Below are 54629 nucleotides of genomic sequence, written 5' to 3' on the forward strand. Positions count from 1 at the left end.
GGGAATAGCTCAGTTGGTAGAGCACGACCTTGCCAAGGTCGGGGTCGCGAGTTCGAGTCTCGTTTCCCGCTCCAATTTACAAGCAGTGTGGCCTTGGGGCGGCACTGAGTGAAACCAGGACCAAGTCTTCGGACGAGGCCTCTGGGCACTGAAATACACACCATGTGTTTCAGTAGCGTGTCCCCTTCGTCTAGTGGCCTAGGACACCGCCCTTTCACGGCGGTAACAGGGGTTCGAGTCCCCTAGGGGACGCCATTTGCGGGAATAGCTCAGTTGGTAGAGCACGACCTTGCCAAGGTCGGGGTCGCGAGTTCGAGTCTCGTTTCCCGCTCCATATTCAACAAAAACGCCGATCAGTGATGATCGGCGTTTTTGTTTGTGCGTTATTTGTTCATCTGCCTGAACCTGTCATCTTCCTGGCTCAGATCCTGGCGTGTTCGAGATATAGTCTGGCGTTTGAGTTCAAGGAGCACGCGTGATGGCAGAAACTTCTCAATCGTCCGGTGAAACCAAGGTCGCCCCATTGGGTATCAGCGCCTTGGAAAAAGCATGGGATTTCCATTGGGCAATGCGCTTTGTCAGCGTTGTGCTGTTTCTTGATATCGCTTTGCTAATCCATACCCGGACGCCCTTGGTGGAATGGACGACCAGCAGCGACGCATTGCTTGCTGACTTGGGATTCCTGGCGGTCACCGCTGCCTCTTTTGCGCTGGTGGTGTCTTTCGTTCTGCCGCTGTTGACGGAAATCGTTCGTGGGATCGGCACAAGGTTGCGAATGGCCTTTCCAAAGCTCTTGGGTGATGCCTATACACCTCCTTCAAGGGGGAGCGGTTATGTGTGGGCCAACGACGTTCTGGACCTGGCACTGAAGGAAAACAGTGATTTCCTGCTTAGCTGGTATCAGCGGCATGTGCAGTTGCGAGAACAGCACCGGTTGATGATGAACAAAGTCGCGCACTTGGTGTTTGGTTGTTTGGTGCTGTCCGTCGTGGATTGGGCGGTGCCATATTTTGGATTCGGCACTGGTTCGCTGATTTTCTCGGCCATGCATGTACTGGGTGATACGGGGCTGTTTCTGGCCAGCATGGTCGTGGTAGCGGGCGGGGTAATGTTGGCGTCGGCATGGTTTGCCATCGAGTCTTCCCTGTATATCTACTACCCACCCCTGGACATGTTGCAGCGGGAGCAGGAGCGCAAGCGATACCTGGGCGCATGAAGAACCTGAATAAAAATGCCGATCATCACTGATCGGCGTTTTTTTGCGCACACTTCAATCGCTGTCAGAGCTTCGGCAACTGTCCGATACGCCCCATCATTTCGGTGACGATCTGCAGATCCAGCAAGAACTGGTCGACCGTCTTGAACTCATTGTCGGTGTGCCCGGTGTATTTCACTTCCGGCCGCGCCAGGCCGAATTGCACGCCATTGGGCAGTTCATGCACGGACGTCGCGCCGGCTGAGGTGCCGAATTTGTGCTCCATACCGAGGTTTTCGCTGGCCACGGCCAACAAGGCCTTCACCCACTCACCTTCCGGGTTGCGGTACATCGGTTCGGCGACCGAGTAAGTGAAGCCCACATTGACCTTGGTTTGCTTGTCCCAGGCGCTCAACTTGTCGGAAATCTCGGCTTTCAGTTTCTCCGGCGATTTGCCCTTTGGTACACGCAGGTTCACCGCCAGCTTGAAGGCTTTGTCATCCAGGCCGACAAAGGTCAGCGAGGTGGTCAGCGGCCCCATGAAATCATCCGAGAAACCTACGCCCAATTTGCCGCCCAGATAATCCAGGCCCCAGTTGTCCGAGGCATAACGGGCCGCGTCGGTGATGTGGTTGTGCTTGAGGGCGATCGTGCCGTCGATGCTGTGGATCAGCTCCAGCATGCGCGACACCGGGTTGATACCGGATTCGGGCTCGGAGGAGTGCGCGGAAACCCCGGTCACTGTCAGCTTGACCTCTTTACCGACCACCTTGGCTGTCACTTCGAAGTCACCGCCGTTGCGTTTGGCATACTCTGCGCCGGCTTTTTGCAGGCTGGCGGCCAGTTCGGCCGGCGTGTCGCTGATCAACGTGGCAACCGAGGCCGAGGGAATCTGGTTGGTGGCCATGCCGCCGGTCATCGCGATGATTTCCGCGCCTTTGCCTTCCCCTTTGCGACGCGGGAAGGTGGCCATGACAGTGCCGTAACCTTTTTCGGCAATCACCACCGGGTAGCCGCCATCCAGCGCCAGGTTGTACTGTGGCGTCGGGTTGCGTTCGAAGTAATAGGGGATCGCGTCGCCGGAAGTTTCTTCGGTGGTGTCCACCAGCAGCTTGAAGTTGCGTGCCAGCGGCAACTTTTCTTCCTTGATCACCTTCATGGCGTACATCGCCACCACGATGCCGTTTTTGTCATCCTCGGTGCCCCGGCCATACATGCGGTCGCCGATCAGCGTGACCTTGAACGGGTCGAGCCTGGTGCCGTCTTTCAACACCCAGTTCTCCGGCGTCACCGGCACCACGTCGGCGTGGGCGTGGATGCCCACCACTTCGTCGCCGCTGCCTTCCAGGGAAATCTCGTACACGCGGTTGTCGACGTTGCGGAAGTTCAGGTTGAAGGTCTTGGCCAGGGCCTGGATCTTGTCGGCAATCCGGATGAATTCCGGATTTTTGTACTGCGGCATGCCGTCCACGTTGAAGGTCGGGATTTCCACCAGTTCGCGCAGGGTGTCGAGGGCGGCCTTGCCGTATTTCACTCGGGTATAAATACCCAGCAGGCGATGGATCTCGTTCTGCTGGTCGGCGGTCAGGGTTTTGTTATCGAGGAAGGCACCGATCGCCGGGCCTACGTCGTCGGCCTTGCCCAGGTCGCCTTTGGCCAGGGTGCCGAGGAAACCACGGAAATCCGTGACAGACGTTTCGCTGAAGCTCTTCAGAATCGCCGTGCTTTGCTCTGGGGTGATGTTGGCAAAGGCAGGCGTGGTCATCACCGAAAGGCCGGCCGCGAACAGGGTGGCAGCCGCCAATTGCTTGAGTCGAAAGTGCATGGTCAGGGGCATTCCTTTGCAAAGGGAAATAGGGGATTCCTGATCAACATGTCAGAAATATTTCGACACACTACCACTGCCAAGGTGTGCCCGGGAGACCACTGGGAGGCTTATCTAAAAACTCGATAGCATCCTCGACCCTGTGCTTTAGTCCAGGCTGTAACGCACCGACAACGCGCCCTTTTTCTCCGAAAGTGCCAGGATCGTTACCTGGCCCAACTCGCTCAGCGTTTGCACATGGGTTCCGCCGCAAGCGTAGGTGGGCAGATCACCGAAGCCCACTTCGCGGGTGCCGTCGTCCAGGGCCATATGGCGCGGATAGTCGGCGGCGATCCATTGGTTGATCTGCCGTTGAATGATCTCGGCGTCCATGGCTTGCGCGGTTTCGCCACGGATAAAAGTGATCTTGCCTTCCCCTGGCCAGTGGTGCGCCTTGATCGGCATCCAACCCAGGGTCTCGCCAGCGTTGCCGATCAAATGCCCGGCGGAATGCAGGCGGGTATGCAGGGCACGACGCGGTTCGTCCACCCGCGCGGTGATGGGCCCCGGTTCCACCGGTTGGTTGACATAGTGCACCACGCGATCAGTTTCCTGGGTGACTCGCAGCACCTGGCTGTCGCCCAGCCAGCCGGTATCGAACGGCTGGCCACCGCCTTGGGGATGGAAAATCGTCGACTGCAAAACGACCGCAAACTGGCCCTCGCAGGGGGTGCAGCTGAGTACTTCAAGCTCGGCGGTCAGGTGGTCATGGGTGAAAAACAGGCGCTCGGTCATTTTCTACATCCGCATCAGGGTTCTGCGGGAAGTATAAATAGTGCCTAGATAGGTGATAATCCACTCAATTATCAATGGACCTGTGCGTCATGAGCATCAATCTTCCTTTGCCGCTGCTGGGCGAAATGGCGATTTTCGTCAAGGTAGTGGAGACCGGCAGCTTCTCCGAAGCGGCGCGGCAGTTGAGCGTTTCGCCGTCGGCGGTAAGCCGCAGTATTTCGCGCCTGGAAAAGGCCCTGGCCACCCGTTTGCTGCAACGCACCACGCGCAAATTGCGCCTGAGTGAAGCCGGTGAGGAGGTGTTCAAGCGCTGCCGGGAGATGGTCAGCGCGGCGCGCTCAGTGATGGAAATCAGCGGCCAGTTCACCCACGAGGCCGAGGGCCTGGTGCGGGTCAGTGTGCCGAAGGCGGTCGGGCGGTTTGTGGTGCATCCGCATATGCCGGAGTTTCTGCGGCGTTATCCCAGGGTGGATGTGCAGCTGATCCTTGAAGACCGGCATGTAGACCTGATCGACGACAATGTCGACCTGAGCATTCGCATCACCGACAGTCCGCCACCGGGGCTCGTCGGGCGACAGCTATTGCCCATCGAGCACTTGCTGTGCGCGACACCGCAGTACCTGGCCGAGCATGGCACGCCGAGTCATCCCCATGATTTGCTGGAGCACAGTTGCATCTATCTCGGTGAAACCCCGGGGGATTCGCGCTGGAAATTCCACCAGGGCGGCAAGGCGGTGACGGTCGGCGTGCGTGGACGTTATGCGGCGAACCACACCGGCGTTCGGCTGGATGCGGTGTTGCAGCATGTGGGAATTGGCAGCTTGCCGTATTTCACCGCGCGTCATGCGTTGGAGGAGGGGCGCTTGGTACAGGTGCTGCCCGGGTGGGACTTTATTGCGTCCTACCATGGCGAGGCGTGGTTGTTGCATTCGCCCACGCGCTACCTGCCGCCGAAGCTGCGGGTGTTTATCGATTATCTGGTGGAGTGCATGGCGAGGGAGCCGACGTTGCGCCGACGATAGGTGGGCGGTGGAAAATGTGGGAGAGGCTTGTTCGCTCCCACATACAGTTCTGCGGTGCCTGGAAAAATCAGTGTTTGCTTTGGTCCTGCGGCATGGCCAGCAGCTGCTTTTCCTGGTTCCAGTCGAACGGTTCTTCATTCTGTTCGGCTTCAAAGCGACGTTCTTCCAGGGCCTGGTACAGGTCCAGTTCTTCGTCGGGCATGAAGTGCAGGCAATCGCCGCCGAAGAACCACAGCAGGTCGCGCGGGACCAGGTGGGCGATCTGTGGGTAGCGCAGGATGACCTGGCTCATCAGGTCCTGGCCCAGGTACTGGCTTTCGATCGGGTCGATCGGCAGCAGGGCGCGCAGTTCGTCGAAGCGCTCCAGGAACAGGGTGTGGCTTTCCTCGGGCACCTGTTCGGCTTCGCCGACGGCAACCAGGATGCTGCGCAGGTGGTCGAGCAAGACGAGATGATCGGCAACGACGTTGGACACGAGATAAGTCCTCTAAAGCAAAAACGGGCGCGAGAGTATATGCCTCTCGCGCCCGTTTTTATATGACCGCCGGACTCAGCGGACTTTACCTTCAGCGTGTACCAGCTCTTCCTTGCTGAAATCATCCACGTCGATCACCTTGCGCCGTGCCGCTTCGGCATCACGCAAGGTATGCGCTTCCGCCGGTTGCAGCACACCGGCCTGCAGCGCGGCGTCGATGGCATGCTCGCCGGCAGTCGGTTTGACCTGGCCGCTTTTGAGCGCGGCATGCAGTTTTTTCTGCAGCGGGTGGCTGGCACCCAGCAGGTCGTAGGCGTGTTGCAGCGCGCCCACTGGATCTTCTGCCGATTGTGGGCGGTAGCAGCCGGCCAGCAATTCTTCCAGGGTCGGGTCGCCTTTGGCGCGGCCAATCACCGCGGCCACTTCGGCATCCAGCACATCGGACGGACCGGTATGGCGACGCCCGAACGGGAACACAATCACCCGCAGCAGGCAGCCCAGCACTTTATTCGGGAAGTTGCTCAGCAGCTCATCCAACGCACGCTCGGACTCGCCGAGGCTTTCTTCCATGGCCCAGGCGAACAGCGGTTCCAGGTGATCCGGCGAATCCAGGTCGTGGTAACGCTTGAGTGCCGCCGACGCCAGGTACATATGGCTCAGCACGTCACCCAGGCGTGCCGACAGGCGTTCGCGGCGTTTCAACTCGCCACCCAGCAGCATCATGCTCAGGTCTGCCAGCAGCGCGAACGCGGCAGCCTGGCGGTTCAATGCGCGGAAATAACCCTGGCTCAAACGGTTGCCCGGGGTTTTCTCGAAGTGCCCCACGCCGAGGTTCAGCACCAGGGTGCTGGCGGCATTGCTCACGGCAAAGCCAATGTGTTGCATCAGCAGTCCGTCGAACTCCTTCAGCGCCTGATCGTGGTCCTCACGCCCGGCCAACGCCATTTCCTTGAGCACGAACGGATGGCAGCGGATGGCACCCTGGCCGAAGATCATCAGGTTGCGCGAGAGGATGTTCGCGCCTTCCACGGTGATGAAGATCGGTGCGCCCTGCCAGCTGCGGCCCAGGTAGTTGTTCGGGCCCATGATGATGCCCTTGCCGCCGTGCACGTCCATGGCGTGGCTGATGCACTCGCGGCCGCGTTCGGTCAGGTGATACTTGAGGATCGCCGACAGCACCGAGGGTTTTTCCCCAAGGTCCACGGCATTGGCGGTGAGCATGCGTGCGCTGTCCATCAGCCAGGCGTTGCCGCCGATGCGCGCCAGGGCTTCCTGGATACCTTCGAAGGCTGACAGCGGTACGTTGAACTGCTCGCGCACCTGGGCGTACTGGCCGGTGACCAGGCTGGTGAACTTGGCAGCGCCGGTGCCCACGGCGGGCAGGGAGATCGAACGGCCGACCGACAGGCAGTTCATCAGCATCATCCAGCCTTTGCCGAGCATTTCCTGGCCGCCGATGAGGTATTCCAAGGGGATGAACACGTCCTTGCCGGAGTTGGGGCCGTTCATGAACGCGGCACCGAGGGGCAGGTGGCGACGGCCGATTTCCACACCGGGGGTGTCGGTAGGGATCAGTGCGAGGCTGATGCCCAGGTCTTCTTCTTCACCCAGCAGGTGGTCTGGATCGTGGGCCTTGAAGGCCAGGCCCAGCAGGGTCGCGACCGGACCAAGGGTGATGTAGCGTTTTTCCCAGTTCAGGCGCAGGCCGAGGGTTTCCTTGCCTTCCCATTCGCCTTTGCAGATCACCCCCGTGTCCGGCATCGCACCGGCATCGGAGCCGGCCAGCGGGCCGGTGAGGGCGAAGCATGGGATGTCATCGCCACGCGCCAGGCGTGGCAGGTAGTGGTTGCGTTGTTCGTCGGTGCCGTAATGCAACAGCAATTCGGCCGGGCCGAGGGAGTTGGGCACCATCACGGTGGAGGCCAGGTCGCCGCTGCGGGTGGCGAGTTTCATCGCGACCTGGGAGTGGGCATAAGCGGAGAAGCCCTTGCCGCCATATTCCTTGGGAATGATCAGGGCGAAGAAACCGTGGGTCTTGATGTGCTCCCACGCGGCTGGCGGCAGGTCCATGGCCTGGCCGATTTCCCAGTCGCTGACCATGGCGCAGAGTTCTTCGGTGGGGCCGTCGATAAAGGCCTGTTCTTCCTCGGTCAGTTGGACCTTGGGGTAGGCCAGCAGCTTGTCCCAGTCGGGACGACCGCTGAACAGTTCGCCGTCCCACCACACTGTACCGGCGTCGATGGCGTCGCGCTCGGTCTCGGACATCGGCGGCAGGACTTTCTGGAACCAGCTGAACAGCGGCTTGGTGAAGTATTGGCGGCGCAGGTCCGGCAGCAGCAAGGGCGCGGCCACCACAGCGATCAATACCCAGAAAATCAGCAGCAGCCAACCCGGTGCATGGCTCCAGGCGCCCATCGCCAGCAGGTAAACGGCGACCACGCCCAGGGCGGGCAGGGGGGCGACGCGGCGATGTGCCAGGTAGGCAATGCCGACCACCAGAACCAGTATCCACAACAACAGCATATTCAATCCTCCGTGAAACCAGGGGCGAAACCACCAGGGAGCTTAGTCGGCATCCGAACAAGCGGGGTGATCAGGGTGTTACGAGTTGTACTGGGAACACCTGGCATCAGGCGCCGACATTTGGCCGAATCGTCGTTATCTCCGTGGCGGACCTGTCGTTAAACTCCAGGCTTCCTTCGGAGATCAAGCTCATGGATACGTATCTGAGTCCCAGCCGCTTCATCGATAGTGACCACCCTGCGGTGGTGGAGTTCGCCGAAAAACACCGCGGCGCCAGCGCGAATTTACGTGACCAGGCGGTCAGTCTCTATTACGCCGTGCGTGAGGCGATTCGCTATAACCCCTACACCTTCAGCCGCGACCCCGGCAGCCTCAGCGCCAGCTTTGCCCTGGCCGCCGGCGAAAGCTATTGCGTGCCCAAGGCCACTTTGCTCGCCGCCTGCGCCCGTCACTGCGGCATCCCGGCGCGCATCGGTCTTGCGGATGTGCGCAATCACCTGTCGACACCGCGCCTGATCGCATTGCTCAAAAGCGATGTGTTCGCCATGCATGGCTACACCGAGCTTTACCTGGACGGTCGCTGGGTCAAGGCGACGCCGGCGTTCAACCGCCAACTCTGTGATGTGTTCGACGTACCACCGCTGGACTTCGACGGGATCAACGACAGCGTATTCCATGCGTTCAATCGCCAGGGGCAGCGCTCGATGGAGTATGTGGTGGACCATGGGCAGTTTCCCGATGTGCCCGAGGATTTCTTCTTCGCCTATCTGGAGAAATGTTACCCGCACCTGTTTGCCGAACAGATGCCGACCTTGTTAGGCGACTTGCAGAGCGATTTGAGCCGCGGGTGAACCGGCGTATGCTGCTGCGTTCATCCAGCTATGTTCATCAACAAAAAGGCGCGGTCATGCTGAAGATCTGGGGTCGTAAAAATTCATCAAACGTCAGGAAAGCACTGTGGTGCGCCGAGGAACTCGGCCTGGACTATGAGGCAATTGATGCGGGCGGGGCTTTTGGCGTGGTGGACACGCCGCAATACCGGGCATTGAACCCGAATGGCCGGGTACCGATGATTGAGGACGGCGACTTTGTGTTGTGGGAGTCCAACACCATCGTGCGCTACCTCTGCGCCAAGCACGCGTCGGCGCTGTACCCGAGCGACCTGCAGGCGCGTGCCAGCGCCGAAAAATGGATGGACTGGACCACCTCGACCCTCGCCGAGCCGTTCAAGGCCGTGTTCTGGGGCGTTGTGCGCACCCCGGCGCAGAAGCAGAACTGGGACAGCATCAACGCCGGGCGTCAGGCCTGTATCGATGCACTGAGCACCGTTGACGATGCATTGGCCGAGCAGCCTTACCTGTCGGGCGAGACCTTCGGCATGGGTGATATTCCCCTCGGCTGCTTTATCTACGCCTGGTTCGAGATGCCCATCGAGCGCCCTGCGATGCCCCATCTGGAGGCCTGGTACCAGCGCCTGCAACAGCGCCCGGCCTACCGCAAGGCGGTCATGACCGCGTTGACTTAATACTGACTATTAATACAGGTGACTGTACTTGTGCGGCGCGGGCAAGCACCATGCCTGTCATGCGCCGCCGTTGAACTACGTGCGCTGCGCCCTCATCTACTCTTTCTATTCCCTTCTTTGGTGCGTATTCCGATATGAGTTCCGCTCTGTCCATCCGGCAGCTAACCAAAACCTACGGCAACGGTTTCCAGGCCCTGAGTGGTATCGATCTGGACGTTGCCGAAGGTGACTTCTTCGCCTTGCTCGGCCCCAACGGCGCCGGCAAATCCACCACCATCGGTATCCTCTCCACCCTGGTCAACAAGACCAGCGGCACGGTGAATATCTTCGGCCATGACCTGGACAAATCCCCGGCGGCGCTCAAGCGTTCCATCGGTGTGGTGCCCCAGGAATTCAACTTCAACCAGTTTGAAAAGACTTTCGACATTGTCGTGACCCAGGCTGGTTACTACGGCATCCCGGCGAAAGTTGCCAAGGAGCGCGCCGAGCAATACCTGACCCAGTTGGGCCTGTGGGACAAGCGCGACGTGCCGTCCCGTTCGCTGTCCGGTGGCATGAAGCGTCGCCTGATGATCGCCCGTGCGCTGGTGCATGAACCGCGCCTGTTGATCCTCGATGAGCCCACCGCCGGCGTGGATATCGAACTGCGCCGTTCGATGTGGACCTTCCTCACCGAGCTGAACGAGAAGGGCATCACCATCATCCTCACCACCCATTACCTGGAAGAGGCTGAGCAGCTGTGCCGCAACATCGGCATCATCGACCACGGCACCATCGTCGAGAACACCAGCATGCGTAACCTGCTGGGCCAACTGCATGTGGAAACCTTCCTGCTCGACCTGAAGAACAACCTGTCGGCACCACCGCAACTGCTCGGCTACCCCAGCCGCCTGGTGGACAGCCATACCCTGGAAGTCCAGGTGGATAAAGCCATGGGCATCACTGCGTTGTTCACCCAGTTGGCGGCGCAGAACATCGACGTGCTGAGCCTGCGTAATAAAACCAATCGCCTTGAGGAGTTGTTCGTGTCCCTGGTGGAGAAAAATCTGACGAAGGTGGCGGTATGAGTTCTGAGCTGCAACCCAACCTCGTCGCACTGCAGACCATCGTCTACCGCGAAGTGAAGCGCTTTACCCGGATCTGGCCGCAGACCCTGCTGCCGCCGGCAATCACCATGGTGTTGTACTTTGTGATCTTCGGTAACCTGATCGGCCGGCAGATCGGCGACATGGGTGGTTTCACCTATATGGAGTACATCGTGCCGGGCCTGATCATGATGTCGGTGATCACCAACTCCTACGGCAACGTGGTCTCCAGTTTCTTCGGCAGCAAGTTCCAGCGCTCCATCGAAGAGCTGATGGTCTCGCCGGTGTCGCCCCACACCATCCTGATCGGCTACACCTTGGGTGGCGTACTGCGCGGCTTGATGGTGGGCGTGATCGTGACGCTGCTGTCACTGTTCTTCACCCACCTGCAGGTGCATCACCTCGGCGTCACCATTCTGGTGGTGGTGCTGACGGCGACGATCTTCTCGCTGCTGGGGTTTATCAACGCCGTGTTCGCACGCAACTTCGATGATATTTCGATCATCCCGACCTTCGTGCTGACGCCCCTGACCTACCTGGGCGGGGTGTTCTACTCCATCACCTTGCTGCCGCCGTTCTGGCAGACCGTGTCGCTGGCCAACCCGGTGCTGCACATGGTCAACGCCTTCCGCTACGGCATCCTGGGCGTGTCGGATATCAAGATCAGCGTGGCGATCACCTTCATGCTGGTGGCGACGGTGGTGTTGTATATCGGTTGCGCGAAGCTGCTGGTGAGCGGGCGCGGGATGCGTACCTGATAAAACGCGGTCAAAAAATATGGGAGGGGGCTTGCTCCCGATTGCGATGTGTCAGCTACAGATAAGCTGACTGACATACCGCTATCGGGAGCAAGCCCCCTCCCACATTTGGTTTTTGTGTCACGTCTTCAGGCTTTCAGTGCCAGCTCGATCAGCGTGTGCAGTTCTTCAACGTTCAGCGGCGCGCTTGAGAACAGAATACGAAACACCGTCGGCGCTGCCAGCAGATTGATCAAGTGGTCCACGCTCGGTGGCGCCTGGTGCGGATAACGGTCGACAATCGCCTGGAGCTGCCCACTCAAGATGCTCACGCAGTAGCCCGGCGTCCCCCTGCATTGCAGGTCGCGCATCATGTTGCGGCCCGGCTCCGAACTCATCTCATCCAGGTATTGCTCGGCCCACGCCCGCAAGTCGCCACGCAGGCTGCCGGTGTTGGCGGGCTCGCTGTCGGGGCGCATACGCGCAAGGGCCACATCCGCAAGCAGCACCGAGAGGTCGCCCCAGCGCCGGTAGATAGTCGAGGGCGTTACGCCTGCGCGCGCGGCAATCATCGGCACCGTGACACTGGAGCGCTCATGGGTTTCGAGCAATTCACGCACGGCCGAGTGGACCGATTCCTGTACCCGGGCACTGCGGCCCCCCGGGCGGAGGCCTTCTTTTATCGCCATGCTTGCGACCTTAACACAAAGAATTTGCTTTAAGCGCCGGCGGGTAGCACACTCCGCAAAAGCAAAATATTAGCTTTAGCGGAGCGTGCCCATGTCCAGCCTCACTTCTCATCGTTCCAGCCTGGTGTTCCTCGCGGTCACGTTGCTGACGTTTCTCGCCGCTTCCAGTGCGCCGACTCCGTTGTATCACCTGTACCAGGAGGGCCTGCATTTTTCGGCGGGCACGCTCACGCTGATCTTTGGCGTGTACGCCTTGAGCCTGTTGGTGGCGCTGTTGACCGTGGGCTCGCTGTCGGACCACCTGGGACGCAGGCCCGTGATTTTTACGGCGTTGGTCCTGAATATGTTGGCGATGCTGCTGTTTATCAATGAAGACAGCGTGGCCTGGCTGATCGCCGCGCGTACCGTACAAGGGTTTGCCACCGGCATGGCCACGGCGGTGCTGGGGGCAGCCTTGCTCGACACCGACCGCCAGCAGGGGCCGCTGGTCAACAGCGTGGCGCCGCTGCTGGGCATGGCGTGCGGGGCGATGGGCAGCAGTGTGCTGGCGGAGTTCGCGCCACTGCCGACGCAGTTGATCTACTGGACGCTGCTGGCGCTGATGCTGGTGCAGGCGCTGTATGTGTGGCGCCTGCCGGAAACCGTTGATCGCATTCCCGGTGCACTGGCCTCGCTGCGCCCCACGCTGCATGTGCCGCCCCAGGCGCGTCGCGCGTTGTGGCTGTCTTTGCCGGTGGACGTGGCGGTGTGGGCGATGGGTGGCTTTTACCTGTCCCTGGCGCCGTCGCTGGTACGGGCGGCGACAGGCTCTACATCGAACCTTATCGGTGGCGGCCTGGTGGCGGTGCTGACGTTGAGCGGGGCGCTGATGATCTTCACCCTGCGCAATCGCCCGGCCAGCAAGGTCCTGCGCCTGGGCGCGACGCTGCTGGCGGTGGGGGTGGCGCTGATCCTTACGGCGGTGCACAGCGCCAGCCTGCCGCTGTTTTTTATCGCCACGTTGATCGCCGGCAGCGGCTTTGGCGCCGGCTTTCTCGGCGCATTGCGCAGTGTGGTGCCACTGGCCTTGCCCCATGAACGGGCAGGCTTGATGTCGGCATTCTATGTGCTGAGTTATTTGGCGTTCTGCTTGCCTTCGCTGCTGGCGGGCAACCTGATTCGCCGCTTTGGCCTGATCGCCACCACCGACGGTTACGGCGCTGTACTGATCCTGCTGGCCCTCGGGGCGTTGGTCGCCTTGCTGCTGCAGGATTCGGCAAAATCCAAGGCGGCCTGCATATCTGTAAAGTAGATAACAGTTAGAGATATTACCCGTTATATAGATATTCGATCAGGTTCTACCATGGCCTCAACCTCATGCGAGGAAGAGGATTGCCATCATGAACTGCTCGACGACCATCAGCTACAAACCCTTCAGTCACCTGACCCGGCCTCGGGAAGTGATTCGCCAATTTACCCCCAACTGGTTCGCCGCGACCATGGGCACCGGCGTGCTGGCGCTGGCCCTGGCGCAATGGCCGGTCAACCTGCCAGGTGTGCAGGCCATTGCCGAAGCACTGTGGTGGTTCACCATTGGTCTGTTCATTCTGTTCAGTGCCCTGTATACCGCGCGCTGGGTGATGTTTTTCCACGAGGCGCGGCGGATTTTCGGGCACTCTACGGTCTCGATGTTCTTCGGCACTATCCCCATGGGCCTGGCGACCATTCTCAATGGCTTGCTGCTGTTTGGCCTGCCGCGTTGGGGCGCCGATGTGATTGCGTTGGCCGAAGCCCTGTGGTGGCTGGATGTGGCGATGGCCCTGGCCTGCGGTGTGCTGATTCCCTTCATGATGTTCACCCGCCAGGAACACAGCATCGATCAGATGACTGCGGTCTGGTTGCTGCCGGTGGTGGCGGCCGAAGTCGCTGCAGTCAGCGGCGGCTTGCTCGCGCCGCAGCTGGCGGACGCTCATTCGCAACTGGTGATGCTGGTGACCAGCTATGTGTTGTGGGCGTTTTCCCTGCCGGTGGCGTTCAGCATCCTGACCATCCTGATGTTGCGCATGGCCCTGCACAAACTGCCCCACGCCAACATGGCGGCGTCGAGCTGGCTGGCGCTGGGCCCGATCGGTACCGGTGCCCTGGGCATGTTGTTGCTGGGCGGCGATGCTCCGGCGATCTTTGCCGCCAATGGCTTGCCCGGCGTGGGTGAAATAGCCAATGGGCTCGGCCTGGTCGCAGGCATCACCCTGTGGGGCTTCGGCTTGTGGTGGATGCTGATCGCGGTATTGATCACCCTGCGTTACCTGCGCGGCGGTATCCCGTTCAACCTCGGTTGGTGGGGCTTTACCTTCCCATTGGGGGTGTACGCCCTGGCCACGCTGAAGCTGGCGAGCCTGCTGCACCTGGGCTTCTTCAGCGCCTTCGGTAGCCTGCTGGTGGTGGCGTTGGCGCTGATGTGGCTGATCGTGGCCAAGCGCACCGTGCAGGGTGCTTATAAAGGAGAGCTTTTTGTTTCGCCGTGCATTGCAGGACTAGGGAATAAGTAAGCGGAGTTAGGTAAAGTCGTGGCCTGATAACTATTAGGCCACGCAGGAACACGGACGATGAGCCACCCCTCACAATTCACCTTGCTGCGCACACGGCGCTTCCTGCCGTTTTTCATCACCCAGTTGCTGGGCGCTTTCAACGACAACATCTTCAAGCAATCGCTGATCCTGGCGATTCTCTACAAGCTCACCATCGACGGTGACCGCAGCATTTGGGTCAACCTGTGCGCCTTGCTGTTTATCCTGCCGTTCTTCCTGTTTTCGGCGCTGGCCGGGCAGTTTGGCGAGAAATTCAACAAGGATGCGTTGATCCGTGCGATCAAGATCGGCGAGATCGTGATCATGGCCGTCGGTGCCACAGGCTTCCTGTTCAACCATTTGGAATTGATGTTGCTGGCGTTGTTTGCCATGGGTACCCACTCGGCGCTGTTCGGTCCGGTGAAGTACTCGATCATGCCCCAGGCCCTGCACGAAGATGAGCTGGTAGGCGGCAACGGCCTGGTGGAGATGGGCACGTTCCTGGCCATCCTGGCCGGCACCATTGGCGCCGGGATCATGATGTCGTCCACCCATTACGCGCCGATCGTGGCGGTGGCGATTGTCGGCGTGGCGGTGCTGGGTTACCTGGCCAGCCGCAGCATTCCACGGGCGGCCGCATCCACGCCGCAACTGCGCCTGGACTGGAATATCTTCACCCAGTCCTGGGCCACGCTGCGCATGGGCCTGGGGCAGACGCCCGCGGTGTCGCGCTCGATTGTCGGTAACTCGTGGTTCTGGTTTGTCGGCGCGATCTACCTGACGCAGATCCCGGCCTACGCCAAGGAATGGTTGTACGGCGATGAAACCGTGGTCACCCTGATCCTCACGGTGTTCTCGGTGGGCATCGCCCTGGGCTCGATGCTCTGCGAAAAACTCTCCGGGCGTAAGGTGGAAATCGGCCTGGTGCCGTTTGGCTCGTTCGGCCTGACGGTGTTCGGCCTGCTGCTCTGGTGGCATTCCGGTGGCTTCCCGCAGAACGTCCAGGCCAACGATTGGCTCGCGGTGCTCAGCTACGGCCAGGCCTGGTGGGTGTTGTTCGATATCCTTGGCCTGGGGGTGTTCGGCGGTTTCTATATCGTGCCGCTGTACGCACTGATCCAGTCGCGTACCGCCGAGAACGAGCGGGCGCGGGTGATCGCCGCCAACAACATTCTCAATGCGCTGTTCATGGTGGTCTCGGCGATCGTGTCGATCCTGCTGCTGAGCGTGGCCAAGCTGTCGATCCCGGAGTTGTTCCTGGTGGTGTCGCTGCTCAACATCGCGGTCAACGCCTACATCTTCAAGATCGTCCCCGAGTTCACCATGCGCTTCATGATCTGGCTGCTCAGCCACTCCATGTACCGCGTGGAGCATCGCAACCTCGACCTGATCCCGGACGAAGGCGCAGCGTTGCTGGTGTGCAATCACGTGTCGTTTGTCGATGCATTGTTGATTGGTGGCGCGGTGCGTCGGCCTATTCGCTTTGTCATGTACTACAAGATCTACCGTTTGCCGGTGCTGAACTTTATCTTCCGCACCGCCGGGGCGATTCCGATTGCGGGGCGCAATGAAGACATCCAGATCTACGAAAAGGCCTTCACGCGCATTGCCCAGTACCTGAAGGACGGGGAGTTGGTGTGTATCTTCCCGGAAGGCAAATTGACGGCGGATGGCGAGATGAATGAGTTCCGTGGTGGGGTGACACGCATCCTGGAGGAGACGCCGGTGCCGGTGATTCCGATGGCGTTGCAGGGGCTGTGGGGGAGTTTCTTCAGCCGCGATCCGCACAAGGGCTTCTTTCATCGGATCTGGTCGCGGGTGGTATTGGTGGCGGGTGAGCCTGTTGCCGTGGAGGCGGCTACGCCTGCGCAGTTGCAGGCGGTGGTGGGTGTTTTGCGGGGGAGTGTCAGGTAGTTCTGTGCTGGATGTACCGGCCTCATCGGGGGCTTGCCCCCCCCGATGGCGGTAGCGGCCTAAGCGCTGATCTTGAGCCCAATAAGCCCGCAGATAATCAACGCCACACTGGCCAATCGAAACAGCGCCATGGACTCCCCGAACAGGACAATCCCGGCAATCACTGTGCCCACCGCGCCCACGCCGGTCCAGATGGCGTAGGCGGTGCCCAGGGGCAGTTCTTTCATGGCCAGCCCCAGCAGGCCGAGGCTGATGGCCATGGCGGCAATCGTCAGGACAGTGGGCAGCGGCTTGCTGAAACCGTCGGTGTACTTCAAGCCGACGGCCCAGCCGACTTCGAACAGACCGGCAAAAAACAGAATGATCCAGGACATGATGACCTCGCTTCCATAGGCGGGGTCGTCCCCGGATTGTGCGCCTCGACAGCGTCGCGAGGTCGTCCCCGCGAAGCTCGGTAGAGTGCCGAAAATTGATCATGCGATCAAGTTTGCGGCGTGTTCTCCAGTACGCGGCGATCTTCCTTCTCGCTCATGCGCCGGAAATACGTCGACAGCAACGCCCCGGAAATATTGTGCCAGACACTGAACAACGCACTGGGCACTGCCGCCAACGGCGAAAAGTGCGCACTGGCCAAGGCGGCGCCCAGGCCGGAATTCTGCATGCCCACTTCCAGTGCCAACGACTTGCGTTGGGCCACTGGCAGTTTGAACACACGGCCGGTGAAGTAGCCCAGCAAGTAGCCGAAGCTGTTGTGCAGCATCACCACAGCCATGATCAGCAGGCCCGATTCGGCAATTTTCGCCTGGCTGGCCGCGACTACCGCGGCGACGATGATCACAATGCTGACCACCGACACCAGGGGCAGCACATCCACCGCATGGCGGACCCGCTCGCCGAGCACGCGTTGCGCGACCACGCCGAGCACGATCGGCAGCAGCACCACTTGCAGGATCGACCAGAACAACTCCATGAACGACACCGGCAACCAGGCCGAGGCCAACAGCCAGATCAGCGCCGGGGTGAGCAGCGGGGCGAGGAGGGTGGTGACGGCGGCGATGGCCACCGACAGCGCCAGGTCGCCACGGGCCAGCCAGGTCATCACGTTGGAGGAGGTGCCGCTTGGGCAGCAACCGACCAGGATCACGCCGACGGCAATTTCCGGCGGCAGGTGAAAGGCCTGGCACAGCAGCCAGGCCACCCCCGGCATGATCACGAAATGTGCGACTACGCCCAGGGCCACGCGCCACGGGTGGCGAGCGACTTCGGCGAAGTCTTCAAGCTTGAGGGTCAGCCCCATGCCGAACATCACCAGGCCCAGCAGCGGGACGATGGCGCTTTTCAGGCCGATGAACCAGCTGGGTTCGAGGTACGCGACAACGGCGAAGATCAACACCCAGTAGGCGAAGGTATTGCCGACGAAGCGGCTCAAGGCGGCGAGTGCGCGCATGGGGTGTCCTTGTTGTTAGATGCTTGAAGTGCAAATGCGATCAAATGTGTGAGGGGGCAATTCCCCTCCCACAATTTGTTCTTCACACGGCTTAGATGCCTTGCGGGGTTTCTTCGCCGCCGAGGGCTTCGATCAACGCCGGCAGGAAGTCGCCGAAGGTCAGCATCATCAGGGTAAAGCTGGCGTCCAGTTGGCCCAGGGCCTCTTCACCACCGTCCTGTTCTGCCTGGTCTTGCAGCAGGTCTTCGAACTTCAGGCGCTTGACGGTCATCTTGTCGTCGAGCATGAAGGACAGCTTGTCCTGCCAGGCCAGGGACAGCTGGGTCACGACCTTGCCGGTGGTCAGGTGCAACTGGATTTCTTCGCCGGTCAGGTCCTGGCGCTTGCAACGCACAATGCCGCCGTCTTCGTGGGTGTCGCGCAGTTCGCATTCATCGAGGACGAAGAAGTCAGCGGCCGGTTTCTGGGTGGTGACCCAGTCGGTCATGATGGCCGTGGGCGCGGTCTTCACGGTGAGTGGGCGAACCGGCAGGGTGCCGATCACTTCACGCAGGGTGGAGAGCAGGTCTTCGGCGCGTTTCGGGCTGGCCGAGTTCACCAGGATCAGGCCCTGTTTCGGCGCGATGGCGGCAAAGGTCGACGAGCGACGAATAAAGGCGCGGGGCAGGAAGGCCTGGATGATTTCATCCTTGATCTGGTCGCGTTCCTTTTTATAGACCTTGCGCATTTGCTCGGCTTCGATCTCTTCGACTTTCTCTTTCAGCGCGTCACGCACCACGCTACCCGGCAGGATGCGTTCTTCCTTGCGGGCGGCGATCAGCAGGAAGTCACCGCTGACGTGAACCAGGGGAGCGTCCTCGCCTTTACCGAAAGGCGCGACGAAACCGTAGGTGGTCAACTCCTGGCTGGCACAAGGGCGCGCCAGTTTGGTGGCCATGGCCGCTTCCAACGCCTCGGCATCAACAGGCAGATCTTGGGTCAGGCGATAGATAAGCAGGTTCTTGAACCACATGGGGTGAGTCTCTCCTTTATACAAAGGGGGGCATTATTCTCTTGATAGCGCCCCAGGCCAACCCTGCCTAAGCCATTGGAAGGCCTCAAAAAAAAGATTTAAGAAAGTGCTTGCCAGACCCAGGGTCGCTCCGTAGAATGCGCGCCACACCGAGACGAAGGGTGATTAGCTCAGCTGGGAGAGCATCTGCCTTACAAGCAGAGGGTCGGCGGTTCGATCCCGTCATCACCCACCATTCGCTTCATGTGTTACGCGCAGCGGTAGTTCAGTCGGTTAGAATACCGGCCTGTCACGCCGGGGGTCGCGGGTTCGAGTCCCGTCCGCTGCGCCATATTCGGTAGCCTGGAGCGCTGAACGCCAGGTCACCACAGAAAGCCCGCCTGATCGCGGGCTTTTTGCTGTCCGGAATATGGCAAAAAATCGTACGGCGAACTTTTTTTGAATAAATTGCATTTAAATCAAGACATTACGATTTTTTGGTGTATGATGCGCCCACACCGAAACGAAGGGTGATTAGCTCAGCTGGGAGAGCATCTGCCTTACAAGCAGAGGGTCGGCGGTTCGATCCCGTCATCACCCACCATTCGCTTCACGTGTTACGCGCAGCGGTAGTTCAGTCGGTTAGAATACCGGCCTGTCACGCCGGGGGTCGCGGGTTCGAGTCCCGTCCGCTGCGCCATATTCGGTCACCTGGCCCACTGAACGCCAGGTCACCACAGAAAGCCCGCTCAATGAGCGGGCTTTTTTTGGCCTGCGATTTGACCTTTCTGCGCCTTGGCGTCGCCCTGACGCTACCTGACCTTTTTCTTGCGCGGCTGGCGCGTGGCCAAGTGCTCAAAGCAAAAAGACGCAGTGCCGAACACGGCGATTATGGTCAGGACGATCATGCCTAGGGTTGAGCTTTCCACGATGGGCTTCCTACGTGATGGAGTAGGCGTCCACGGTAGAGTTGCGGCGAAAGCGCCTCAATAGACCCGACGCAATCCTTACGACGCCGGGCCCATTGTTACGCAGTCTTTACGGGGCGTTGCGGCTGTGGCGGTAATCGCTGACCGCTTCATACACCGCCTTGCGCAAGCGATTGATGCCACCGATGGGCCGATGCTCGGCCACGCCAAACCATGGGTTGAACGACTGGTTGTCGCACGCCAGGTTCTGCTCGGGCGTATCGAAGTCCTGGGCCGGGATCCGCACCCTGGCCACACTCTCGTAGGGCGCATCGCTCTCCTTCCACTCGATGCTGGTGTCTTCGATCGGCATGAATTTCTGCGGGTTCTGCCGCTGGATCTGCAACACGAAACACGCCGGCACGCGATCGGTGGACAGCTGCTGGCTCAAGGCGCTGCGCAGGAAGTTCGGCAGGTCCTGGTTCTGCTTGGGCAGGGCGTATTCCGGGCAGCTCTGTGGGTCGGGCGCCACACGGAACTTGGCATTGGCCGCGCCGAACTTGTAGGGCGATACCGAAAAATAGGTGGTCTGTGTCGGGCTGGCCGGTGCGGGTGCCAGGGTTGCCAGGGCGATAAACAGGTGACGCACCTGCCAGCTGCGCGGGTCGGCCTTGGGGAAGAACGCCAGGACTTTCTTGCCATCCGCCTGGGCGCCGATGTTCTGCGCGTACTCCGCCACATCGCTGACAAAGAAATTCGGGTGGCTGAACATCACGAAGTCCTGTTCCGTGCGGGCCTGCTGGTCGGCGAGCAATTGTTTGCCCGGCACATCCAACAGCTTGAGCGCCATGCCCCGGGCATCGCGGATGCTGTCGAACTGCGGGTAGGCGTTGCCGTTGGACAACCGCATCATGGCCTGCCAGGTCTTGCCTGGTTCGGCAAATACACCCTGGCGCAACGCCGGGTCGAGATCGGCCAGCACACTGACTTCGGCTTTCACGCAACCATGGGCCTTGGCGTGGGCATCGCGCAGGTAGCGCGTGCCTTCGCGATGCTGGTCAACGATGCGCACGGCGGTCTGGATAATGCCCTGGGTCATTGCCGCTTCACCCGCAGGGATCTGCTCGTCCGGCGACACCGGCCCGCTGTGCTGCCAGGCAAACCAGGCCGTGCTCGCCAGCCAGCCAAGCAGGCCCAGGCCCACCAGCCACAACAGGGTCTTGCCGAGAAACCGGCCAAGGCGCAGCCACAGGCGGGCAAGCAGCGAAGGTTGGTCGTATCGAGATCGGATCATCATGGCAGTTGTTGCTCCAGCGGGCCGCCCAGCACTTTGAGGTATTCCAGCAGTGCCCAGCGTTCCTGCGGCAGCAAGCTGCGGCCGATAACGCCATTGCCACGCTTGCCGGCACGGAATTCGTGGCCGCTGTTGTGGTTGCCGGTGAGTTTGGTATCGAACAGGAAGGCATTCTTGAACGCTGCGGTCTCAAAGCCCAGGTGACGCGGGTCGTAGTTGAAGGTGCCTTTATAGAAGGTGGTGCTGCGCTCGTCCTGGGGCGAGAGCAACTGGTAGATCGTCGGCACCGAGCCGTTGTGCAGGAACGGCGGGGTCGCCCATACACCGGCCAGCGGGCGGGCCTTGTAGGCACGCAACTCGCGCACGCCAATGGGCAGGCCGTAGCCATCCAGGCGCGGGCGCTCGGCCGCGGTGACGCCGGCGGCGCGGTAGGCGTGGTCTTCGACGAAGGCGGTGACGTAGGCCAGGCCCTTGGCCACGGACATTTTCTTCAGGTCCAGCGGCTCGGTGGGGGTGGGGTGCAGTTCGACATTGAGCTTGGCCAGTTCCGCCGGGTCCCACTGCAGGGCACTGAGGTCATAGCGCTGGTCGGCAATGTTGCTGGCGGTGCCGGGGTCGGTGCCGATGTACTCCACCGGCAGCATTTTCAGCTGCTGCACCGGGCGGCCATGTTCCTCGGTGACGGCCGGCACATGGCAGCCGGCGCAGTTCTCGGCGAACAGCGCACGGCCCTGGGCGGCGAGGGGCTTGTCGACGGGACCGAACAAATCCTCGGGCCAGGTCGGTGGTTTGAGGCGTTGCAGGGTTTCTTCGATCCGGTTGAGGTCACGCACCCTGACGCTCGACGGGTAGCGCGCATCGCCCTGAAGCGGTTGGCCGGCGGCGTCGAAAAAGCTCAATGTCGCGCCTACACCGAGGGCTTCACCGATATTGCGCGCCATGGGTTGCTGGGCCGAGCCGTTCCATTGCACCCAGTCGAAGGTCCAGATGTCCCACAGTTGCGGGTAGTCCACCGGCGCATTGGCGACGCGGTAGTTGTCTGGGGAAATGGCATCGCCAAAGCTGGCATTGGCGATCCGGCCAAAGGCGTCGGTGCGGCCCGGGCCTTCTTCGGTGGGGTAGAGGCCGCGGTGGGTGTCGTTCCAGGCGACCTTGAGGAACTGGTTCAGCGACTGTTTGAAGTCCTCGCGCAACTGGCTGTGCTCGGCATCGTAGCGATCCCCCAGCACCTGGCGGGCAAACCGCTCGAATTTCCACGGGTTGTAGTAGGTGGCGGCGAGGCTGGCGACCAGGGCCTGGCCGAAACTGCCACCGCGCAAGGTGGGTACGCTGGAAGGCAGTACGTGTTGGGCCGAGCCGCCGTCGATACGCAGGGCCTGGCCCTTGAAGTGCAATTCGCCGGTATGGCAGGCGGCACAGGTGATATCCAGGTACTCGACGTTGCTGTCGGCGTTTTTGTGCCGGGCGAAGCCCACGGGCAGGTTGCCGGGGTTTTGCCTGGTGGGCACCTGCTTGGGGTCCACCAGGAAACCGAAGCGGGCCAGGTACTCCGGCGTGGCAAAACGCCGCTCGGAGAACGGCAGTTCCAGGGCGGTGAACCAGTTGTAGTGCAGGCCTTTTACTTGGGTGCCCTGGGGCGTGAAGTAATAGGTCTGGCGGTCGGCGGCGCTCCATTGGTCCTGGTAGCGCACCTGTTCCACCGGCACGTAGTCGGGCAGCCTGGGGTTGACGGTGTAGTACAGCACCACGGCCAGGATCAGGCCCAGCGCGATGAGTATCAGCAGTAAAACACGGGAAAAAATGCGCAAGATGGCTATCCTTGTCTCGGCCTTGTCGAGTGGTCGCGTTGTTATGCCACTACGCCACGGGTGCGGCAAGTGGCCATGAGTCAGATGAGAGGCGGTCCCGCGATCCGTCGCGAGCTCCCATAATGAATGAAAATGCTTTTAAACACGTGAACTTATCGGAAGTTTCCTGCTCACATGCCGGTAGCCATTGGTCGTGGCCGCCTGATAAGCTCGCGACTTTATTCGAATGCCCTTTTGGCGCATGAACAAGGAAATAGCATGAAACAGCATCGGTTGGCGGCGGCGGTGGCCCTGGTTAGCCTGGTACTTGCGGGTTGTGATTCGCAGACCAGCGTAGAGCTGAAAACCCCGGCGCAGAAAGCTTCCTACGGCATCGGCCTGAACATGGGCAAAAGCCTTGCCCAGGAAGGCATGGATGACCTGGATTCCAAAGCGGTAGCCCAGGGCATCGAAGATGCCGTCGGCAAGAAAGAGCAGAAGCTCAAAGACGACGAACTGGTTGAAGCGTTTGCCGCACTGCAGAAGCGTGCTGAAGAACGCATGACCAAAATGAGCGAAGAGTCGGCAGCCGCCGGCAAGAAATTCCTCGAAGACAACGCCAAGAAAGACGGCGTAGTCACCACCGCTTCCGGCCTGCAGTACAAGATCACCAAGAAAGCCGACGGCCCACAGCCTAAGCCGACTGACGTGGTGACTGTTCACTACACCGGCAAGCTCACCAACGGCACCACCTTTGACAGCTCCGTGGATCGCGGCAGCCCGATTGACCTGCCGGTCAGCGGCGTGATTCCTGGTTGGGTCGAAGGCCTGCAACTGATGCACGTTGGCGAGAAGGTCGAGTTGTACATCCCGTCCGACCTGGCTTACGGCGCCCAGAGCCCGAGCCCGGCAATCCCGGCCAACTCGGTGCTGGTATTCGACCTGGAACTGCTGGCCATCAAGGACCCAGCCAAGGCTGAAGCCCCTGCTGCACCTGCCGCCAAGAAGTAATCGGCGCCTGAACACACAACGCCCCGTCTTGACGGGGCGTTGTCGTTTTCGGGGTTTCAAAAATCAGTACCTGTAGACATCCGATCGAACGCCCGTACGCTGTAACAGTCTGATATAAGACTCGAGTACGGGTATCGGCACATCTGCGCCAAGTCAATGAATTCTTGGGTTTTTTTGATGTGCGCAAAAAACGCCCGATCTGACTGGAAGCCTTGTAGAACGTGGCTTTCAGCCGGTAAAACAGGCTCTGTTCACAAGGTTATCCACAATTTGTGTGGATAACCTTTCTGTTTGATGGAACTGGAGTGACAGATGAAACCACCCTTCAATTTCACCCGTTTCCTGCCCATGGCTGCACGCTTGCTGGGCCGTGGACGTTTGCCGACCCTGCTGTTTGCTGTCGCCGCCAAAGGCTCCAGCCAGGGCAACCGCCTGGGTAAGCTCAAGGATGATCTCAAGTTGCTTCAATCCCTGTGCCTGGCCTACTGGCGTGGCGAGTACCGGGCCATCAGCCCAAAGGCGCTGATCTCTGTGGTGGCGGGGTTGATGTATTTCCTCAGCCCGATTGATGCGATCCCGGACTTTATCCCCATGTTCGGCATGCTCGACGACATCGCCGTACTGGCGTGGGTCATGAAGACCCTGGAAGGTGAGCTGAGCGCGTTTCGCGCCTGGCGTGACGCACAGCGCCCGGAAAAACTCGCGGTGGTTGAGCGTTTGCCTGCCACCCCGGCCTTGCTGGCCAAGGAAAACCCGCAAAAAAACGGATGACGTGGCTATCCCCCTGCGACCTTTGTGGCTGTTAGGATTACACTCCTAAGGAAAGAGCTTACTCAGTAAGTGCAGTTATCCTACGGGGCGGTCATGGATATTCAGATAATTTCACGCAATGGCGAACCCGAGTACGCGGTGTTGCCATGGGATCAGTACCAGGCGCTGCTAAAAGCCGCCGGTCAGCAACAGCCTTCACCGACGCCTTCTCTTACTGCACACGCCACACCTGACCAGGATTTGCGCCCGCTCGCAGACCTGCGCGGCTTGCGTGAAGCCAAGGGCCTGGCGATTGAAGCGTTGGCCCGCACCGTGGGCATCAGCCCCTCGTATCTAGGATTGATCGAAAGTGGTGAACGTCAGCCGGATGCCGCAATCCGCCGCAGCCTGGCCTGGGAATTAGGCGTTGCAGGTTGGAGGGATGAATCTTGAGCCTACGTATCAGTCGTCAACATTGGGATGGGTTACTTAACGAACTGGACCAGGCGCGCCGCCAGCGCCATCTGCTGACCTACCGGGCACTGTTGGAGCGCCTGCAGTTTCCGACGCCGGCGATGCAAACCCTGGCCGCTGCCCTGGAGCACCTGGCGGCGCTGGACGCCAAGGCCGAGCAACCGTTGCGCAGCTCCCTGGTGATCAGCCAGGGCGCCAGTCGCCTGCCGCGTACCGGGTTCTTTGAATGTGTGGAGCGGCTGGGGCGTTTCAGCGGGCCGTCCGATGGTGTGGCCGCCGCCTCCTGGCATGCCTCGGAAGTGGTGCGGGTGTTCGAATACGAGTATCCGGAGTCTGCCGAGGCTTAAAGTGCCTGGGGCAACATGTCCATGCTGTCGATCACGTGGATACTGTAGCCGGTCATATCCTTGGCATGGTGCTTGGCCTGCGAGGCCAGTTCCGCCAACTGGCTGGCATCGAGTTGTCCACAGGCCTGTGGATACAAATGCACCACCCCGATCGACAGTGACAGCAACGCAAACTCCTGGCGTACGCCCTGGCGGTTCAGTGCCACGAAGCAGCCGGCGTCGAGGTGCTCGGCGCGGTAGAAGCGCCGGCACTGGGTATGGAAATCGTCCAGCAGCTGGTTGAGCCGCTTGCGCCAATCCTGTGGCCCCAATACCAGCAGAAAGTCATCGCCACCGATATGCCCGACAAAGTCGCGGCTGGGGTCGACCCGGTCGTTCAGGCACTGCGCCAGGCACAGCAACACCTCATCCCCACGTCCGTAGCCGTAGATGTCGTTGAACGGCTTGAAGCTGTCGATATCCACGTAGCAGATCACCGATTCCCGCTGTTGCTGCAACAGTCGCGTCAGACACTGCTGGATCGGCACGTTGCCGGGCAGCAGGGTCAGCGGGTTGGCATAGCGCGCCTGCTGGATTTTCAATTCGGTGATCAGCTTGAGTACATCGATCACCCGGCCTAGCCCGAGGTAGTCGCCATTGAGGGTGATGATGAAATCTTCTTCGATACGTTGCCGTGCGCGGCTGGTCAGCAGGCGGCTGACCTGTTGCAGCGACTGGCTCAACTCCACCGCCAGAAAATCCGTACTCATCAGCCGGCTGATGGGCTTGCGCGCAAACAGGTCGGTGGCAAACGGCTTGAGCAGCGCATCGGAGAGTGAATGCCGGTGCACGATCCCCACCGGGTGGCCGCGTCCATCCAGCACCGCCAGGGAGTTAAGGTTGGCCTGGCGGCGGAACGCCTCCAACACCTGGGCGGTGGCGGTGTCCTGATCGACCGCCGGTTGTTCGCTGAGCAGGGCGCTGAGGTCGCCGGCTTCTTCGCTGAGGGCCACATTGGCCTGGTCCGGCTTGGGCAGCATCTGGCGCGCTTCCTGTGGCGGCTGCTCCTGTGGACGGCAGAGCAGGTAACCCTGGACCAGGTCGACGCCCATCTCGGTCAATACCGCCAGCTCTTCCGGCAATTCGATGCCCTCGGCGATTACCTGGGCCCGTGAGGCCCTGGCGATCTGCAGGATAGAGCCGACAAACTCACGCTTGAGCGCATCCTGATGGATACCGTCGATAAAGTGCCGGTCGATCTTCACGTAATCCGGGCGCAGCTCCGACCACAAGCGCAGGCTGGAATAGCCGGCACCCAAGTCATCCAGGGCAATCGAAAAGCCCATGTTGCGGTAATGGTGCAGGGCGGTTTGCAGCAGGTCGAAATCGTCGGTGGGGGTCTGTTCGGTGAGTTCGATCACCACCTGGCTTGGCGGGATGCCGAAGTCGCGCAGCAATTGCAGGGTGCGGCCCGGTTGATGAGCGGTCTCCATCAAGGATTCCGGCGAGACATTCAGGAACAGCTTGCCCGGCAGCTTTTGCTCGCTGAAGCGGCGGCATGCGCTTTCGCGGCAGGCCATTTCCAGTTCGCTGAGGCGTCCGGCGTGGCGCGCCACCGAGAACAGGGCGATAGGGGAGTGCAACGGGCTGTTCGACGGGCCGCGGCTGAGGGCTTCGTAGCCAAGGATGCGCCGTTCCGACAGGCAGATAATGGGCTGGAACAGGCTGTGCAAACTGCCTTGAGCCAGGATAGAGCCCAATGCACTCAGCTGTTCGGTCATGGTCATGGCGATCTCGATCGAAAAAAAAGGACCGCGGGCGTTACGCCGACGGTCCTTCATTTCACGACAGAATGATGTCTATATGATGACACTCCAGGGAGCGATCACATTAAATCGCCATCATTTACTGCTTGGCCACCTGTTTGGTGATTTTCAGGTAGTCCAGCAGGATCCGGCCGCTCTCGGCCAGGTAAGCGTCGTCTTCCGGCTTGGTTTTATCCGCTTCGGTCGGCAGCGCATCCTCGTCTTCTTTCTTCAGCTCCTTGAGGGGTTCTTCGCCCTTGGCCTTGCGGCGGATGTTTTCCAGGGCGAGTTGCTTGTTTTCGATGTCGGAGTGCTGTGCACGACGGTCCACTTCATTGAGGCTGACGGTTTTTTCTTCCATCAACTTCTTGGCCAGGGCCAGCTTGTCGCGGATGAACACAAACTCGGCATCCTTGGCGGAGCGGGTATCGTGGTCAGCCTTCAACTGCGCGAGGAACGGCTTGAACGGGTCCGAGGCCGGCTTGATCGCAGGACGGATGGTGTCCCACGGCATGGCTTCCGGCAGGGCGCTTTCGCCGATTTCCTTGGTGTCGATGATCGACGGGAAATCGATGTCCGGCAGTACGCCCTGATGCTGGGTGCTCTGCCCGGAAACCCGGTAGAACTTGGCCAGCGTCAGCTTGAGCTCGCCATGGTTCAGCGGCTGGATGGTCTGCACGGTGCCTTTGCCGAAGGTCTGGCCGCCGATGATCAACGCGCGGTGGTAGTCCTGCATGGCGCCGGCGAAAATCTCCGAAGCCGAAGCCGACAGACGGTTGACCAGCAACGCCATCGGGCCTTTGTAGAAGGCACCCGGGTTTTCGTCTTCGAGCACGTCGACACGGCCGTCAGCGTTGCGTACCAACACGGTCGGGCCCTTGTCGATAAACAGGCTGGTCAGCTCGGTGGCTTCCTGCAGGGAACCGCCGCCGTTGTTGCGCAGGTCGATGACCACGCCGTCGACTTTTTCCTTCTGCAGCTCGGTAAGGATTTTCTTCACGTCGCGGGTGGTGGACTTATAGTCCGGGTCACCGGCACGGAAGGCCTTGAAGTCCAGGTAGAAGGCCGGGATTTCAATCACGCCCAGCTTGTAGTCCTTGCCATCCTGCTTGAGGTTGAGGACTTTCTTCTGCACGGCCTGGTCTTCGAGCTTCACCGCTTCACGGGTGATGGACACGATCTTGCTGGTCTGGTCGTTCGGTGCATTGGTGTGCGGAATCACTTCCAGGCGCACCACGCTGCCTTTCGGCCCACGGATCAGCTTGACCACTTCGTCCAGGCGCCAGCCGACCACATCGACCATCTCTTTGTCGGCCTGGGCCACACCGATGATCTTGTCGGCAGGCGCCACCTGCTTGGTCTTGTCTGCCGGACCGGCCGGCACCAGACGCACGATTTTCACCTGGTCATTGTCGCTTTGCAGGACGGCACCGATGCCTTCCAGGGACAGACTCATGTTGATATCGAAATTTTCCGCGTTATCTGGAGACAGATAATTGGTGTGCGGATCGTAGGACATCGCGAAGGTGTTGATGTAGGCCTGGAAGATGTCTTCTGCGCGGGTCTGGTCCAGACGCGCCAGTTGATTCTTGTAGCGCTTGGTCAACAGTTCCTGGATGGCCTTGGGCTCTTTGCCGGCGATCTTCAGGCGCAGCACTTCGTCCTTGACGCGTTTGCGCCACAGGTCGTCGAGGGCGGCGGTACTGGTCAGCCAAGGCGCGTCCTTGCGGTCCACCAGAAGGGTTTCCTTCTGGGTGAAGTCGAGCTTGTCGACACCCTTGTCCAACTCACCCAGGGCGAAGTCCAGACGCGCTTTCACGCGATCCAGGTAGCGCTTGTAGATGGTGAAGCCGGGCTGCAGGTCGCCGCTCTTGAGGAAGTCGTCGAACTGCGTCTTCCACTTGTCGAACTCAGCGATATCGCTGGCCAGGAAGTAGCTGCGCGACGGGTCCAGCAGCTTGAGATAGCTGTCGTAGATGATCACCGAGCGCGCGTCGTCCAGCGGCGGCTTGCTGTAGTGATGACGCTTGAGCAACTCGACGACGTTAAGGCTGGCAATCACCTCATCGCGGTCCGGCTGAAGGTTGTCCCAGCTGTTGGCTGCGAGCGTATTGGTCGACATCGACGCGAAGCCGATACCAATGAAAAGAGCGAGGGCGGTGCTGGGGAACAGATGCTTCATGCTGATTCGACGCGGGGGCAATTGATAACGCATATTAGGCCGTCTTTGAAGTTGCCGGTTCCATAGGGGCCGGTCGCATAATGCAAAAAGCCCGGCGCTACTGCTACGGGCTCAGTCCAGACTCACTATGGAGGCACTGTGAAAGCATTGCAAGGCGTTGAAGGTCATGTGGAGTGGTTGGACGAACCCAGTCCTACATGTGATGTAGGCCAAGTTCGCATTCGCGTGGCGGCTGCGGGCCTTAATCGCGCCGATTTATTGCAGCGTGCAGGGCTCTATCCGCCACCGCCTGGCGCCAGTGCTGTGCTGGGCCTGGAGTGTTCCGGGGTGATCAGCGAAGTGGGCCCGGGTTCGTCCTGGCAGGTGGGCGATCGCGTCTGTGCACTGCTGGCCGGTGGCGGCATGGCCGAAGAAGTGGTGGTGGATGCACGTCATGTGCTGCCGGTACCGGAAGGTCTGTCGCTGGTCGAAGCGGCGGCGCTGCCGGAGGTGTACAGCACCGCGTGGCTCAATCTGTTCCAACTGGCGGGCCTCAAGCCCGGTGAGAAAGTGTTGCTGCACGCCGGCGCCAGTGGCGTGGGCTCGGCAGCCATCCAGCTGTGCAAGGCATTTGGCAGCCCGTGCTGGGTCAGCGTCGGCTCGGCGCAGCGCCTGGCCTACTGTGAAGACCTGGGCGCCCAGGGCGGCGTAGTACGCACTGACGGTATCGAAGGGCTGCGGGATTTCGGGCCATTCGATGTGATCCTCGATCCGGTCGGCGGCAACTACGCCGCGCTGGACCTCAAGCTGCTGGCGCTGGACGGTCGCTGGGTGTTGATCGGGTTGATGGGCGGCCGCGAGGCGCAACTGGACCTGGCCCAGGTGCTGGCTAAGCGTGTGCAACTGCTGGGTTCGACCCTGCGCAGCCGTGACGATCAGTTCAAGGCCGACCTGTTCAGCGACCTGAGCCAGCATGTATGGCCGTTGTTTGCCGAAGGGCGCCTGAGCCCGCAATTGGCCAGGACGTTCCCGATCAAGGATGCCGAGGCGGCGTTTGCGGAGCTGGCGACTAACCGGATTGCCGGGAAGCTGGTGTTGGTGATTGACGAAAGCCTGACCTGATCCCTGATTGGAATAGGGTCGATGTGGGAGGGGCGGTGCGACGCTTCGACTTGCCCCTCCCACATTTGATTGGATTTCAAGTCGGGATAGGCGGTGTCAGACCCAGTGGTGGATTGGCCAGCCGGATTTTTCGGCGTGGGTGCGTAATACCGGGTCCGGGTTCACCACCTGCGGGTGATCCACCTTCAGCAACAGCGGCAAATCATTGCGTGAATCCGAATAGAAGTACGCGCCAGCCAATGTCTCACCTTCCTGCTCCAGCCATTCCAGCAAGCGCGTGATCTTGCCTTCGCGGTAGGTCAGTACCCCCACGGTACGGCCGCTGTACACGCCATGACTCACTTCCAGTTCAATCCCCAGCACCTCATCAATGCCGATACGCGCCGCAATCGGTTTCACCAGGTGGGTCCCCGAGGCGGAGATCACCAGGATTCGATCGCCATTCGCCCGATGGCGGGCGATGGTCCTGGTGGCGTCGCTGTAGATCAGCGGTTCAATCACATCCTCGACCCATGGCTCCACCAAATGCTCGATTTCCTCCGGGGTGCGGCCGATCATCGGTTCCAGGCTGAAGTCCATGAAGTCTTCCATGGCCAGCTCGCCTCGGCTGTAGGCGTCCATCAACTCGTTGTTCCTGCCCATGAACGACGCCGGGTCGACCCAGCCCAGGCGGCCCATCTGTTCGCTCCAGAGGGTGGCGCAGTCGCCATGGATCAGGGTGTCGTCCAAATCAAAAATTACCAATGCCATCCGTTACGCTCTCTCAAGATTCACTGCTGCTCAGGCTACTTCACACAGCGCACTGGGGTCGATGGAAAGTGCCAGGCGCTGGCCGTCCGGGTGCAGATCGTCCGCCGAGCGGTTGAGCACGTCCACCACCAATTCCACGCCACGGGCTTCGATGCGGTAGCGAATCACGTTGCCCAGCAGGCTGTGGCTGCGCACCAGCGCGTCGAGTTCGCCGTTGCGGCTCAGTTCGATGGCCTCCGGGCGAATCGCGATGCGCCCGCTGATCGGGCGTTGCAGCAGTTGGCTGGCCTTGTCGGCGTCCAGCAGGTTGTAGTTGCCGATGAAACCGGCAGCGAATACATCCACCGGTGCGGTGTAGAGGGTCTCCGCATCGCCGCTTTGCACGATCTTGCCCTGGTTCATCAGGAAGATGCGGTCCGACATGGTCAGGGCTTCTTCCTGGTCATGGGTCACGAAGATCGTGGTCAACCCCAGTTCGCGCTGGATCTGGCGGATCTGTTCGCGCAGGTGCTTGCGAATCCGTGCATCCAGCGCCGACAGCGGCTCATCCAGCAGCAAAAGGCGTGGGCGGGTGACCAGGGAGCGGGCCAGGGCCACACGTTGGCATTGGCCGCCGGACATCTGGTGCGGGTAGCGGCCGGCCAGGTCCTTGAGTTCCACCAGTTGCAGTACTTCCTGCACGCGCTTGTGGCTGTCATCGGCGTTGACCTTTTGCATGCGCAGGCCGAAGGCGACGTTCTGTTCCACGGTCATGTTGGGGAACAGCGCATAGCTCTGGAACACCATGCCGATGTTGCGTTTCTGTGGGCTCAACGGAACGATGTCCTGGCCGTCCAGCAGGATTTTCCCACTGTCCACCGCGGTCAGGCCGGCGATGCAGCGCAGCAGGGTGGACTTGCCGCAACCGGATGGGCCGAGCAGGGTGACGAACTCACCCTTGGCGATTTCGCAGTTGATATCACTGAACACCGGGGTGCCGGCGTAGCCTTTTTGCAGATGTTGGACGCTGACGAAGCTCATTGGCTTTTGTCCTTGTTCAAGATATTGGCGGCCCAGGTCAGCACCAGCACAAAGAAGAAATAGGAAATCACGACGGCGCTGGTGAAGTGGCCGCTGCTGTTGCGCATGTTGTTCAGGTACACCTGCAGGGTTTCGTAACGGGTGCCCACGAGGATATTGGCGAACACGAACTCACCGAACAGGAACGAGAACGACAGCAGCAGCGCCACCATCAGGCCTTTGCGCAGGTTGGGCAGCACCACGAAGAGCGCGGCCTGCCAGGTGCTGGCGCCGAGCAGTTGCGAGGCGTCCATCAGGTCGCGCAGGTTGATGGCTTGCAGGTTGTTGGTGATCGCCCGGTACATGAACGGCAGCGCCACGGTGAAGTAGCAGCCGATCAGGATCCACGGCGTGCCCACCATCGCCAACGGCCCGGAACCGTACAGTTGCAGCAGGCCCACCGACGAGACCACCGGCGGTACCGCGAAGGGCAGCAGGATCAGGATGTTCATCAAGGCGTCGAGCCTGGGAAAGTGGTAATGCACCACGAACAACAGCGGCAGAATCAACACCACCGACAGGATCAACGCGCCCACGCACACCAGCAAGGATTGCCCGAAGGCCATCAGGAAGCGTGGGTCGCTCCACAGTTGCACGTACCATTTCACGGTAAAACCGGCGGGCAGGACGGTCGCCGACCAACTGCTGGCAATGGAGTAGACGAAGGTGCCGATCAGCGGCAGCACCAGGATCGCGAACAACAGGTATACCACCACGCGGTGGTAGAGGGAGGCCGGGCCGGCTTCAGCGCGAGACATGGTAGCTCCTCTTGAGCAGCAGTTGATGGACCACGGTGACCACGGTCATCAGTGCCACCAGCACCACGGCCAGGGCGCTGGCCATGTTTGGATCGAGGGATACATCCCCCGACACGAGGCCGGCGATACGAATCGGCAGCACGTTGAAGTTCCCGGTGGTCAAGGCGTAGACCGTCGCGTAGGCACCCAGGGCATTGGCCAGCAGGATTACGAACGTGCCCAGCAGCGCCGGCGTGAGCACCGGCAGGCCGATGTGCCGCCAGAACTGCCAGCCATTGGCGCCCAGTAACGCAGCGGACTCGCGCCAGTCTTCGCGCAGGGCGTCAAAGGCCGGGTAGAGCAGCAGCACGCCGAGGGGGATCTGGAAGTAGGTGTAGAGGATGATCAGGCCGGTCTTGGAGTACAGGTTGAAGTCCTGAATGATCCCGGCCTGCTTGAGCATGATGGTGATGCTGCCGTTGAACCCCAGCAGGATGATGAACGCGAAGGCCAGGGGCACGCCGGCAAAGTTGCTGGTCATGTTGGCGAAGGCGGTGACGAAGTTGCGCAGCGGCGAATCCACCCGGCGCAGGGAATAACTGCCCAGCGTGGCAATGATGATGCCGAAGATGCTCGAGTAGAAGCTGATCTCCAGGCTGAACTGGATGGCCTGCAGGTAGAACTTCGAACTGAAGATGCGCGTGAAGTTGTCCAGCCCCCAGCCGGTGTCTTCGGTCTGCAGGCTATTGATCAGCACCCACACCAGCGGGGCGATTTCGAACACGATAAAGAACAGTGCGAAAGGCACCAGGCACAGGAGGGCCAGCCATTTGCCGCGGGATATTGAACTCACTTCAGTAACTCCCGGCACACAGGTTTGTCGTGGGGTACGCCCAGCAGTTCGCAGACCGTGCCGCACAGCTCGGTCTGTTTCGGTGCGGCGTGGGTGTCCAGGCTGAAGGCATCGCCGAGCACGAACAGCGGCACTTCCCGTTCTTCCGGCAGAAGGCCGTTGTGGGAGCGGTCGTTGTTCATGCCGTGGTCGGCGGTCACCAGCACCTGGTAACCGGCATCCAGCCAGGCTTGCAGGTAGTCGGCCAGGATGATGTCGGCCGAACGTGCGCTGTTGCGGTACTGCGGCGTGTCGAGGCCGTGCTTGTGGCCGGCGTCGTCGATGTTCATCGGGTGCACCACCATAAAGTCCGGCGCGTGCTTGAGCCGCAGGCTGTCGGCGTCGGCGAACAGGTGGGAATCCGGGTAGTGGTCATTCCAGTAGAAATGCCCGTGCTGGATCGCCAGCGTCTTGTCGTCGGTATGACGATCCCGTGCGGCGAGAAAGGGCGTGCGGTTATACAACTCGCTGACCCAATGGTAAGCCGCCGCTGCCGTGGTAAGACCTGCGTCGGTGGCGTAATGGAAAATGCTGCGCTGGTTGGACAGGCGCGAGACGTTGTTGTGCACGATACCGCTGTGGATCGGTGGCACACCGGTAAGGATGCATTCGTACAGCGGGCGGGACAGTGCGGGCAGTTCACATTCCAGCTTGTAGAGGGCTGCGCGTCCTGCGCCGACATAGGCCTGCAAGTGCCCCATGGCGTGCCGGGCAACCTCGAAGTTCAGGCCGTCGAGCACGACAAGGATGACGGGGTGCTTCATGGGGGGGCGACGCTCCGCAATGATTGACTTGGCTCAATTCCTCTGGAGGAACGGGGTCAAAAATGTGGGAGGGGGCTTGCCCCCGATAGCGGTGTGTCATTCAACGAATTTGTTAGCTGATCCACCGTCATCGGGGGCAAGCCCCCTCCCACATTGGATCTCCACTGGAGCTCCAATGTGGGATAAACCCTTACTTCATCTCTACGATGACCTGCTCGTTCCACAGTTGCGGCAGTTTCTTGGAAGTCGCTTCCCAGGCATCGGCATCCTTGATCGGCTGCGGGTTGGCCTTGGTGTACTGCTCGCCCGGGATCAGGTTCTTGGCGATGTCGGCCGGCAGTTTCAGGTCGGTTTCGGCACGGATCGGACGTGCGTTGCCACGCGCCAGGTTGAGTTGGCCGGCGTCGCTGAAGATGTATTCGCGGGTCAGCTTGGCGGCGTTCGGGTGCTTGGCGTATTTGTTGATGATGGTGGTGTAGCCGGATTTCACCGAACCGTCCGATGGGATCAGCACCACGTAGTCATCCGGGTTGGCCATCTTGGCTTTGTAGCTCAGGCCGTTGAAGTCCCAGACGATACCCACTTCGACTTCACCTTTTTCCATGGTGGCGATGGTCGGGTTGGACAGGCCGAGGCGACCTTGCTGGGCGATCTTGGTGAAGAATTGCAGGCCGGGGGCAATGTTCTTTTCATCGCCTTTATTGGCGATGGCGGCGGCGAGTACGGCGTTGGAGGCCTGGGCCGCAGTGCTTACGTCACCCACCGAGACTTTGTATTTGCCGGTTTGCAGGTCGGCCCAACTGGTAGGGACTTCGGAACCGTGCAGCAGCTTCTTGTTGACGATGAACGCGATGGTGCCGGTGTAGGCCAGGGCCCAGTGACCGTCCTTGTCTTTCGCCCAATCCGGCACCGAAGCCCAGTTGGACGGCTTGTACGGCTGGGTCACTTCCTGCTTCACCGCGATCGGGCCGAAGGCGGCGCCTACGTCGCCGATGTCGGCGCTGGCGTTGTCTTTTTCGGCCTTGAACTTGGCAATTTCCTGGGCCGAACTCATGTCGGTGTCGATGTGCTTGAGGCCGTAGGTCTTGGCCAGGTCTTCCCAGGTGCCTTTCCAGTTGGCCCAGTCATCGGGCATGCCGACGCTGTTGACGGCACCTTCCGCTTTCGCGGCGGCTTCCAAGGTTTTTAGATCGGTATCAGCGGCCATGGCGGCGGTGCACATGGCAATGGTCGAGCCTAACAGTGATGCCAGGAAAAGCTGTTTCATCCGAAGCTCCTTTGGGCGTTTTCAACGCGGCGGTGTTTTCTACGGTGTTGTTGGTCTAGGTCAGAGCAATACCTGAGCCAATCTAGACGCGATGGATGACAGTTTCATGTCGATGTCGTTTTTAAAGCCTTGATGTCGCTCGGCGCAGACTTAGCGTAGACCATGCTCAAATGCCCGCAGAGACTGGACTTGGCCGATGTATTGCAGGGTGTGGTGCAGGGACGGGACAGGGACTGTCATCTGTCGGTCATCAGGAGTGCCTAGGCTGGCAGGCAGTCGTGCAAGCCCATTTATGCAGCGGTTTGTGCACCTGAACAGTGCTGGTCTAGTCCAGATAGGTAACGTTGATGCGTGATGAGGCAATCAAGGCGGTGACATCCATTGGCCTGGCGCTGCAAGAGCAGATCGACCACGGCCTGTTGCCGCCCGCAAGCAAGCTGCCTGCCGAGCGCAAGCTCAGCGAGTTGTTTGGTACCACTCGAATTACGGTGCGGGAAGCCTTGTTACAACTGGAGGCCCAAGGGCAGATTTATCGCGAGGAGCGTCGTGGCTGGTTTGTCTCGCCGCCTCGGCTGGCCTACAACCTGATGCAGCGCAGCCACTTTCACGCGATGGTCAACGACCAGGGGCGGGTGGCATCCACCGAAGTGATCAGTGCGCGGCTGCAGCCGGCCTCGGCCGCGGTGTGTGCGTGGTTGCAGCTGCCGGCGTTGTCCAGCGTGATCCAGATCTGCCGGGGACGGCGGATTGACGGGCGGCTGGTGTTGTATGTGGAGCACTACCTGAACCCGCAGTATTTCCCGGGGATTCTCGAGTGCGACCTGAATCAGTCGATGACCGAGTTGTATGCGCGCAAGTACGACTTGCACTACGGGCGGGTGCGCTTCGAGATCGTGCCGACCTCATTGCCGGTGGAAGCTGCGGCGGCATTGCGCGTGTCGGTGGGCAGCCCGGGCTTGCGGATCGCCCGGGTCAATTATGACCAGCACCAGCGCTTGATCGACTGCGACCTGGAATTCTGGCGGCATGATGCGATTCATGTCGGCGTCGATGTGGTTTAACCCACAAAGGCTCTGTCACTCAGCTATCCGGCGTGAGTGCCTTGATCACCTGGTCCACATTGCTCTCCAGCTCCGATACCGGGTCCGCGCCGTCGACGTTCAACACCAGCAGCGTTGAACCGCCTGCCGTGATGGCGGCTTTCACTGCCTCACTCGGCTGGCGATGATGCAGCACCACGGCCACGTCGTTGTCCTTCAGCTCGGCACTGAGCTTCTGTAACGCCTCAGGTGTCCAATCGGCGTCGGGCCGGGCATCGGTGCTGAGCAGTTCGAGATTCAAACTGCTGATCAGATAGGCAAAGTGATCGCTCAAACTGACCACGCTCAGGTTGTCCGCCTTGGCCAGTCGCGCCTCGCTGTCGGCGCTGAGCTTGAGCAGGCGTTGCTTGAGGGCGGCCAGGTTGGCGTCGATCTTCGCCTTGGCGTCCGGTGCCAGGCGGCTCAGGTCGGCGGCCAGGACATCGGCCATGCGCCCCAGGTTGTTGCTCGATTGCCACGGCTGGCTGTTCAAGCCATCGGCGACGCCGGGTTGCACGGCGATGCCCGGCAGGCCGCCATCCACCGGGCGTGCCGCATCGATTTCGACGATGCGGATATTGCTGCGCCGTGCCACGGGGTAGAGCGGGTCATCGGCCCACAGCGAGCGCACGCCAATGGCGGCGTCGGCGTCCTGGGCCAGGCTGTTCAGTGCCGGCGCGCCACGGCCGGTGAAGTACGACACCTGCCGCGAGCCCGGCAGGTTGGCCGGAGCCGCGCGCTCGAGCTGCACGTCGGTGCCCTTGAGCAGCACCTGTGCCAGGCCATAGGTGATCGGCAGCGAGGCCAGGACTTTGACCGGTTTGGCCGCGTGAGCAGCAGGTTTGCCCACGTCGGCCGCCATCAGCGGCGTGGTGATCAGGCAAGCGATGGCCAGGGCCAGAGGTTGAAGAACGGAGCGCATTATCCAAGGTTCCCTTTAAGGCTGGGCACGGTGCCCCGCGCGACGGCGGCAAGGGCGAAAGCGATACCGGCCATCAGGATGATCGCGGCACCGGAGGGGATGGGCAGGTCGAAGATGATCGGCAACAGGATCCCGCACAGGGTGCTGACGGTGGCGATCACCACCGAGATCCAGAAGAAGCCTTTGAGCGACTGGCTCAGCAGGCGTGCCGCCGCAGCCGGGATCACCAGCAGTGCGCCCACCAGGATGGCGCCGATGACCTTGACTGCCGCCACGGTGATCAGCGTCACCAGGATCACGAACAGGTAGTCCAGGGTCTTCACCGCCACACCACGCACCGCCGCCAATTGCGGGTTGAAGCTGGCGAGCATGATGCGGTTGTACAGCGGCAGCGCCAGGGCCATCACCAGCGAACCGACAACCGCGAGTACCAGCAGGTCGTTACCGTTGACCGTCAATACCGAACCGAACAGCACGTTCTCGAGGATATGCACGTTGATCTTGCCCGCCAGGATCAGCAGCAGGCTGGCGCCCAGCGCCAGGGACACCGACAGGAACACGCCGATCAAGGTGTCCGGTGCCAGGCCCGTACGGTTGCGCAGGTAGTTGAGCAGGATGCCGAACAACAGGCAGTAACCGAACAGGCTGCCATAGGGCCCGGTGTAGGGCTCACCCAGCAGGATGCCCACGGCCACGCCGGTCAGTGCGGCATGGCCGACCGCTTCGGAGAAAAACGCAAAGCGCTTGACCACCACCAGCGTGCCCAGCCCGCCCAGCACCGGGCCGATCAGCAGGCCGGCGAGCAGGGCGTTGACCACAAAACCATAGGCCAGTGCCTCCGGCAGGTAACCGGACGAGGCCCAACCCTGGACCATCAGGCGAAACGCTTCATAACTCATGGCGCCGGGCTCCGCGGATGGGTAGAGAACAGGGTCAGCAGGCGCTCCGGGGTCAGCGCCTCTTTCGGCGTGGCGTCGAACAGCAGGCGGCGGTTCAGGCCGGTGACGCGGTCGGCCAGGCGGCCCACGGCTTCCAGGTCGTGCTCGATCCACAGCACGGTGATGCCGGCCAGGCGCCAGTCATTGAGCAGGCGTTCGAACACCTGGATGCCCGCTTCATCGAGGGCCGACATCGGTTCATCCAGTACCAGCAACTGTGGCGCCGGGATCAATCCCTGGGCCAACAACACCCGCTGGCGCTCACCGCCGGACAGCGCGCCCATGCGCCGCTTGCGCTTGTCCTGCATGCCGACCCGTTCCAGCGCCTCGCCAATCGCGGCGGCGTAATGTTTGGACAAACCCAGGAATGCCGGGCGCCGCTGGCACATGGCAGCCATGAAATCGTCGACCGTCATCGGCAGGCCCCGGTCGAACTCCAGCGCCTGGGGCACATAACCGATGGTGCCGGGTGTGCCCGGCCATTGCAGGCTCAGTTGCCCCTGGTGCGGTGTCTGCCCCAGCAGGGTCTTGATCAGCGAGCTTTTGCCGCCGCCATTCGGGCCCACCAGCGCATGGATGCTGCCCGGCTGCACCTGGAAGCTCACGCCGTCGAGGATCACGGTGCGGCCCAGGGTCAGGGACACCTGGTCGAAGTCGAGGGTCGGGCCGACGCTCGCGACCTTAAGTTGCTGCGCTGCGGTCATGCCCCGGACTCCTGAATCGCCCGTACCACGGTGTTGAGGTTGCCGGTCATTTCCACTTCGTATTTTTCAGCGCTGTATTCGCCGTAGGAAATATGCGACAGCGGGTACAGCTTGACCCCGGATTCACGCTGGATGGTATCGACGTAAGTGGACGGGAAATCCATCTCCGAGAAGATCACCTTCACGTCCAGGGCGCGCAGTTCGTCGATGGTCTTCTTCAACTGGCTGGGGCTCGGCTCGATCCCGTGGGCGGGTTCGACCACGGCCGTGACTTCCAGGCCGAACTCGCGCAGCAGGTAATCGTAGGCCGCGTGCACGGTGGCGACGCGCAGGTCCGGATTGGGGGCGCCGGTCAACTTGGCCAGGGCATCGGCGCGCATCTGCCGCAGGCGTTTGCCGTAGGCACGGGCGTTCTGGGTGTAGGTCTTGGCGTTGTCCGGGTCGAGCTTGCCCAGCTCGCGGGCGATGTTGTTGACCTGGGCAATCGATGCACTGATCGACAGGAAGGTGTGCGGGTTGACCACCTTGCCGGCACCGCGTGCGGCGTTGCCGGTGGCCGCCAGCAGCGGCACGTTGGCGTTGGCTTCGATCACCGGGATGTCCGGGCGCTCGCTGGTGGCGATCATGCGGTCGGCGAAATCGTCATGGCCGACGCCGTTGAGCACGATCACATCCAGGGTGCCGATGCGTTTGATGTCTTCGGCGCGTGGCTCGTAGGCGTGGGGGTTGAAGCCGGCCGGGATCAGTGGCACCACTTCGGCCTTGTCGCCGACGATATTGGCCACGTAGCTGTAATAAGGGTGCAGGGTGATGCCGATACGCAGGCGTTTAGCCGCTTCGGCATTCGCGAGGGGAGCGAGTATCAGGCTGAACAGGCCAACCAGAAACACGCGCAACAGGGGCGATGAAATAGACATGGGCAATCGGTCTTCTCGTTCAGTGACGGTGCTGGCGGGTGACGCCCGCATCGAATTGCGCGACCACCTGCTGCCAGCCGGCTGCGATCAGCGCCTGGTCAGTGAGGTCGGAGGGGGCGGCCAGGTGTGTGCTGCGGTTGAGCCAGATATCCGGCTCGCTGCCCTGTACGCGCATCAGCAGTGAACCGCTGGTGGTCGGGGTCTGGCTCAGTCCCAAGTAGGCCGAATTCGCCAACAACTGCCAGCGATGGTCGCCGCGGCTGACCGAACTGGCGTCCTGGGCGAACGGCGCGAAGCCTTCTTCGGCCAGTTGCTCGGGGGTGGGCAGGGCGCTTTGCTCCTGCTGCAGCAAGTGGATTTCATCCAGTGTGACCCGCAGGTCGGCGTAGATGCCTTGTTCGGCGGCGCTCAGGTCGCGGCGGGCATCCAGCTGATGGCTGGGCAGCGCCGCGACTGCCTGGGTTTCACCGTGCAGCGCCACCACCGTACCGGCCACCGCGAGGATGATCAGGCACAGCAGCAGTACGTAGAGGGTTTCGTGGCCGGCACCGGCGGGGCGAACAACCTGTGTCGTACTCATTGAGGCTGGATATCCGCTTGGTCGATTTCCACCACGTGACCGGGGCCGGCATCAAACAGCACGTAGAACTCGGCGGACGGCTTCTTGAAGGTCAGGGTGGAGTCCTGGCCGAGCTTGCCGGGCACCAGGATGGTTTCGTCATAGCCGATCACATCCAGGGTCACGCCGGGGGCACCGCTGCCGTCGGAGAAACCGCCTTTGCACTGGATCTGCTCGCCGGGGATTTCCTTGCATTCGCACATCGGGTTGTGGGCAAGGACGGTGGTACTGAAACCGGCACACAGCAACAGCGCGGCGCGGGACAGGCGCTTGAACATCATGGTTTGACTCCTTGCTTGTTCAGCCAGGCAATGGTGGCAGGCGAGGCCTGGCTCAGCGGGATGGAACCCTGGTGCATGGTGCCGTCCCAGCCTTCCATGGTGACCCACAGTTCGGCATCGACGGGGGTACGTTCCGGTACGGGCAGGCCGGCACCCATGCGGTACGGGGTGCCGAAGAAGATCACCCCGGCGGCGCGCAGGCTGCGCGGCTTGCCGATGCGCAGGTAGGTGGCCTTGACCTGGTCGGCGCAGGTGGCGCAGAGGGCGGCGTTGAAGAACTTCATCGGGCCGGCCGGGTCGGGGCGTGGGCCTTCGTTGCGGAATTCGGCCAGCGTGAGGCTCCAGGGGCCGACCTGTACGTCGCCGGCCACCCGCTCGCCGATGCCGGTGTCGCCGCGAAACAGCGCGGCATCGGCGAAGTACTTGGGCATGAAGCCCAGCGGTACCAGCAACAGCAGGACATTGATGTGGAAACGCCATTTCAGCCAAAAGGCCCGCAGCGGCGAAGGCGGGGTAGTGTTGGCGGACTTGCTCATGGGTTGGCCTCCGAGGTTTCAGCCTGCATGGCCGGAATGGGGGCCGGCGCACGTTGCGTCTTGGCTTCGCGCTTGAGAGCGTTGAGGGTGGCCAGGGCCGTGCGCTTGGTCCAGATCAACAGGCCGCTCAAGACCATCATGCTCAGCACCAGGCCGAAGAACGCCCAGATCAGCTTGATCCAGATGCCACCGAAGTCGCCGGTGTGCAGGGGGCGCATGGATTCGGTAACGAACTCCAGCTTGGTGCGGTCGGACAGCAGGTGCGACGAGGCGATTTCACCGTCATATGGGTTGATCTGAGCGGTCTGGAACATCAGCGGGTACCAGCCGCGCCCGCCGATTTGCAGGTGGCTGTAGGCATTGAGCGGCAGGCTCACGAAGCTCGCCTCCAGCCCCGGGATACGTTGGGTGGCGATCGCGATCGCCTCATCCACGGGAATCATCGGCGCAGGCACGCCGGGGGCTGAGGTTGGGACTTTTTCGCGGGCGATCACCGGGACGATGGGCTCGCTGGAGATAGAGATCTGGTTGTCACCCAGGATTGCCTGGATCAGGAACCAAGTGCCAGTGATGGAAATCACCGCAATAAACCAGATCGACCAGATACCGCTCAGGCGGTGGAAGTCGCCCCAGAAAATCCGCGCGCCGTGGCGGATACGCAGGGTCGGCTTGAAAAAGCCTTTCCAGAAGCGCTTGTACACCACCAGGCCGGTGACCAGTGAGGCCAGCAACGGCAAGCCGAGCAGCGACACCAGGTACCAGCCCCAGCTGAAGCCATTGGTAAACGGCACCAGCCACCAGCCGTGCAGGGCGCGGGTGAACTGACGGAAGTTGAACGACGGGCTGATGCCTTGGATCGCCCCGGTGTACGGGTTGACGTAGACCTCTACCGAGCGCCCGTCCGGGTAGCTGAGGTCGACACTCAGGGCAAAGTGCGATTCATCCGGACGACTGAGAGACTGCACGATGACCTGGGGTTCGGCCCGCTTGATGGCGCTGATCACCTGGTCGTAGCTCAGCGGCTCGGCATCATCCGACGGCTTGCTCGCACGGATGTCCGGGTTGGCCAGCCACACGATTTCCTGGCTGACCACCGCCAGGGTGCCGGTGACGCAGACAATCAGTACAAAGAACCAGATGGGCAAGGCCAGCCAGCTATGGACGAGAAACCAGAGTTTTGAGCGTGACTTCTTCGACATGTGAAAGAGGGTCTTGATCAGGGGAGGGCGAGGGAGGCCCGGAAAAGGCCAGTCGTAGCTTTTGCTGACGCGACAGGCTGTATCTAAGTTAAGACGGATGAGAATGAGAAATCCCCAAGGTGGATATGAAAGAAAATGTTTCAGGTTCATATCCAGCGGGTTTTTACGGCGTGGGGGTATTCATGAAGTGGGGTAGGAGCCGGCGAACCGGCCCCGGTGCTCAGCCTTGCTTGAACATTTCCATGGCGCGCTGACGGATCTGTTCTTCGCTGAGGTCTTCCTTGCGGGTGGCGAGGTACCAAAGGTGACCGTATGGATCCTTCACGCTGCCCGAACGGTCGCCATAGAATCGGTCCTCTGGTTCGGACACCACGCTGGCGCCCGCTGCGACGGCTTGTTTGAACTGTGCGTCTACGTCGTTCACGTACAGATGTAAGGCGACACTGGTGCTTTCAGTCGGATTGCTCAGGGACATCTGATCGCAGGGCGTGCCCAGCATGATCGCTGAGTCACCAATGCGCAGTTCGGCATGGCCGACCCTGCCATCGGGCATGTCCAGGCGCATGATCTGGGTGGCGCCGAAGGCCTTTTTGTAAAACTCGATAGCCTCTGAGGCTTTGTCGATGCCCATATAGGGCGTGACACTGTGATAACCCTCGGGAATGGGTTTAACGCTCATTTCGTTCTCCTTGATTGTGGTTGTGGAGGCACGGCCTCTTCACTATAGGCCACGCCCATCAAGGGCTCCGAGGGCCCCGACGAGGGGGGGAGCCGGGCTCCAGCAATTGCGCCCCCGGCCCGCGCCCACCGAGCTGGTCATCCGGGTTGCGCAACGGGCATGCATCCAGCGACAAGCATCCACACCCAATACAACCGGTGAGTTTGTCCCGCAGCAGCATCAGCTTATGGATGCGCTCATCGAGGTCTTCCCGCCACCGCGCGGACAACCGCTCCCAATCCTGAGCGTTGGGCGTGCGTCCTTCCGGCAACGTCTGCAACGCCTCGCCAATCGTTGCCAGTGGAATTCCCAGGCGCTGGGCGATCTTGATCACCACCACCCGGCGCAGTACATCCCGGGGATAGCGTCGTTGATTGCCGGCATTGCGATGACTCTTGATCAGCCCCTTGGTTTCGTAGAAGTGCAGGGCCGTAACAGCCACACCGCTGCGGGCTGCCAGTTGGCCGACGGTGAGCTCTTTGGTAACCATGAACACTCCAATTAAGCGCTTGACCTTGACTTAACTAGAGGTTTTACCCTGCGTGGTATCGAATCACAAGATTATGCCTACAGAGAAAGGGGAGTATTCATGCCGGTATCAGAGAAGAATCGCAGTTTCACTCAACTGATCGAGTTTCACATCGTGCCCCAGCAACAAGTGGCGCTGGTGGCGGCCTTGTCCACCCAAAGTGAACGCCTGGCCCAGGGCCATGGCGGCTTTATCAACGCGAGCGTGCAGGTCAGCGAAGACGGGCGGCGGGTGCTCAATTACCTGCAATGGCGCTCCCGCGAGGACGGCGAAGCGGCGTTCCAATGCTTTGAGCACGGCGAGGAAGATTTCTGGACGCTGATTCGCGCCCACCAGGCCACGGCCGTGACCTTTGGTTCGTTCCAGGTACTGCGCAGTTTCGAGCGCAGCCATGACAACGCGTTGCACTGCCGGCTAAATGGATAGGTGCAGCATGCGCTCGCCCTGCACGTTTTCCCCCGGCCGGCGCTTGTTCACCGCCAACTCGCCGATCTTGATCAGGCGCGTGCGCGTGACGTTGCGGCTCAGGCCCAGCAAGTTGGCGGTGTGCACCTGGTTGTAATGGCTGAAGCGGTAGGCGGCGCGCAATAGCGCGTCTTCGACCTTTTCGTGCAGGGCACCGGCCTGTTCTTCGAAGAGCTTTTGAAACGCGCGCTCCAGCAAGGCCTCGGCGCTGTTGTCGATGCCGTGCTGACTGTCGTCCTGGCGCTCGATACGCATGTTCGACAGGCGCAGGTCGTCGCGTTCGATCACGCCGTTACGGCAGATCAGCAGGGTGTGGTGAATCACGTTTTCCAGCTCGCGGATATTGCCCGGCCAGCTGTAGCTCTTCAGCTTGTGTTCGGCCTCGCGGCTGATGGTGATCGGGCCGTAGCCCAGGCGTTGGCTGTAGGCTTCGATAAAATGCCGGGTCAGCGGCAGGATATCGCCGGGGCGCTCGCGCAGCGGGCTGAGCTCGAGGCTGACGACGTCGAGGCGGTAGTAGAGGTCTTCGCGGAAATGCCCGGCGTTGATGGCCTTTTCCAGTTGCACGTTGGTCGCAGCCAGTACCCGCACATCGATCGGAATGCTCTTGCGCGAGCCCAGGCGCACCACTTCGCGCTCCTGTAGGACGCGCAGCAGCTTGACCTGGATGGGCATCGGCAAATCGCCGATTTCATCGAGGAACAAGGTGCCACCATCGGCCTCTTCGAACCAGCCGGCCTTGGCGCTGAGGGCGCCGGTAAACGCGCCTTTTTCATGGCCGAACAACTCGGCTTCCACCAGGGATTCGGAGAACGCCCCGCAGTTCACCGCCACGAACGGCCGGTTGCGCCGCGCGCTGAGGTTGTGGATGTGGCGCGCCACCAGCTCTTTACCGGTGCCGGTCTCGCCGATGATCAGCACGCTGGCTTCGCTGGGTGCCACTTGCTGGATGTGGTCGAGCAGCGCCTTGGATTTCGGGTCTTCGAAGACCTGGGCCGTGGCGCGGATCGACGTCGCAAGGGCGGGCGAGGGCGGTAAGGTTAGAAGCTGCATGGGCACCTCTTTTTATGAGTAGAACGTCGGAATCGGCAGGGATTGGTTCAACGCCCAGTCCCCCAGTTCGTGGAGCTTGTAATCCACCGGGTCGTGCAGGGTTTGCGTGCGCAGGTTGCGCCAATGACGATCCAGGCGCAGGGATGCGTGGGTGGAGCGCGCGCCGGTGACTTCAAACAGGCGGCTGCACAGGTCCAGGCCTTGGCGGGTGGCGGCGACCTTGGCGGTCGCAATGGCAATCGCCAGTTGACCGCGTTCGTTTTCGCTGAGGTTGGGGCCTTTTGCCCATGCCTGGTCGAGCAGCTCGGCAGCGCGTTCCACCAACAGGCGCACACCCTCCAGGGCCACCCAGAATTCGCCGTAGTGATGCAGCACGTAAGGGTCCTGGCGCACGTCTTCGGTTGAGGACTTGTGCCAGGAACGGGTCTCGGTGAGCGTGTAGTTGCGCGCTTCTTCGAAGGCACCTTCGGCGATGCCGAGGAACATATGGGTGAAGGTCAACTGGGCGATCAGCGGGCGCAGGCAGGCAAAAGGCGTGCTCAGCGGGCCCGGGTCGAGCAGCAATTCCGACTCCTCGACGCGCACCCGTTCGAAGCTGGCGCTGCCGCTGTCGGTCTGGCGCTGGCCGATATTGTTCCAGTCGTTGTGCAGGGTGATGCCGCTGCGCCCGCTGGGAATGGCGGCGATCAGCAGCTTGCCGCCGGCGCTTTCATCCACCGCCGAGGCAATCAGCATTTCCGAGTCGCTGGCGCCGGAGCAGAAGCTCTTCTTGCCGGAGAACTCGCGCCAGCCGCCGAAGTCCTTGACCACGGTGCGTGTGTCCAATGGGTTGAGGGCGTTACCCCAGAACCAGTTTTTGCGCGCGGTCTGTTCGAACCAGGGTTGCCATTGGTCCGGCCGCGAGAACAGGCGCACGGTGGCGAGCATCAGGTGGTGGAAGCCGAAGACGTGGGCAATGGAGCTGTCGACCTTGGCGAACTCGCGCACGATGGCCAGGGTGTCACTCCAGGGGGCGCCGAGGCCGCCGTATTGGGTGGGAATGCTCAGGGCCAGCAGGCCGCTTTGGCGCAGGGCGTCACGTTCGGTCTTGGGGGTGCCACCGCGCTCGTCGCGCTCGACGGCAGTGAGGGCGAATTCGGCGGCCAGCAGTCTGGCGGTCTGCAACGGTGATGGCAGGACGCTATGGGGTTTGGCTGTCACGGGGTTTCCTCTTTATAAGCGGGAACGACCAATGCCGCTCCCGCCGCTGCGCCGATCAGGCCTTGGCTGGCAGAACATCGTTGGCAATCATTTCGCCGAACGGGCCAGTGAGGTTGGTGATGCCGCGTCCGGCCAGGCTGGCATAGGGTTCCGGCAGCAGCGGGAACACCAGCTCGGCAAAGCGATAGGCTTCTTCCAGGTGCGGGTAGCCGGAGAAGATGAAGCTTTCGATGCCCAGGTCGGCGTATTCCTTGATGCGTTCGGCCACTTGCCGGGGGTTGCCCACCAGCGCGGTACCGGCACCGCCGCGTACCAGGCCGACCCCGGCCCACAGGTTGGGGGCGATTTCCAGGTTGTCGCGGCGCCCGTCATGCAGGGCGGCCATGCGGCGCTGGCCTTCGGAGTCGAAGCGCGAGAAGGATTTTTGCGCGGTGGCAATGGTTTCGTCGCTGATGTGCTCGATCAGTTTGTCGGCGGCTTTCCACGCGTCCTCTTCGGTCTCGCGCACGATCACGTGCAGACGAATGCCGAACTTCACCGTACGCCCGTGGCGGGCTGCGCGCTCACGTACATCTGCGAGTTTTTCGGCGACGGCGGCGGGCGGTTCGCCCCAGGTCAGGTACACATCCACCTGTTCGGCGGCGAGGTCGTGGGCGGCATCCGAGGAACCGCCGAAATACAACGGTGGATAAGGCTTTTGCACCGGTGGGTAAAGCGCCTTGGCGTTCTGCACTCGCAGATGTTTACCTTCGAAGTCCACTGATTCGCCCTGCAATACGCGGCGCCAAATTTGCAGGAATTCGTCGGAGACTTCGTAGCGTTCGCTGTGGTCGAGGAAGCTGCCGTCGCCGCGGTTCTCGTCGGGATCACCGCCGGTGACCACATTGATCAGCAGGCGACCGTTGGACAGGCGATCCAGGGTCGCCGCCATGCGCGCAGAAACGGTCGGCGAGATGATGCCTGGACGAATCGCCACCAGGTAACGCAGGCGTTCGGTCAGCGGCACCAACGCCGAGGCGATGACCCAGGAGTCTTCGCACGAGCGGCCGGTAGGAATCAGCACGCCGTGGTAACCCAGGCTGTCAGCCGCCTGCGCGACTTGCTTCAGATAATTGAGGGTGACCGGCCGTGCACCTTGGGTGGTGCCCAGGTAATGACCGTCGCCATGTGTTGGCAGAAACCAGAAAACATCCATGACCAATCCTTATGCGATTTTCAGCAGAGAGGGGGAGTGCGCTGCAAACAACGGTGCTGCGCGTTCTGCCGCAAGGCGTATACGGCCCTTCAGGGGCTCACTGGTTATTTGGTAATCGGTGAAGTCGGCCTCGGTGGCGTACACCCCGATCGGCAGGGTCAGGGCCTGGAAGAAGCTGAACAGCGGCCGCAGTTGGTGATCGAGAACCAACGCGTGGCGCTCGCTGCCGCCGGTGGCTGCGAGTAATACCGGTGTGTCGATCAGGGCGTTGAGGCCAACCAGATCAAACAGATGCTTGAGCAGGCCGGGGTAGGAACCGCGATAGACCGGTGCGGCGACGATCAGCAGGTCGGCCTGTTCGATGGCCACCAGTTGGGCTTCGACCTCGACGGGCAACTCATCCCGTGACAGCGCACCACCGAGTGGCCGGGCAATGTCGCCCAGTTCGATCAGGGTGGTCTGGATCGGCAGCAAGGTCGCCAGTTCAGCCAGTACGGCTTGGGTCAGTACGAGGGTACGGGACGGGCGCCAGGTTCCGCCGGAGAGGGCAACGACATTCAGGGGACGGGTCATGAACAGTTCCTTTATCAACAGTGGTTCATAGCAGGTGGAGTGCAACCTGTTGAGCAAGAGCTGTACCAACGGGTGCAGGCCTTGATTGGCGTGGGTTGCAGGTTCACTGCTGAAAAATGCTGCTGTTGTCTGACTGGTGATTTGTTGAATGGCTGTTGCTTGGCAAACAGTTGCGTGGCGAACAGTGCAGTTGCAGTGCAAGTCCTTTATAGAACGTTGTATTTATTCCGTAAATGAACGTATTTCCATATTTATAGATCATAAGGAAATATAAGGGGGATGGCTATCGAGGGTGTGTTGGCGGTTGATAGCGACTATCACGGACGGTGATTTTTCACTCTGTGAGGTCGGGAGTAGCCTGTGTTCATTGACTCGAAACCTTCTTCCCAGGGCTACCGCCATGAACCGATTTCTTGCTGTGTGCTTAGTGATTGTCAGCGCCATACTCGCCGGGTGTGCGAGCCATCCATCGCCGGAATTGCGTCCCTACACGGCCGAAGAGAGCAAGCAACTGGCCCTGGAAGCGCTGAGCCGTCGGGGTTTGTCGTTTGATGAATATCAACAGCAGCGCGCCGCACTGACCGGCCAGCCACAGAAGCCTTTCGGATTTGATCGCCAGGGCGAAATGAACGCCGAGCGCAACGTGGTTTTGCATGGTCGTCCCAGTTGAGTCGGCACTGCGCAAAAAAAAGCCCGAGGCTTCCCTTGAAGGAACCTCGGGCTTTTTGTTTGCCATGGCACGACTTCAGCCTGTTAAGCTGAATTTCAGGAGCGTTCCTACGCACATTTACTTAAAGTTGTCCTTCTTTAATGGCATTCGATCCGGTAAACCTGACGACCTCTGTTCCGGCCGATGCCCCTGAGACGCTGCTCTCGGGAACCTGCTCTGCGAGTCTTGACTGTCATGAATAAACGTCCGCTGTATTTCGACTACGCCGCCACCACCCCGGTGGACGAACGCGTCATCCAGGTGATGGTCGAGTGTCTGGGCTTCAATGCCAATTTCGGTAACCCCGCGTCCAGTTCCCATGCGTTCGGCCAGGCGGCCCGGCAAACGGTTGAACAGGCGCGTCGCCAGGTGGCCGAGCTGGTCGGCGCACAACCTGGACAGATCGTCTGGACCTCCGGTGCTACTGAGTCCAACAACCTCGCGATCAAGGGCGTTGCCCAGGCGCGTGGCGTGGCGGGCGGGCATATCATCACCAGCCAGATCGAACACAAGGCCACGCTGGACACCGCGCGGCAGCTTCAGGAAGCCGGTGTGGCCGTGACTTACCTGGTGCCGGACGCTGACGGGTTGATCAGCGCCGAGGCCGTCAGCGAGGCATTGCGTGAAGACACCTTTCTGGTATCGCTGATGCTGGTGAATAACGAACTGGGCACCCTCAATGACATCCCCGCCATCGGCGCGCGCGTGCGTGAGCATGGCGCGTTGTTGCATGTCGACGCGGCGCAGGGCGCGGGCAAGGTGGCGATCGACCTGGCGCAGTGGCCGGTGGATTTGATGTCGTTTTCCGCGCACAAGCTGTATGGCCCCAAGGGGATTGGCGCGCTGTATGTCGGCCCTCGGGCGCAACAGAAAGTGTCGGCACAGATTCATGGTGGCGGCCACGAGGGGGGCTTGCGCTCCGGTACCCTGGCTACCCATCAGATTGCGGGCATGGGCGCGGCGTTCGCTCTGGCGGCGGCGTCTTTTGCGCAGGAGAAGGCCGTCATCATGGCCTTGCGCCATCGCCTGCTGGAGCAGTTGGATACGGTCGGTGGCGTGCGCCTCAATGGCAGCCCTGCGCAGCGCATTCCTCACACCCTCAGCCTTACGTTCAGCGAAGGTGAATTCGACGCTGCTGCGTTGAGTGCGGGCATCGCCTTTTCGGCGACCTCGGCATGCAACTCCGCCAGCAATGCGCCTTCCCACGTGCTGCTTGCGTTGGGCCTTGACGCACGTTCTGCCGGCCGCACCATACGTTTGAGCCTGGGCCGGTTTACCACCGAGCAGGACATCGACCAGGCCGTGCAATTGATCAAGGCCGCACTGGCCAGCGCACCGGCGTTCTGGGCCGTCTGATTTTCACATAACAATTATTAGTGGTTAGCAGGAGACACAATGAGTACGCAGCCTTTGACCCATGGAACGGTTCCCCAGCGCCTGGCGCATACCCGCGAACTGATGCGCCGCGAGGGCATTCACGCCCTGCTGGTGCCGTCGGCTGATCCGCATTTGTCCGAATATTTGCCGGGTTACTGGCAGGGGCGCCAATGGTTGTCGGGGTTCCATGGCTCGGTAGGCACGCTGATTGTCACTGCGGATTTCGCCGGTGTCTGGGCCGATAGCCGTTACTGGGAACAGGCGACCAAGGAGCTCAAGGGTAGTGGCATTGAGTTGGTCAAGCTGCAACCGGGTCAGCCCGGGCCGCTGGAGTGGCTGGCCGAGCAGACGCCGGAAGGCGGTGTGGTGGCGGTGGACGGTGCGGTGATGGCTGTCGCGTCGGCGCGCACCTTGGGCGCCAGGCTGGCAGAGCGCGGCGCGCGCCTGCGGACCGATATCGACGTACTCGATGCGGTTTGGAAAGACCGTCCGAGCTTGCCGAGCCAGCCGATCTATCAGCATCTGCCACCGCAAGCGACCGTCAGCCGTGGCGATAAACTTGCCGCACTGCGCGCGAGTTTGAAAGAGAAGGGCGCCGACTGGCACTTCATCGCCACCCTGGATGACATCGCCTGGCTGTTCAACCTGCGTGGTGGCGATGTTTCGTTTAACCCAGTGTTTGTGTCGTTTGCGTTGATCAATCAACAACAGGCCACGTTGTTTGTGGCGCTGAGTAAAGTCGACGCTGACCTGCGTGCGGTGCTTGCGCAGGATGGTGTGACGTTGCGCGACTACAGCGACGTGGCGGATGCACTGCGTGCGGTGCCATCGGGCGCCAGCATGCAGGTTGACCCGGCCCGCGTTACTGCCGGTCTGCTGGAAAACCTGGATGCCGGCGTCAAGCTGATCGAAGGGTTGAACCCCACCACGCTGGCCAAATCCCGCAAGAGCCTGGCGGACGCGGAGCACATCCGCCGAGCCATGGAACAGGACGGCGCGGCGCTGTGCGAATTCTTCGCCTGGCTGGACAGTGCACTCGGACGTGAACGCATCACTGAGTTGACCATCGATGAACACCTGACGGCTGCGCGCACCCGTCGCCCCGATTATGTGTCGCTGAGTTTCAATACCATTGCAGCGTTCAATGCCAATGGGGCCATGCCGCATTACCACGCCACCGAAGAAGAGCATGCGGTAATCGAAGGCGATGGCTTGCTGCTGATCGACTCGGGTGGCCAGTATTTGGGCGGCACTACGGATATCACGCGGATGGTGCCTATCGGTACGCCGAGCGACGAACAGAAACGTGACTGCACCCGTGTGCTGAAGGGCGTGATTGCACTGTCACGTGCGCATTTCCCCAAAGGGATTCTATCGCCGCTGCTGGATTCCATTGCCCGTGCGCCGATCTGGGCCGAAGGCGTGGACTACGGCCACGGTACCGGGCACGGCGTAGGGTATTTCCTCAATGTGCATGAAGGCCCACAAGTGATCGCCTACCAGGCCGCCACTGCGCCGCAAACCGCGATGCAGCCAGGGATGATCACCTCCATCGAGCCGGGCACCTACCGCCCTGGACGTTGGGGCGTGCGTATCGAGAACCTGGTATTGAACCGCGAGGCAGGCAAGACCGAGTTTGGTGAGTTCCTCTCGTTTGAAACCCTGACCTTGTGCCCGATCGACACCCGTTGCCTGGAGGCGTCGCTGCTCACGGTGGAAGAGCGCGAGTGGTTCAATGCGTACCACGCCGAGGTGCGTGAACGCCTGAGCCCGCTGCTCAGCGGTGCTGCGTTGGAGTGGTTGCAGGTGCGCACGACGGCTATTTGACCGGGTGCAAAATCAGGAGCTGCAATAATTCAGTTGCAGCGCCGCGAAGGGGCGGCGTTGTATCAGGCATGTGTATGAGCAGTCGCTGGTGACTGCTCGGAGGAGATCACTTGCAGATGACGATCATGCTGCGGCTGGTATAGCCGGCAGGGTTTAGGCCGAAGGGGTAGTCCCCTGGCTCCTCGGAATTGTCACCGGACTTGGCGATAACCCGGTAGCCCTTGGCGCCACAAGAGTTGGTTGCACTGGTGTAGCACTGGTCCCAGGAAGAAGACAGGCCGGAACAGTTGATATGCAGCCCTTTTTTGCCGCGTTTTACTTCTGTCTTGGTAGTCGCGGCACAGCCAGCAATAGCCACGACCATTAACAGTATCAAAATTCGCTTCATTCCCATCCTTATATAGCCACTTCACAATGCTCGAAGTCGGCTCTACTCGCTCTCGAGTGTAGCGTTCGCGCTGTCCTTGTCGAAAAACTCCATGAATGACATTCGTTTGCAGTTTAAACATGGCCTAAATACGCAGCAAATACCAGAGCAACTTTCACTGATGATTCAATCCGCCGGAACCAGCGGCTTGGAGTCATTGCGCATCGTGAGTGTCGCGCCTACCGAGGCCATGATAATGCAACTTATGGCCAGCCATTGCGGTAGGGATAGGTGCTCCTGCAGGAAGAAAAGTCCTGAGAGTGCACCGAAAGCAGGCTCGATGCTCATCAGTGTTCCGAAGGTGCGGGCGGGGAGGCGTGTCAGCGCTACCATCTCCAGGGTGTAGGGAAGTGCCGTTGACAGGATCGCGACACCGATGGCGACCGGAATCAATGCCGGGGTCAGTAATGCGGTGCCGGCATGGACGATACCGATGGGCGCGACAAACAGGGCAGCGATCATTACGCCGAGGGCTGCGGTCTGGACGCCGTTGTCGTTGCCTGCTTTCTGTCCGAACAGAATGTAGAGTGCCCAGCAAGCCCCCGCCCCCAAAGCATAGGTCGCGCCGACCAGGTCGATTCCGCTGCTGGCTTCCCCCATGGGAATCAACAGGAGCAGGCCGATGATCGCCAGTGCTATCCACAGGAAGTCTACCGCTCGGCGCGACGCGTAGATCGCGACGGCGAGCGGTCCGGTGAATTCCAGGGCTACGGCAATGCCCAAGGGAACGCTGCGCAAGGACATATAGAAGAGGAAATTCATGCCGCCCAAGGCCATGCCGTAAACGACCACGGTGCGCAGGGATTTTGCGGTCAGCCTGGCGCGCCATGGTCGCAGGATGAGCAACATGATTACGCTGGCGAAGATCAGGCGCAGGGTTGTGGTGCCCTGGGCGCCGACAATCGGGAACATGCTCTTGGCCAGTGAGGCTCCGGACTGGATGGAGGCCATGGCGATCAACAGCAGGCCGACAGGAAACAATGCCGAGGCCAAGCTGCGGGGGGAGGTGGTCATTGGGGCGTTCGTCCGAGGTCATATTCGAGAATCAGGGGCCGCTATGATGCTTAATCGTTCGGCTTTGAGCAATATATTGCTCAAATCGACAGCGAGACCTTCTCTATATAGAGGGATTTGAAGGTTGGCAGGCACTTTGATAGAAAAACCAAATTAAGTGTTGACGGCAGATTCTGGACGTCTATAATTCGCCCCACTTCCGGCGCAGTCGAAACGTAAAACTCCTTGGTAAACAACGAGTTATGCAGAATAAGGCAGCGGATTGCTTCAGTTCATCGAAGCCCAGAAGGAGTTGATGGCGTCATGTTGTTTGACACTATTAACGATTCGATCTTCTCGGTCGAAAGCGGAGAAAAAGAGGTGTTGACAGCAGCGTGTAACGCTGTAGAATTCGCCTCCCGCTGACGAGAGATCGCAAGCGCAAGTGGTTGAAGTTGTTGAAGAAATCTTCGAAAGCTTCTGAAAATAATCACTTGACAGCAAATGAGGCTG

53 protein-coding genes and 6 tRNA genes are annotated in these 54629 nt (G+C 60.9%); 25 read left to right on the forward strand and 34 right to left on the reverse strand.

Features of this window, described 5'->3' with window-relative positions; all coding sequences use genetic code 11:
* Window positions 1–179: 179 nt before the first annotated feature.
* The 3 genes from BM416_RS28920 to BM416_RS28930 all read left to right on the forward strand — a co-directional run bounded on the left by BM416_RS28920 (window position 180) and on the right by BM416_RS28930 (window position 1216).
* A tRNA-Glu gene (locus tag BM416_RS28920) sits at window positions 180–255 on the forward strand.
* Window positions 256–258: 3 nt separating this feature from the next.
* Window positions 259–334, forward strand: a tRNA-Gly gene (locus BM416_RS28925).
* Window positions 335–478: 144 nt separating this feature from the next.
* Window positions 479–1216, forward strand: a complete 738-nt coding sequence (locus tag BM416_RS28930; RefSeq protein ID WP_092490262.1) for a hypothetical protein — start codon at window positions 479–481, stop codon at window positions 1214–1216.
* A 64-nt stretch (window positions 1217–1280) separates the two neighbouring features.
* Here the strand turns inward: BM416_RS28930 and BM416_RS28935 are convergent, their stop codons facing one another.
* Window positions 1281–3020 (reverse strand): dipeptidase, encoded by a 1740-nt coding sequence (locus BM416_RS28935; RefSeq protein WP_092490292.1) that lies wholly within the window; start codon window positions 3018–3020, stop codon window positions 1281–1283.
* 147 nt (window positions 3021–3167) lie between these two features.
* Window positions 3168–3794 (reverse strand): alanyl-tRNA editing protein, encoded by a 627-nt coding sequence (locus BM416_RS28940; RefSeq protein ID WP_092490263.1) that lies wholly within the window; start codon window positions 3792–3794, stop codon window positions 3168–3170.
* Between the two features lie 89 nt (window positions 3795–3883).
* On the opposite strand from BM416_RS28940, the gene BM416_RS28945 reads away from it, so the two are divergent.
* Window positions 3884–4816, forward strand: a complete 933-nt coding sequence (locus BM416_RS28945; RefSeq protein ID WP_092490264.1) for a LysR family transcriptional regulator — start codon at window positions 3884–3886, stop codon at window positions 4814–4816.
* Window positions 4817–4883: 67 nt separating this feature from the next.
* Here BM416_RS28945 and BM416_RS28950 read toward each other — a convergent pair whose 3' ends face one another.
* Both BM416_RS28950 and BM416_RS28955 read right to left on the reverse strand, forming a co-directional pair.
* Window positions 4884–5291 (reverse strand): PA2817 family protein, encoded by a 408-nt coding sequence (locus tag BM416_RS28950; protein ID WP_053128652.1) that lies wholly within the window; start codon window positions 5289–5291, stop codon window positions 4884–4886.
* Window positions 5292–5366: 75 nt separating this feature from the next.
* Window positions 5367–7814 (reverse strand): acyl-CoA dehydrogenase, encoded by a 2448-nt coding sequence (locus tag BM416_RS28955; RefSeq protein ID WP_092490265.1) that lies wholly within the window; start codon window positions 7812–7814, stop codon window positions 5367–5369.
* 191 nt (window positions 7815–8005) lie between these two features.
* Between BM416_RS28955 and BM416_RS28960 the strand changes: the two genes are divergently transcribed.
* From BM416_RS28960 to BM416_RS28975, 4 genes are all read left to right on the forward strand, one after another.
* Window positions 8006–8665 (forward strand): transglutaminase-like domain-containing protein, encoded by a 660-nt coding sequence (locus BM416_RS28960; protein WP_092490266.1) that lies wholly within the window; start codon window positions 8006–8008, stop codon window positions 8663–8665.
* A 56-nt stretch (window positions 8666–8721) separates the two neighbouring features.
* The gene (locus BM416_RS28965; protein ID WP_092490293.1) at window positions 8722–9339 is read left to right on the forward strand and encodes a glutathione S-transferase family protein; all 618 of its coding nucleotides are present in this window, start codon (window positions 8722–8724) and stop codon (window positions 9337–9339) included.
* A 134-nt stretch (window positions 9340–9473) separates the two neighbouring features.
* Window positions 9474–10406, forward strand: coding sequence for an ABC transporter ATP-binding protein (locus BM416_RS28970; protein ID WP_027607098.1), 933 nt, complete (start codon window positions 9474–9476; stop codon window positions 10404–10406).
* Window positions 10403–11182: an ABC transporter permease gene (locus tag BM416_RS28975; RefSeq protein ID WP_012723134.1), complete on the forward strand. Its 780-nt coding sequence runs from the start codon at window positions 10403–10405 to the stop codon at window positions 11180–11182. The genes BM416_RS28970 and BM416_RS28975 overlap by 4 nt, the downstream gene beginning before the upstream one ends.
* A 128-nt stretch (window positions 11183–11310) precedes the next feature.
* Here BM416_RS28975 and BM416_RS28980 read toward each other — a convergent pair whose 3' ends face one another.
* Window positions 11311–11850, reverse strand: coding sequence for a TetR/AcrR family transcriptional regulator (locus BM416_RS28980; RefSeq protein WP_092490267.1), 540 nt, complete (start codon window positions 11848–11850; stop codon window positions 11311–11313).
* A gap of 91 nt (window positions 11851–11941) precedes the next feature.
* Between BM416_RS28980 and BM416_RS28985 the strand changes: the two genes are divergently transcribed.
* From BM416_RS28985 to BM416_RS28995, 3 genes are all read left to right on the forward strand, one after another.
* Window positions 11942–13141, forward strand: a complete 1200-nt coding sequence (locus BM416_RS28985; protein WP_092490268.1) for an MFS transporter — start codon at window positions 11942–11944, stop codon at window positions 13139–13141.
* An 88-nt stretch (window positions 13142–13229) separates the two neighbouring features.
* Window positions 13230–14378 carry a TDT family transporter gene (locus BM416_RS28990; RefSeq protein ID WP_092490269.1) on the forward strand — a complete coding sequence of 383 codons (1149 nt, stop codon included), beginning with the start codon at window positions 13230–13232 and terminating at the stop codon, window positions 14376–14378.
* 57 nt (window positions 14379–14435) lie between these two features.
* Entirely contained in the window at window positions 14436–16310 is a 1875-nt protein-coding gene (locus BM416_RS28995) for an MFS transporter (protein WP_092358557.1), read from the forward strand.
* Between the two features lie 59 nt (window positions 16311–16369).
* Here BM416_RS28995 and sugE read toward each other — a convergent pair whose 3' ends face one another.
* The 3 genes from sugE to rdgC all read right to left on the reverse strand — a co-directional run bounded on the left by sugE (window position 16370) and on the right by rdgC (window position 18769).
* Complete coding sequence (gene sugE, locus BM416_RS29000) at window positions 16370–16684, reverse strand: quaternary ammonium compound efflux SMR transporter SugE (protein WP_092490270.1); 315 nt, start codon at window positions 16682–16684, stop codon at window positions 16370–16372.
* 107 nt (window positions 16685–16791) lie between these two features.
* Entirely contained in the window at window positions 16792–17757 is a 966-nt protein-coding gene (locus BM416_RS29005; RefSeq protein WP_092490271.1) for a bile acid:sodium symporter family protein, read from the reverse strand.
* 91 nt (window positions 17758–17848) lie between these two features.
* Complete coding sequence (rdgC, locus tag BM416_RS29010; RefSeq protein ID WP_065939896.1) at window positions 17849–18769, reverse strand: recombination-associated protein RdgC; 921 nt, start codon at window positions 18767–18769, stop codon at window positions 17849–17851.
* Between the two features lie 159 nt (window positions 18770–18928).
* Between rdgC and BM416_RS29015 the strand changes: the two genes are divergently transcribed.
* The 4 genes from BM416_RS29015 (at window position 18929) to BM416_RS29030 (ending at window position 19448) form a co-directional block, all read left to right on the forward strand.
* Window positions 18929–19004: transfer RNA gene (locus BM416_RS29015), tRNA-Val, on the forward strand.
* 19 nt (window positions 19005–19023) lie between these two features.
* Window positions 19024–19100: transfer RNA gene (locus BM416_RS29020), tRNA-Asp, on the forward strand.
* 176 nt (window positions 19101–19276) lie between these two features.
* Window positions 19277–19352 (forward strand) — tRNA-Val (locus tag BM416_RS29025).
* A gap of 19 nt (window positions 19353–19371) precedes the next feature.
* Window positions 19372–19448: transfer RNA gene (locus tag BM416_RS29030), tRNA-Asp, on the forward strand.
* A 338-nt stretch (window positions 19449–19786) separates the two neighbouring features.
* On the opposite strand, the gene BM416_RS29035 is transcribed toward BM416_RS29030, so the two are convergent.
* Together BM416_RS29035 and BM416_RS29040 are read right to left on the reverse strand one after the other, a co-directional pair.
* A complete protein-coding gene (locus BM416_RS29035; RefSeq protein ID WP_092490272.1) occupies window positions 19787–20953 on the reverse strand; it encodes a catalase family protein in 1167 nt (388 codons plus the stop codon).
* Window positions 20950–22758: a di-heme-cytochrome C peroxidase gene (locus tag BM416_RS29040; RefSeq protein WP_092490273.1), complete on the reverse strand. Its 1809-nt coding sequence runs from the start codon at window positions 22756–22758 to the stop codon at window positions 20950–20952. Before BM416_RS29040 ends, BM416_RS29035 begins: the two co-directional genes overlap by 4 nt.
* A 258-nt stretch (window positions 22759–23016) precedes the next feature.
* Here BM416_RS29040 and BM416_RS29045 point away from each other — a divergent pair, with 258 nt between their 5' ends.
* The 4 genes from BM416_RS29045 (at window position 23017) to BM416_RS29060 (ending at window position 25319) form a co-directional block, all read left to right on the forward strand.
* Window positions 23017–23748, forward strand: a complete 732-nt coding sequence (locus BM416_RS29045; RefSeq protein ID WP_012723274.1) for a BamJ family beta-barrel-assembly machinery protein — start codon at window positions 23017–23019, stop codon at window positions 23746–23748.
* 312 nt (window positions 23749–24060) lie between these two features.
* Window positions 24061–24519: a YkvA family protein gene (locus tag BM416_RS29050; RefSeq protein WP_027607108.1), complete on the forward strand. Its 459-nt coding sequence runs from the start codon at window positions 24061–24063 to the stop codon at window positions 24517–24519.
* 93 nt (window positions 24520–24612) lie between these two features.
* Entirely contained in the window at window positions 24613–24951 is a 339-nt protein-coding gene (locus tag BM416_RS29055) for a helix-turn-helix domain-containing protein (RefSeq protein WP_092490294.1), read from the forward strand.
* A complete protein-coding gene (locus BM416_RS29060) occupies window positions 24948–25319 on the forward strand; it encodes a hypothetical protein (protein WP_005786715.1) in 372 nt (123 codons plus the stop codon). The genes BM416_RS29055 and BM416_RS29060 overlap by 4 nt, the downstream gene beginning before the upstream one ends.
* On the opposite strand, the gene BM416_RS29065 is transcribed toward BM416_RS29060, so the two are convergent.
* Window positions 25316–27085 carry a bifunctional diguanylate cyclase/phosphodiesterase gene (locus tag BM416_RS29065; protein WP_043293707.1) on the reverse strand — a complete coding sequence of 590 codons (1770 nt, stop codon included), beginning with the start codon at window positions 27083–27085 and terminating at the stop codon, window positions 25316–25318. The genes BM416_RS29060 and BM416_RS29065 overlap by 4 nt on opposite strands.
* 118 nt (window positions 27086–27203) lie before the next feature.
* Window positions 27204–29285, reverse strand: a complete 2082-nt coding sequence (locus BM416_RS29070) for a carboxy terminal-processing peptidase (protein WP_169898467.1) — start codon at window positions 29283–29285, stop codon at window positions 27204–27206.
* 138 nt (window positions 29286–29423) lie between these two features.
* Here BM416_RS29070 and BM416_RS29075 point away from each other — a divergent pair, with 138 nt between their 5' ends.
* Window positions 29424–30386, forward strand: a complete 963-nt coding sequence (locus BM416_RS29075; RefSeq protein WP_092490275.1) for a zinc-binding dehydrogenase — start codon at window positions 29424–29426, stop codon at window positions 30384–30386.
* A 96-nt stretch (window positions 30387–30482) separates the two neighbouring features.
* Here the strand turns inward: BM416_RS29075 and BM416_RS29080 are convergent, their stop codons facing one another.
* The 6 genes from BM416_RS29080 to BM416_RS29105 all read right to left on the reverse strand — a co-directional run bounded on the left by BM416_RS29080 (window position 30483) and on the right by BM416_RS29105 (window position 35855).
* Window positions 30483–31136 (reverse strand): HAD family hydrolase, encoded by a 654-nt coding sequence (locus BM416_RS29080; protein WP_065947286.1) that lies wholly within the window; start codon window positions 31134–31136, stop codon window positions 30483–30485.
* Window positions 31137–31166: 30 nt separating this feature from the next.
* A complete protein-coding gene (locus tag BM416_RS29085) occupies window positions 31167–32156 on the reverse strand; it encodes an ABC transporter ATP-binding protein (RefSeq protein ID WP_092490276.1) in 990 nt (329 codons plus the stop codon).
* The gene (locus tag BM416_RS29090) at window positions 32153–32953 is read right to left on the reverse strand and encodes an ABC transporter permease (protein ID WP_092490277.1); all 801 of its coding nucleotides are present in this window, start codon (window positions 32951–32953) and stop codon (window positions 32153–32155) included. Before BM416_RS29090 ends, BM416_RS29085 begins: the two co-directional genes overlap by 4 nt.
* A complete protein-coding gene (locus BM416_RS29095; protein WP_027607116.1) occupies window positions 32940–33785 on the reverse strand; it encodes an ABC transporter permease in 846 nt (281 codons plus the stop codon). Before BM416_RS29095 ends, BM416_RS29090 begins: the two co-directional genes overlap by 14 nt.
* A complete protein-coding gene (locus BM416_RS29100) occupies window positions 33782–34588 on the reverse strand; it encodes an alkaline phosphatase family protein (RefSeq protein ID WP_027607117.1) in 807 nt (268 codons plus the stop codon). The genes BM416_RS29095 and BM416_RS29100 overlap by 4 nt, the downstream gene beginning before the upstream one ends.
* 190 nt (window positions 34589–34778) lie before the next feature.
* Window positions 34779–35855, reverse strand: a complete 1077-nt coding sequence (locus BM416_RS29105; RefSeq protein ID WP_027607118.1) for an ABC transporter substrate-binding protein — start codon at window positions 35853–35855, stop codon at window positions 34779–34781.
* A 347-nt stretch (window positions 35856–36202) separates the two neighbouring features.
* On the opposite strand from BM416_RS29105, the gene BM416_RS29110 reads away from it, so the two are divergent.
* On the forward strand, window positions 36203–36916 hold the full coding sequence (locus BM416_RS29110) for a UTRA domain-containing protein (protein WP_053128712.1): 714 nt from the start codon (window positions 36203–36205) through the stop codon (window positions 36914–36916).
* Window positions 36917–36935: 19 nt separating this feature from the next.
* Here the strand turns inward: BM416_RS29110 and BM416_RS29115 are convergent, their stop codons facing one another.
* The 10 genes from BM416_RS29115 to soxR form a co-directional block, all read right to left on the reverse strand.
* The gene (locus tag BM416_RS29115; protein WP_092490278.1) at window positions 36936–37856 is read right to left on the reverse strand and encodes a metal ABC transporter solute-binding protein, Zn/Mn family; all 921 of its coding nucleotides are present in this window, start codon (window positions 37854–37856) and stop codon (window positions 36936–36938) included.
* Entirely contained in the window at window positions 37856–38755 is a 900-nt protein-coding gene (locus BM416_RS29120; protein ID WP_065939885.1) for a metal ABC transporter permease, read from the reverse strand. The genes BM416_RS29115 and BM416_RS29120 overlap by 1 nt, the downstream gene beginning before the upstream one ends.
* Complete coding sequence (locus BM416_RS29125) at window positions 38752–39498, reverse strand: metal ABC transporter ATP-binding protein (RefSeq protein ID WP_027607122.1); 747 nt, start codon at window positions 39496–39498, stop codon at window positions 38752–38754. The genes BM416_RS29120 and BM416_RS29125 overlap by 4 nt, the downstream gene beginning before the upstream one ends.
* On the reverse strand, window positions 39495–40415 hold the full coding sequence (locus BM416_RS29130; protein ID WP_065924535.1) for a metal ABC transporter substrate-binding protein: 921 nt from the start codon (window positions 40413–40415) through the stop codon (window positions 39495–39497). The genes BM416_RS29125 and BM416_RS29130 overlap by 4 nt, the downstream gene beginning before the upstream one ends.
* Window positions 40416–40434: 19 nt before the next feature.
* Entirely contained in the window at window positions 40435–40995 is a 561-nt protein-coding gene (locus tag BM416_RS29135) for a DUF6162 family protein (protein ID WP_092490279.1), read from the reverse strand.
* Window positions 40992–41315, reverse strand: a complete 324-nt coding sequence (locus BM416_RS29140) for a hypothetical protein (RefSeq protein WP_092490280.1) — start codon at window positions 41313–41315, stop codon at window positions 40992–40994. The genes BM416_RS29135 and BM416_RS29140 overlap by 4 nt, the downstream gene beginning before the upstream one ends.
* Entirely contained in the window at window positions 41312–41851 is a 540-nt protein-coding gene (locus tag BM416_RS29145; RefSeq protein WP_092490281.1) for a thiamine pyrophosphate-binding protein, read from the reverse strand. Before BM416_RS29145 ends, BM416_RS29140 begins: the two co-directional genes overlap by 4 nt.
* On the reverse strand, window positions 41848–43050 hold the full coding sequence (locus BM416_RS29150) for a PepSY-associated TM helix domain-containing protein (protein WP_092490282.1): 1203 nt from the start codon (window positions 43048–43050) through the stop codon (window positions 41848–41850). The genes BM416_RS29145 and BM416_RS29150 overlap by 4 nt, the downstream gene beginning before the upstream one ends.
* Window positions 43051–43270: 220 nt before the next feature.
* Complete coding sequence (locus BM416_RS29155; RefSeq protein ID WP_074845093.1) at window positions 43271–43729, reverse strand: VOC family protein; 459 nt, start codon at window positions 43727–43729, stop codon at window positions 43271–43273.
* Window positions 43730–43787: 58 nt separating this feature from the next.
* Entirely contained in the window at window positions 43788–44258 is a 471-nt protein-coding gene (soxR, locus tag BM416_RS29160) for a redox-sensitive transcriptional activator SoxR (protein ID WP_092490283.1), read from the reverse strand.
* 99 nt (window positions 44259–44357) lie between these two features.
* Here soxR and BM416_RS29165 point away from each other — a divergent pair, with 99 nt between their 5' ends.
* Window positions 44358–44723: an antibiotic biosynthesis monooxygenase gene (locus tag BM416_RS29165; RefSeq protein ID WP_092490284.1), complete on the forward strand. Its 366-nt coding sequence runs from the start codon at window positions 44358–44360 to the stop codon at window positions 44721–44723.
* Here BM416_RS29165 and BM416_RS29170 read toward each other — a convergent pair.
* Genes BM416_RS29170 through msuE form a run of 4 tightly spaced genes read right to left on the reverse strand, consistent with a single transcriptional unit; the run spans window position 44712 to window position 48783 of the window.
* The gene (locus tag BM416_RS29170; protein ID WP_092490285.1) at window positions 44712–45815 is read right to left on the reverse strand and encodes a sigma-54 interaction domain-containing protein; all 1104 of its coding nucleotides are present in this window, start codon (window positions 45813–45815) and stop codon (window positions 44712–44714) included. The genes BM416_RS29165 and BM416_RS29170 overlap by 12 nt on opposite strands.
* A 12-nt stretch (window positions 45816–45827) precedes the next feature.
* Window positions 45828–47015: an acyl-CoA dehydrogenase family protein gene (locus BM416_RS29175; RefSeq protein ID WP_092490286.1), complete on the reverse strand. Its 1188-nt coding sequence runs from the start codon at window positions 47013–47015 to the stop codon at window positions 45828–45830.
* Window positions 47016–47070: 55 nt separating this feature from the next.
* Window positions 47071–48210: an FMNH2-dependent alkanesulfonate monooxygenase gene (ssuD, locus tag BM416_RS29180; RefSeq protein ID WP_092490287.1), complete on the reverse strand. Its 1140-nt coding sequence runs from the start codon at window positions 48208–48210 to the stop codon at window positions 47071–47073.
* Window positions 48211–48219: 9 nt separating this feature from the next.
* The gene (msuE, locus tag BM416_RS29185; RefSeq protein ID WP_092490288.1) at window positions 48220–48783 is read right to left on the reverse strand and encodes an FMN reductase; all 564 of its coding nucleotides are present in this window, start codon (window positions 48781–48783) and stop codon (window positions 48220–48222) included.
* Between the two features lie 400 nt (window positions 48784–49183).
* Between msuE and BM416_RS29190 the strand changes: the two genes are divergently transcribed.
* The 3 genes from BM416_RS29190 to BM416_RS29200 all read left to right on the forward strand — a co-directional run bounded on the left by BM416_RS29190 (window position 49184) and on the right by BM416_RS29200 (window position 52696).
* Window positions 49184–49453 carry a hypothetical protein gene (locus BM416_RS29190; protein WP_092490289.1) on the forward strand — a complete coding sequence of 90 codons (270 nt, stop codon included), beginning with the start codon at window positions 49184–49186 and terminating at the stop codon, window positions 49451–49453.
* A 234-nt stretch (window positions 49454–49687) separates the two neighbouring features.
* On the forward strand, window positions 49688–50848 hold the full coding sequence (locus BM416_RS29195; protein ID WP_092490290.1) for a cysteine desulfurase family protein: 1161 nt from the start codon (window positions 49688–49690) through the stop codon (window positions 50846–50848).
* Window positions 50849–50887: 39 nt separating this feature from the next.
* The gene (locus BM416_RS29200) at window positions 50888–52696 is read left to right on the forward strand and encodes an aminopeptidase P family protein (RefSeq protein ID WP_092490291.1); all 1809 of its coding nucleotides are present in this window, start codon (window positions 50888–50890) and stop codon (window positions 52694–52696) included.
* 106 nt (window positions 52697–52802) lie between these two features.
* On the opposite strand, the gene BM416_RS29205 is transcribed toward BM416_RS29200, so the two are convergent.
* Together BM416_RS29205 and rhtA are read right to left on the reverse strand one after the other, a co-directional pair.
* Window positions 52803–53084, reverse strand: coding sequence for a hypothetical protein (locus tag BM416_RS29205; protein ID WP_027607138.1), 282 nt, complete (start codon window positions 53082–53084; stop codon window positions 52803–52805).
* A gap of 165 nt (window positions 53085–53249) precedes the next feature.
* Window positions 53250–54137: a threonine/homoserine exporter RhtA gene (gene rhtA / locus BM416_RS29210; protein ID WP_027607139.1), complete on the reverse strand. Its 888-nt coding sequence runs from the start codon at window positions 54135–54137 to the stop codon at window positions 53250–53252.
* Window positions 54138–54629 lie beyond the last annotated feature (492 nt).

It is taken from the genome of Pseudomonas sp. NFACC42-2 (assembly GCF_900116055.1).
GTDB lineage: Bacteria > Pseudomonadota > Gammaproteobacteria > Pseudomonadales > Pseudomonadaceae > Aquipseudomonas > Aquipseudomonas marginalis.

What these genes read in the sequence shown, in the direction of transcription:
- BM416_RS28960 (WP_092490266.1), top strand. Translation starts at nt 8,006, where the DNA reads ATGGATACGTATCTGAGTCCCAGCCGCTTCATCGATAGTGACCACCCT.
- BM416_RS28985 (WP_092490268.1), top strand. Translation starts at nt 11,942, where the DNA reads ATGTCCAGCCTCACTTCTCATCGTTCCAGCCTGGTGTTCCTCGCGGTC.
- BM416_RS28955 (WP_092490265.1), bottom strand. Translation starts at nt 7,814, where the DNA reads ATGCTGTTGTTGTGGATACTGGTTCTGGTGGTCGGCATTGCCTACCTG.
- BM416_RS28965 (WP_092490293.1), top strand. Translation starts at nt 8,722, where the DNA reads ATGCTGAAGATCTGGGGTCGTAAAAATTCATCAAACGTCAGGAAAGCA.
- BM416_RS29140 (WP_092490280.1), bottom strand. Translation starts at nt 41,315, where the DNA reads ATGATGTTCAAGCGCCTGTCCCGCGCCGCGCTGTTGCTGTGTGCCGGT.
- rdgC (WP_065939896.1), bottom strand. Translation starts at nt 18,769, where the DNA reads ATGTGGTTCAAGAACCTGCTTATCTATCGCCTGACCCAAGATCTGCCT.
- BM416_RS28930 (WP_092490262.1), top strand. Translation starts at nt 479, where the DNA reads ATGGCAGAAACTTCTCAATCGTCCGGTGAAACCAAGGTCGCCCCATTG.
- msuE (WP_092490288.1), bottom strand. Translation starts at nt 48,783, where the DNA reads ATGACCCGTCCCCTGAATGTCGTTGCCCTCTCCGGCGGAACCTGGCGC.
- BM416_RS29145 (WP_092490281.1), bottom strand. Translation starts at nt 41,851, where the DNA reads ATGAGCAAGTCCGCCAACACTACCCCGCCTTCGCCGCTGCGGGCCTTT.
- BM416_RS29130 (WP_065924535.1), bottom strand. Translation starts at nt 40,415, where the DNA reads ATGTCTATTTCATCGCCCCTGTTGCGCGTGTTTCTGGTTGGCCTGTTC.
- BM416_RS29195 (WP_092490290.1), top strand. Translation starts at nt 49,688, where the DNA reads ATGAATAAACGTCCGCTGTATTTCGACTACGCCGCCACCACCCCGGTG.
- BM416_RS29150 (WP_092490282.1), bottom strand. Translation starts at nt 43,050, where the DNA reads ATGTCGAAGAAGTCACGCTCAAAACTCTGGTTTCTCGTCCATAGCTGG.
- BM416_RS29050 (WP_027607108.1), top strand. Translation starts at nt 24,061, where the DNA reads ATGAAACCACCCTTCAATTTCACCCGTTTCCTGCCCATGGCTGCACGC.
- BM416_RS29080 (WP_065947286.1), bottom strand. Translation starts at nt 31,136, where the DNA reads ATGGCATTGGTAATTTTTGATTTGGACGACACCCTGATCCATGGCGAC.
- BM416_RS29100 (WP_027607117.1), bottom strand. Translation starts at nt 34,588, where the DNA reads ATGAAGCACCCCGTCATCCTTGTCGTGCTCGACGGCCTGAACTTCGAG.
- BM416_RS29110 (WP_053128712.1), top strand. Translation starts at nt 36,203, where the DNA reads ATGCGTGATGAGGCAATCAAGGCGGTGACATCCATTGGCCTGGCGCTG.
- BM416_RS28995 (WP_092358557.1), top strand. Translation starts at nt 14,436, where the DNA reads ATGAGCCACCCCTCACAATTCACCTTGCTGCGCACACGGCGCTTCCTG.
- BM416_RS28940 (WP_092490263.1), bottom strand. Translation starts at nt 3,794, where the DNA reads ATGACCGAGCGCCTGTTTTTCACCCATGACCACCTGACCGCCGAGCTT.
- BM416_RS28990 (WP_092490269.1), top strand. Translation starts at nt 13,230, where the DNA reads ATGAACTGCTCGACGACCATCAGCTACAAACCCTTCAGTCACCTGACC.
- BM416_RS29190 (WP_092490289.1), top strand. Translation starts at nt 49,184, where the DNA reads ATGAACCGATTTCTTGCTGTGTGCTTAGTGATTGTCAGCGCCATACTC.
- BM416_RS29120 (WP_065939885.1), bottom strand. Translation starts at nt 38,755, where the DNA reads ATGAGTTATGAAGCGTTTCGCCTGATGGTCCAGGGTTGGGCCTCGTCC.
- BM416_RS29105 (WP_027607118.1), bottom strand. Translation starts at nt 35,855, where the DNA reads ATGAAACAGCTTTTCCTGGCATCACTGTTAGGCTCGACCATTGCCATG.
- BM416_RS28935 (WP_092490292.1), bottom strand. Translation starts at nt 3,020, where the DNA reads ATGCACTTTCGACTCAAGCAATTGGCGGCTGCCACCCTGTTCGCGGCC.
- BM416_RS28970 (WP_027607098.1), top strand. Translation starts at nt 9,474, where the DNA reads ATGAGTTCCGCTCTGTCCATCCGGCAGCTAACCAAAACCTACGGCAAC.
- BM416_RS29085 (WP_092490276.1), bottom strand. Translation starts at nt 32,156, where the DNA reads ATGAGCTTCGTCAGCGTCCAACATCTGCAAAAAGGCTACGCCGGCACC.
- BM416_RS29045 (WP_012723274.1), top strand. Translation starts at nt 23,017, where the DNA reads ATGAAACAGCATCGGTTGGCGGCGGCGGTGGCCCTGGTTAGCCTGGTA.
- BM416_RS29005 (WP_092490271.1), bottom strand. Translation starts at nt 17,757, where the DNA reads ATGCGCGCACTCGCCGCCTTGAGCCGCTTCGTCGGCAATACCTTCGCC.
- ssuD (WP_092490287.1), bottom strand. Translation starts at nt 48,210, where the DNA reads ATGGATGTTTTCTGGTTTCTGCCAACACATGGCGACGGTCATTACCTG.
- BM416_RS29135 (WP_092490279.1), bottom strand. Translation starts at nt 40,995, where the DNA reads ATGAGTACGACACAGGTTGTTCGCCCCGCCGGTGCCGGCCACGAAACC.
- sugE (WP_092490270.1), bottom strand. Translation starts at nt 16,684, where the DNA reads ATGTCCTGGATCATTCTGTTTTTTGCCGGTCTGTTCGAAGTCGGCTGG.
- BM416_RS29065 (WP_043293707.1), bottom strand. Translation starts at nt 27,085, where the DNA reads ATGACCATGACCGAACAGCTGAGTGCATTGGGCTCTATCCTGGCTCAA.
- BM416_RS29200 (WP_092490291.1), top strand. Translation starts at nt 50,888, where the DNA reads ATGAGTACGCAGCCTTTGACCCATGGAACGGTTCCCCAGCGCCTGGCG.
- BM416_RS29090 (WP_092490277.1), bottom strand. Translation starts at nt 32,953, where the DNA reads ATGTCTCGCGCTGAAGCCGGCCCGGCCTCCCTCTACCACCGCGTGGTG.
- BM416_RS29155 (WP_074845093.1), bottom strand. Translation starts at nt 43,729, where the DNA reads ATGAGCGTTAAACCCATTCCCGAGGGTTATCACAGTGTCACGCCCTAT.
- BM416_RS29125 (WP_027607122.1), bottom strand. Translation starts at nt 39,498, where the DNA reads ATGACCGCAGCGCAGCAACTTAAGGTCGCGAGCGTCGGCCCGACCCTC.
- BM416_RS29205 (WP_027607138.1), bottom strand. Translation starts at nt 53,084, where the DNA reads ATGAAGCGAATTTTGATACTGTTAATGGTCGTGGCTATTGCTGGCTGT.
- rhtA (WP_027607139.1), bottom strand. Translation starts at nt 54,137, where the DNA reads ATGACCACCTCCCCCCGCAGCTTGGCCTCGGCATTGTTTCCTGTCGGC.
- BM416_RS28975 (WP_012723134.1), top strand. Translation starts at nt 10,403, where the DNA reads ATGAGTTCTGAGCTGCAACCCAACCTCGTCGCACTGCAGACCATCGTC.
- BM416_RS28980 (WP_092490267.1), bottom strand. Translation starts at nt 11,850, where the DNA reads ATGGCGATAAAAGAAGGCCTCCGCCCGGGGGGCCGCAGTGCCCGGGTA.
- BM416_RS29115 (WP_092490278.1), bottom strand. Translation starts at nt 37,856, where the DNA reads ATGCGCTCCGTTCTTCAACCTCTGGCCCTGGCCATCGCTTGCCTGATC.
- BM416_RS29070 (WP_169898467.1), bottom strand. Translation starts at nt 29,285, where the DNA reads ATGAAGCATCTGTTCCCCAGCACCGCCCTCGCTCTTTTCATTGGTATC.
- BM416_RS29035 (WP_092490272.1), bottom strand. Translation starts at nt 20,953, where the DNA reads ATGATGATCCGATCTCGATACGACCAACCTTCGCTGCTTGCCCGCCTG.
- BM416_RS29165 (WP_092490284.1), top strand. Translation starts at nt 44,358, where the DNA reads ATGCCGGTATCAGAGAAGAATCGCAGTTTCACTCAACTGATCGAGTTT.
- BM416_RS29170 (WP_092490285.1), bottom strand. Translation starts at nt 45,815, where the DNA reads ATGCAGCTTCTAACCTTACCGCCCTCGCCCGCCCTTGCGACGTCGATC.
- BM416_RS29055 (WP_092490294.1), top strand. Translation starts at nt 24,613, where the DNA reads ATGGATATTCAGATAATTTCACGCAATGGCGAACCCGAGTACGCGGTG.
- soxR (WP_092490283.1), bottom strand. Translation starts at nt 44,258, where the DNA reads ATGGTTACCAAAGAGCTCACCGTCGGCCAACTGGCAGCCCGCAGCGGT.
- BM416_RS28945 (WP_092490264.1), top strand. Translation starts at nt 3,884, where the DNA reads ATGAGCATCAATCTTCCTTTGCCGCTGCTGGGCGAAATGGCGATTTTC.